Genomic DNA, 41,194 nt, shown 5'->3' with positions numbered 1-41,194 from the left:
TGTACTTGACATGCAATTAAATTGGAATTACATTCAAATTAAGGCATGGATACATAATTTTCATATCCATGCCTTAATAAACTTATCATAGAAAGCTATTTACAGAAAAAACTTCACAGTCTCATATCAAATTAATTTTAGATAGAAAAAAAGAGGTACATATTTATAAAAATGTTCCTCTTTTTATATTAATCGGATTGAGAGTTTTTAATTAATTTTTACCAGTTTTAACATATATTATGTTTTTATCATCAGTTTTTTTCATAGAAAGAGATTTTAAAGTATCTTCATTAACTATTATTTGAGTTTCATCTAACGTAGCTACAGGAATATTAGATACTTGCTCACCATTTAAAACTTTAACTGCAAGTTCTCCAGTCTTATAACCTAATTTTTCATAGTCTATACCCTGGCATGCAAGTGCACCAGATTTGACTGATCCATCTTCAGAGGCTATTACTGGAACTTTATTATCAGTAGCGATTCTAGAAACTATCGGCATAGAAGAAACAATTAAGTTATCTGTTGGAACATATAAAACATCTATATCAGCTATTAAACTAGACATGGCTTGATTGATTTCATTTGCAGAAGAAACGCCCTTTTCTATAATTTTATAATTGTTTTTAGATGAATATTCCTTTAGCATATCAACCTGTATCTTTGAGTTTACTTCACTAGTATTATATAAAACACCTATAGTTTTAGCATTTGGGATAAGTGTTTTAATCAATTCTAGATTTTTATCTATAGATATATAATCTGATGTACCAGATACATTTTCTCCAGGATGATCTAGGGATTTTACTAGACCGGCAGCGACTGGATCAGTAACAGCAGTCATTAGAATAGGTATATTTTTAGTTGTGTTATAAGCTGCTTGAGCTGATGGTGTTGATATAGCATATATCAAATCTTTTTTATCAGATACAAACTTATTTGCAATCGTTTGAGTTGTAGGCATATCATTTTGAGCATTTTGGTAATCGATTTTTATGTTTTTTCCATCCTTATATCCGTTATCTTCTAGTGCTTTTATGAAACCATCTCTTGCTTTATCTAAAGAAGGATGCTCCACTAGCTGAGTAATTCCTATGGTTTTGATATCCTTATTTGAATCAGATGATTTCTCATTACTACTATCTTTTGAACATCCTGTAAGTAAAGAAACTCCAATTGATCCTACTAAAATTAAATTCATTAACTTATTTTTTATTATCATATTTATAATCCTCCTAAATTAATTTCATATATGTTCATATATTCATGTATGTGGTTAAACTCTAGACACAAGTTTATTTAACATTAATTAAGCTACAAATTAAGTTTTATATTTTAAACTTCATATTCAAATTTATGAAGTATTTCTTCTATAGTGATATTTGATTTTTCATCACCGCTTATATCTAAAATTACTTCACCTTTATGAAGCATTATAAGTCTATCACCATAATTGATAGCATGTTTTAGATTATGAGTTACCATCAGTGTAGTTATATTTTTTTCTTTAACAATTTTATTAGTTAAATTTATAATTTCATTTGAAGTCTTAGGATCTAAGGCGGCAGTATGTTCATCTAGTAATAAAACCTTTGGATTTGCAATACTAGACATAATTAGAGAAAGTGCTTGTCTTTGACCACCAGATAAATATTTTACTTGAACATCTAAATATTTTTTTAGGTCAAGCGATATATCTTCTAATAAATCTTCCATAACTTCGGTTTTGTGACGAAGACATTTTTTTAGATTTAGTAAATTTCCTTTGTTTAAGGCTAAGGATAAATTTTCTCTAACTGTCATAGAAGGACAAGTGCCTAAACTTGGATCTTGGAATACTCTACTTATTAGATGTGTTTTTTTATGCTCAGCTAGCTTTGTTAAGTTATTACCATTTAATAAAATATCTCCCTGGCTCTCTTTTATAAATCCTGAGATTATATTAAGTAAAGTAGATTTACCTGTGCCATTACTTCCAATAATACTAACAAATTCACCTTTATTTATAGTCAGTGAGAGATCTTTGAAGATAGTATTAGAATCTCCATATGGATTAGGGAATGTTTTTGAAATATTTTTAATTTGTAGCATCTACAACACCTCTTTTCTTTGAATATTTATAGTTAGTATTTTTATGGGCAAAAATATTTAGATTACCAATACTTAAGAATAAAATTAATACTATAGAAGTCATTAATTTTAAGTTATTAGGAGGTACTATACCTAAATTTATTGCAAGGTAAATTGTAAATTGGTAGATTAGAGTTCCAAATAATATAGATGTAGTGTCCTTGATAAATGTAAGTTTCTTAAATAGAGATACACCAATTATTATTGATGCTATTCCAAGCATTAAAGTACCAATTCCCATATTAACATCAGAGAATCCTTGAAATTGAGCATATAAGCTACCAGATAAAGAAACCATACCATTAGATAGCATTAGTCCTAATATTTTTATAATATCAATATCAACTCCTAATGATTTAACCATTTGAGAATTATCACCAACAGCTTTTAATGTATACCCAAGTCCAGTAGTTAAGAATAAATCTAAAATAAATTTGCAAGAAAATGCAACAGCTATAACTAATACTAGTGGAGAAATACGGATATTAAATAAGTGATTGAAATTAAATAGTGGAACGTTTGACTTTCCCATTATTCCTAGATTAATAGAGTAAAGCATACCCATAACTAAAATTCCTGAAAGTAAGTTAGAAATTTTAAGCTTAAGGTGCAAAATACCAGTAACAAGACCAGAAATTAAGCCACATAGAAGAGCTAATAAAGTTCCTATTATTGGAGATAGCCCATTAGTTAAAGATAAAGCGATAACAGCACCACCTAGTGAGAAGCTTCCATCAACAGATAAGTCTGGAAAATCCAAGATTTTATAGCTGATATAAATACCCAATGCCATAATCGATAAAATTAAACTTTGTGTTACTACAGATACAATTCCTATCATAAAAAATACTCCTTTAAAATTTATTTTGTATAAAAAAACCACATTTATTTTGTATAAAAAAACCACATAGTATAATCCATGTGGTTTATTTTGGGTATAAAAAAACCACACAGCATAATCCATGTGGTTCATTTTTGAATATAAAAAAGCCACACAGTATAATCCGTGTGGCTTTATAAATGGTAATAATGAATAACATTATAAACAATATAGCCAACACAGATACAATCCCAAATTATTTGTAAGTCATAAGGGGTTTGTATCCATGTTAAAATTAATCAAATTTATAACTTGATACAAACCCTATATAAATTGGCTATAAAAACTAAATCGTGCTTGTTTGTTTATTAAAGTATTCATAATTACCCTCCAGTTCTATTTTATAATTAATAATATTTAATGTTCGTTTTTTATTTAATATAGAGTATATGCTATTAAAATTTATAAGTCAATAAAAAATATAAGATTTAGTGTATTTTTTTGTAAATTAAATGTAACGTATATATTAGATGAATTTGAAGAAGAGTGTAAGAGGAAATATTTTAACAATAAGATTATGATTCATTTTAGATTAAAGTCTGATATAATAAGTTGTAAAATATAAAAGTTTATTTCGATTTATAGAATCATTAAAATATAAAAATCATTATATAAATAGATTGATTGGGAGGTTTACTTATGAAAGAAAAAAATAGCATAAATATAGCAAAAGCTTCTATTAATATGGCGATATCTTCAAGACAAGAAGAAGAAAAACTTATAGAAGAATTTAAAAAAGAGAATGTTTTAGCTGTAGCAGTAGATATTGGTGGAAACTTAAATTCATCTATTCAAAAAATCATAGAAAGAGCTTTAGTTGCATCTAAAAGGACTGGAATAATTAAAGATTGCCATGTTCATGATGGTGCTATTGCAGGAGCTACTAGAGAAGCAATAATGCAAGTTGCAGATAAAGCAAATGGTCTTAGCGTAGGTGGAAAAATTGGCGTTGCAAGACATGGTGAGCATGTAAGTGTATGTATTTTCCTTAGTGTAGGATTGCTTCATTTAAATGAAGTAGTAATTGGGCTTGGACATAGATCAATAGCAGATTTATAAATTATATAGTTGACATAAGTTGAAAATCTATATATAATTCATTTTATTAGGAAAGTAGTATAGATAATATAAATTGTAGAATAGTAGAACAGTAGTTTAGTAGTAGAAATGTTATGGTGAATTAGAAGTATAGTAAGTAAAAGTAGAATAGGAAATATTAATTCACCAAGCTTTACAAAAGTAAGGTATTAAAACATGTATTCAAATATATTAATTATATATTTAAATGCTAAATATTAAATAGTAGTATAGTAGCATAAGTAGGAGATATAACTTTAACAGTTAATTATTTTGGAATTAAAACAGTCCTCTCCATATAACTTTATGGAGGGGTTTTTTATTATAAACAGGTATATATAATTTTGTCTACAGAAAAATACTATTTGAAGCTTTGTTCTACTAATCTTACAAAAATTGAAAACAAAGTATTTGGAGGTTGGTAGTATGGTAGCAAAAAAATTAATTTTATTAAGTTCAATTCTAGTAAGCATGTCTTTATTTTCAGCATGTTCAAAAGGAAATTCTTCATCACATGAAAAGATTGTGAATATAGGAATATCCCAAATAGCATCTCACCCAGCTTTAGACTTAGCTAGGGAAGGATTTGTAGAAGCTTTAAATTCTGAGGGATTTAAAGAAGGGGAAAATCTTAATCTAGAAGTACAAAATGCAGAGGGAGATATTGCAACATCTCAGATGATATCTAACGATTTTGTCTCAAGTAACAAAGATTTAATATTCGCTATTGGAACTCCTGCAGCACAGGCAGCGTTTAACACAACGAAGGATGTTCCAATTATAACTACAGCGGTAACCGATGCTGTAGAAGCAGGCCTTGTAAAATCAAAGGATAAATCAGGAACAAATGTTGCAGGAACTAGTGATGCAGTTCCTATAGAAAAACAATTAAAACTTATGCAAGAAATAGTTAAAGATGTAAAAACTATAGGAGTTTTATACAATACTAGTGAAGTAAACTCTGAAATTCAAGTAAATAATTTAGAGGAATTAGCTAAAAAAGATAATATAAAAGTAATATCAAAAGGTGTAAATAGTGTAAATGATATAAGTCAAGGATTAGATTCAATCTTGGATAAAATAGATGTTTTATACACACCAGCAGATAATATGATAGCTTCTTCAATGGCAATAATAGCTTCTAAGTCAGTAGATAAAAAAGTACCAGTAATTGGAGCAGAAGAAGCTCATATTAAAGGAGGAGCTTTAATTACAGAAGGAATTAATTACAAAAAGCTTGGTTTTGAAGCTGGACTTATGGCAGTTGAAGTGTTAAAAGGAAAAGATATAAAAGAGTTACCTATAAAAAATTTAAAGGATACAGAACTTGTAATAAATAAGGATACACTTAATAAGCTTTCTATAAATATTGATAAAGATATACTGAATAAAGCTAAACTTATAGAAGGAGGTAAGTAATATGAACTTCTTTATAGGTACTTTAGAGCAGGGCCTTATCTTTGCTATAGGAGCACTAGGAGTATATATAACTTATACTATATTAGATTTTCCTGATTTATCTGTAGATGGAACATTTAGTTTAGGTGCTGCAATTACTACAGCATTTATATTAAAGGATATTAATCCATTTTTATCATTAGGATTAGCATTTATAGGAGGAGCTATTGGTGGATTAGTCACTGGAATACTTCATGTGAATTTAAAAATAACTAATCTTTTATCTGGAATTTTAGTTATGATAGGACTATATTCTATAAACCTAAGAGTAATGGGAAAGGCGAATCTTCCTATATTTAATAAAGCTAATATATTCTCTAATAATATACCAGTAGTTGTAACTTTATTATTAATAGTGTTAGTAGTTAAACTATTAATGGATATTTTATTTAAAACTAAGTTTGGATTTATTTTAAGGGCTACAGGTGATAATGACACGCTAGTTACTTCTCTTGGAGTAAATAAAGGAAAAATGAAAATAGCTGGACTTATGATATCTAATGGACTTGTAGCTTTAAGTGGAGCTATGATGGCACAATATCAAAGATTTTCAGATATATCTATGGGAAATGGGTTTATAGTATTTGGTTTAGCCTCTATTATACTTGGTCAATCTGTTTTCAAAAATAGTAGGTTATTAAAAGGAACTACAGTAGTTATAATAGGTGCATTTTTATATAAACTAAGTGTTGGTGTTGCTTTAAATTTAGGTTTCCCACCAACGGATTTAAAATTAATAACATCATTAATAGTGGTTAGTGCTATAGTTATGAATGATAATAATATTTTAGATAAACTTAAATTTTCTTCAAAAGGAAGGGGGAGTCTAAATGCTTAAAATAAATTCCATCAGTAAAGGATTTAATAAAGGCACAATAAATGAAACTAATATTTTTAACAATTTTAACTTAGAAATAAATCAAGGAGATTTTATAACTATTGTTGGAAGTAATGGAGCAGGAAAATCTACTCTTTTAAATATAATATCTGGTGAATTAGAGTTAGATTCAGGTAATATAATTTTAGAAGAAAAAGATATAACAAATTTAAAAGAACATAAAAAATCAAGATTTATAAGTAGAGTATTCCAAGATCCAACTAAGGGGACATCACCATCTATGACTATTTTAGAAAACTTATCTTTGGCATATAATAAGGGAAGTAGTTTTGGACTTTCTTTAGGAGTTAATAAAAAAAATATAGAGGAATTTAAAAACCATCTTTCCATATTAAATTTAGGTCTTGAAGATAAAATAAATACAAAGGTAGGAATGTTATCTGGAGGGCAAAGACAAGCTCTTTCTCTACTAATGGCTACTTTAAATACACCAAAGATTTTACTTTTAGATGAGCATACGGCGGCTTTAGATCCAAAAACATCAGAAACTATTATAAACCTTACAAATAGCATAGTTAAAGAAAAAAATATTACAACAATTATGATAACACATAATTTAAACCATGCTATAGAGTTTGGAAATAGATTGCTTATGATGCATAGAGGAGAAATAATTCTTGATATGGATAAAATGGAAAAGAAGAATTTGACTAAAAATGATCTTATAGAAGAATTTAATAAAATTACTTTTAAAGAAGAGCTTTCAGATAGAATTATGTTTGCTTAACATATCTCAGGATATTTAAATAGTTTAAAAGAGAGAAATTTATACAGATTAATTAGAAATGATAATAAATAAGGAATACCCAGAACTGGTATTCCTTATTTTAATGCTTAGATTTTATCCATTAGTACTCACCTCTAATTTAGTATCTTACTTTAAAGTATTTATAAGGTTTAATTCTAAGACAATAGTTATTTTAAGTATGATTTAATAGTGTAAAAATATAAATTTTTAGTAGTAAGATACTTTATATAAAATTTGGGTAAGAATAAAATAAGATATAGTGGAACCTATATAATTTCCATTTTGTAAAATTGATAAGTGGCGGTGGATAGATATGGTTAAAAAGCAACCAGTATTATTTATAGGACATGGAAGCCCTATGAATGCGATAATGGAAAATTCATATACTAAAAGGTTAAATAAATTAGGTGAAGAATTAGATAAGCCTAAGGCTATAATGGTTATATCAGCACATTGGGTAACTAATGGGACTTATATAACTGAACAAGATTCACCTAAAGAAATATACGATTTTTATGGATTCCCTGAAGAATTATATAAGGTGAAATATTCAACTAGTGGAGCGAAACCTTATATAAATAAGGTATTTGAGGAATTAAAGGATTATGGTGTAAAGCTAACTGATACTTGGGGAATAGACCATGGTGCATGGTGTATATTAAAACATATATATCCAAAAGCAGATATACCTGTATTTCAATTAAGTTTAAATGCATTAGAAAATGAAGAGTATCACTATAACCTAGGTAAAAAATTATTTAAGCTTAGAGAAGAAGGTATATTAATTTTGGGGAGTGGTAATATAGTTCATAATTTAAGAGAAATGAAAGAAGATAAAGATGTCAATCCTTATACTTGGGCATCTGAATTCGATGAATTTGTAGCTAATGCTGTTATTAAAGGTGATCATGATAAGTTAATCAATTACAAAGCCATTGGAAGAGAAGCTTTACTTTCTGCTCCAACTGGTGAACACTATTTACCTTTATTATATATTTCTGCATTGATGGAAGAAGGAGATAAGGTTGAGTTTATATTCAATGGAATAGAACATGGTTCTCTTTCTATGAGATCTATAAAAATAGGTTAGTTTCCATGTTAAATAAATTGTATTCTAAGAAAAGAACCGTATCGCATACTTGTGATACGGTTTTTAATTCCTTATTACAAATCCTTAATATTATGAAAAATTATAGAGATTAAATTGAAAATCATATAGTATATTCTTAAATATGTGCAAGGGCTCATATAGGATTAAGAACAGCATCTCAAACAAATTAGTGAAAAGGATGATAATATGAAAGCTGAAAAATACATAAATATTTATATTTTATTAATCATGATTTTTTTAAGTGGATGTAAATCAAATAATTTACAAGGGTATGTTGATGAAGGGGTTTATAAAAATGATTATTTCGGATTTACTGTATTAGAAAAACTCACATATGAGTTTGAAGATATTAGCCAAGATGATACAAATTTAAATTCATTTACAGCAATACCTTTATTTAAGCTAGTTGATCAAGACAGCAAAGATACAATAGAAGCCTACTGCTTTAGTGAAAAAGAGTCAATTGAAAGTTTTGTAGAAGATTACCTTTCTAAGGAACTAAATAAAGATAATGTAGTAGAAATACCTTGCAAAGATAAAGAAGCTGGGTACATTGCAAGAGAGCTTAAAGATAATAAAAAATCATATAAACTTTATTTTAAAGAGAGCAAGGGCCATTATATGATGTTTAAAACTACATATAAAAAAGAGCGAGAGAAGGATATAAGAACACATTATGTAACTACTATTTATATTGAAAATTAGTTACTATTTCTTTCTAAAAAATAAAATCATATAAAGTACAGACAAAACTTCCCACAAAAAGTCGGGAATGGTGAATTTCAATGAGATAGAATGAAATCAAAGAAGAGGTGATAGAAATGGAATGGATAGAAAGCATAAGTAAAGCAATTGAATATATTGAAACCCATATTACTGAAGATCTGACCACTAGTGATATCGCAAAAGAAGTTTGCATATCCTCATTCTATTTTCAAAAAGGATTTTCAATGCTCTGTGGATTTACAGTTGCAGAATATATTAGACAGCGTAGGCTCACACTTGCCGGCAGTGAGCTTGTATCCACAGACAATAAAATTATTGATATAGCAATGAAATATGGATATGATTCACCAGATAGCTTTACAAAAGCATTCACTCGTTTTCATGGGTCAACACCAACAGCTGTTCGTAGAGATGGTGCAATGATGAAGTCATTTGCTTCTTTAAAAATTAATATCTCATTGAAAGGTGGTTATACTATGGATTACAAAATTATTGAAAAAGAGGCTTTCACTGTGTTGGCATCAGGAAGCAGATTTAAATATGACTCATGCAAAGAAGAGATTCCAAAGTTTTGGCAGGAACATTATGAGTCTGGAAAAGGTAATGTAGTATGTGGAATGTACGGAATTAATATTGATGAGAGCATGGGAAATAGTGATGAGTTTAAATATTTAATTGCAGATGATTATAAAACAGGAAATAATATACCTGAAGGATTTGTGACAAAAGTAATTCCAAAGCATACATGGGCAGTGTTTTCATGTAAAGGAGCTATGCCAAAGGCAATGATAGATGTGAATCAAAAAATTTTCTCTGAATGGCTTCCTAACTGTAAAGACTATGAAATTGCTGAAGGATATAATATAGAAACCTATACAGACATAAATGATTATTCTAAAGGGAATCAGGATGAAAACTATTATAGTGAATTGTGGATTCCTGTAAAGAAAAAAGCATAACTGTATATAAAATAGCTACTAGGTTATACTCACTAATTAGATTGATAAAATTCAAAATAAAAGTTAAACTAAAGTATGCATACATTAATATAAAGAGGTGTAAAAATGACTAAAGAAGAAAGAATTGCCAATATAGTAGCAGACTTAGAAGGATGGGAAATCAAATCAGATGATAGTGGGTCATATCTAGAAGTAGAGTGTGGAGAGTTTTTGTTGGAAATGGACTTATGTGATATAGCAAATCTTGAAACTCTAACAAAGGAAGAACTGGCAACAATAATATTTGATAAATATTTGGAACAATAAATAAATTTATATTAAAATAGTATAAAATAAAAATAACCACCTTTAGAAAACTAAAGGTGGTTATTATATAATTTAATGTAATCTAAGAATTTATAAAAATTCTATGCCCACATTTTGAATCCGAACATATGACCAATCCAAGCACCAGCGATACCTATTACAAGTAATAAACCTATACATGTAACTGGCTTCCAGTTTTTCTTCTTAAGTAAGAAGTATAATAATAGAGTTAAACCTAAAGGAATTATATTAGGTAAAACACCGTCTAATATAGCTTGGATATCTATTGGAGCATCACCATTAGGTATTACTATACCTAATTTAGTTGCACCGTAGTTAGAAGTTAAAGCACCAACTATAAATACACCTAACATAGAAGCAGAATGAGTAAACTCTTTAGCATTTTTAGTTAATATATCTATAGCTTTAGAACCTAAGTTATATGACCAGTACATTAGGAAGTATCTTAATCCAAACTGAACACCATTGAAAATCAATAGGAACAATATTGGACCAAGTAAAGATCCACCAATAGCCATATTAGCAGTTATACCAGCAGTTATTGGAACTAAAGTAAACCAGAATATAGCATCCCCTATACCACCTAAAGGACCCATTGCAGCAACACGGACAGCTCTTATTGTGTTAGTATCTGATTTTTGTTGCTCTAATGAAAGTATTATACCCATAACGAAAGTAACAAGGAATGGGTGAGTATTAAAGAACTCAAGGTTGTGTTTCATAGATTTAGATAAGTCTTCTTTATTAGTATGAATTTTTTCAAGTCCAGGTAATATACCATATAACCATCCTGCAGCTTGCATTCTTTCATAGTTGAATGAAGCTTGTAAGAATAGTGAACGCCAAACCATTTTATTTAAAGTTTTTTTGTCTAGCGGTTTAGCTGGAGTTAAATCATTATATTGATTTGAATTAAATTCCATCTTCATCATCTCCTCCCCCTACTGGTGCATAAGCAGTAGCAGCTTTCATTTTTACATTAGTTTGGAAGTCATAAATAGCTACAGCTATTCCGATGAACGCTATTATTAATAAAGCTGAACCACTTAATCCTTCTATTTTACTTACTATTGTAGCTAAAGCAAAACCAGCGAAGTAAACTCCCCAAAGGTCTTTAGATAACATTATACGAAGAAGTATTGCGAAACCTACATAACGCATCATTCCACCAGCAACACCAAGTCCAGCCATGAACCAGTCGAATCTTTCAGAAAGAGCAGTTAATTGAGCACCAGCAGCACTACCACCTATTAAACCTATAACAACTACTATTGCAAAACATGATCCTAAAGCGGCCATTGCTAAGTAGTTTAACTTAACTATACCTTTTGGGTTAGCGTCTTCAGCGTATTGATCAGCTTTAGACATTAAAGCTGACATTATTGTGAATAAGAAAGTTACAAAATATTGTCCTATTAATGCGAATGGAACTGCTAGACCAACAGCGGCAGCAGGATCCAATTTAGAAGACACGGCAAATACTACCGCCATAATTCCACCTATAACTGCATTTGGAGGTTGTGCTCCTCCTACTGGCATGTTACCAATTGTCATTAATTGATAAGTACCACCTACAATAAGTCCAGTCTGTAAATCACCAAGTATAGCACCTACAACAGCACCAGATACAATTGGTTGATACAGAGACTCTAAAAAACTAAATTGATCGATAGCAGCAATGAATGCAAATACTGCAACCAATAAAACCTGAATAGAATTGAAATCCATGTTTAAAATCTCCTTTCTTTATTATTTAAAAAGTTTTTCGATTTTTTCAGAACTTTCAGTAGGAACTCTTCTTATTTCAAGCTCTACACCAAGTTCTTGTAATTTTCTAAATGCTTCAACATCCTTGTCATCTACAGCTACAGATCCAGCAACTTGACGTTTGCCCTCAGCCATGTGCATATTTCCAATATTAACTTTCTTTATTGGAACGCCACCTTCAACAAGTTTTAAAACATCAGTTGGGTTCTCACAAACGATGAATATTAATTGTTTAGCACTAGCTTTATGAATAGTATTAATTGTTTTTTCTAATGTCCAATAACGTGTAGAAGCATAACTTGGAGCGGCCATGTCCATTAAGCCTTGTCTAAGTTTATCCTCTGCAACAACGTCATTTGCAACTAAAATTAAGTTAGCTCCAATAGCTCCACACCATTGTGTAGCAACTTGTCCATGAATCAATCTGTTATCGATTCTTGTTAGAATAATATTTGGCATTGTATACCATCCTCCTCAGAATTTTAAAATATGTTATTTACTAAGAAATTAATTTTCTAATATCATTATAAAGGGAAGGTGGATTATAATCTTTAGAATAATTGGTTTTTTATTTGTTATTTTTAAAAAAACGTTTTCAAAATGTGAGACTAAAATGTACAAAATTGACAATGTATTTAGATATAGTAAAATATAAATTATCAATGAAATTTAATCATAAGTGATATAAATGAAGGAAACTTACGAGGGGGAATGACTTAAGATGAATGAAAAGACAAGTAGTTTTCAATTTAGTAAATATGGTTTTGTATATGAAGAGTCTAAACAAATAGATAGGGAAAACTTAATATCAAAAAATATTATCACTAGTGATACAGTAATATCAAGCGTATACAATTTTTCAGAGTCAGTATATATTGAAATTTTAGACGGTATGGCAGGTATATTAATAAGTAATGATAAAAATGGAGGGTTCGAATTATTTAATATACATAGACATGTAGAAGTTAAACCTAATATGTATTTTAATATAATTTCAATGATAGACAAGGTTAGATTCAAATTAATAATTCCTAAAAATTATAGTTTAAAATTGGAGTTTTTAGATGCACCATATGTATATAATAAAATGCAATCTACAATAAATATTCCAAAAATAATAGCGTGTTATTACAATATAAAGAGTCCAAACTATAAATTTAAAGGTGAAAGTCATAATGTATATGAATTAACATTTGTAGACAACGGCACATTAGATACAACTGTTGATGGGATAGAGTATAAGCTAGAAGCATATGACTTAATTATTTATGGAAAAAATAAATTTCATACTCAACAAGTAAATGTGGATTCCTCTTGTTCCTATTTGACTGTCATATTTGAAATGGAATGTGAAGATGTGGAGAATATATGTAATAGGATTTTCCATTGTAGAAAAAATTTATATAGAGTATTAAAGAACTTTTCTCAAAATATGTCATCAGATATACCATACGCAAAAACCTTAGTTTTAAATAATTTACATGAGATACTTATTAGATTATTACAATATGATTATTTGGATGTAGAAGAAATTAAATTACCAAAAGAATCATATCAACATTTTCAAAATGAATTATTAGAAAATATAGTATCATATATAGAAAATAGGATTTATGAGCCAATTACAGTAGAGGATATTTGCCATAAATTTGCCATATCTAGATCTTCGCTGCAAACGTTATTTAAAAATAATCTTAATACAACACCTAAGAAATATATAAGTGATTTAAAGTTAGCTAAAAGTAAACTTATAATAAAGGAAAATAAATATACAATTAGTGAAATTGCATTTATGCTAGGTTTTAGTTCCATACATTATTTTTCAAGGGCATTTACTCAACATTTTGATATAAGTCCTAGCGAATATGCACAAAAAGTTTTTAAATAGTTAATTTTGGGGTAAGATAAAGGAGCTAATCTCTATGTTGAGATAGCTCCTTTTTGATTTTATTTAGTCAACACTTTGGATAGCATATCTAGATACTGAAACAACAACATTTTTAGCTATTTCAACTTCAACGATATCGCCATTTATCTTAGTTATTTTGCCGTAAATAGCTCCACAGAACATAACTTTCATGCCAGTTTTTAATTCTAAGTGAAGGTTTTTTAGTTCCGAAGTTTTCTTTTTTATATTCTTTGATGATATAAATATTAATATTAATGCTGCTATACCCAATAGTACAGCCACAGTTATACATGTCCAAGTAACAACTTCCCAATTTATCATGATTAAATACCATCCTCACAATCTTCGTCCATGTGTTCTACAAGTTCAAACTTTAAAATACCATTTTTACCTACTTCTAAAGCTGTTCCTGATAACATAGATAAATCTTCTATAAAATCTTTAGCCATAGAAATTTCAAGTATCATAGGAAGGTTAGTTCCACCTACTACTTCTAATGGTTTTTCAACTTCAGCTTTTAATTCAACCAAAGTCTTAAATGGTGAACCTCCCACTAAATCAGTTAAAGCTAAAATATCATTGCAATTGCTTAAATTGCTTATAGCATTCATGTATTTTTCTTTTAAAGTATCAATAGTATCTGATTCTACAAAATCAACATATTCTATATTAGCAGGGTTTCCTGCAATTAAATTTAAAGATGAACGTAGTCCTGTTGCGAAATTTCCGTGGCCACTAATTATTATTCCTATCATATCTAAGAAGCTCCTTTTTATAAGTATTAATATATTATTATTAACTTCCTCATTTTGAGCAACGAAGTAATCTCGTTGGCGATATGAAGTGTTTCGCCGACACGTCGCTCAAACGAAGCGAATTTTATTTACAAGTATATTTATATAATGTTACACCTTCAACAACACGGTTAACTTCACCAGTTGGACATGGATTGTCAGGTGTTATATCCATTGATAAAGATTTTAAAACTGCAAGTGATTGAGCAAATGTTAAATAAGCCAGACCTAATTCTACATTATTTGGGTTAACGTTAGTATTATAAGCATAAATGTAATCAGCTAATTCACTTAACTCATCAGATGGTTTGTCTGTTACGATAGCTAGTTTATTGTTTTTTCTTTGAGAACTTATTTCCTTTATAAAATCTAATTCATATTTATAAGTGTACTCATCATTACTCACATAAACAACTACTAATGTAGAATCATCTATTATTGATTTTGGACCATGCCTAAAACCAAGTGGAGTGTCAAATAGAGCAACTGTATTTCCTGCTGTTAATTCAAGTATTTTTAAAGATGACTCTTGTGAGATACCTTTTAAAGTGTTACTACCTAGATAAACTATTCTTTGGAAATTAAAATCATTTATTATTTTTTCTACTACTTCAAAACCTACATCTAAGAAGTTTTCAGCAGATGAGCAAATAGCAGATATTATCTCTGATTTTTCACCTAATTTATCAAGATTAAAGCAAAGATAAGTAGCTAAGTACATATTAGAAAAACTTGATGTCATAGCAAATCCTTGATCATGAGTTTCTTCAGTAAGATTTATTGCATAGCAGTTATCTAATTTATCAGCCATTTTAGAAAGAGCACCTTCATGATTGCAAGTAACAAATAGATGATATATGTTATTGCAAACTTCATTAGCAACTTCAACAGCACCAATTGATTCAGGAGAATTTCCAGAACGACCAAAACTTACTAATAATGTTGGTTTAGTTCTAGATAAGTAATTCTCAGGAGTAGCTACTAAATCAGTTGTTGCATAAGACTTAACTTTGTGATTAAGTACCTTATTTAGCTCTGAGTAAAGAGAGTTACCAACAAATTCACTAGTACCTGCACCAGTTAGTATTACGTCGAAATCTTCATTTTTTATGACCTTGTTTATAAATTCTTCTATAGAATCTTTATTATTTTCTATTTGAGTTAATGTTTTTAACCATGTTTTAGGTTGTTGATATATTTCGTTTAAAGTAAAAGATGACTTAGTGTCTTTCCTTTGGTTTTCAGTAATATTAAGAATATTCATAAATTCTATGTCCCCCATCCGTATATATTAAATTAAAATCTTGCTTAACTCTAATTATAGTAAAGAGATGTATAAATACAATGGATGTATTAAAAGGTATAATATTTGTGTTAAAAAGTGCAAATATTATCTAAAAAATGTTATGTATAATTGAGATATCCTAATAATGTATGGAGGGCTATCATGTTAATACAAAGTAAGAGAGTTTGGATTGCGGATCAATTTATCCCAGCCCAAATAGAAATTGATGATAATAAAATAGTAAATATTTATAAATATAATGAAAAGGAAGGAGCTTCTGATTATGGGAAGAAAAGGATAGTTCCGGGATTTATAGATATTCATAGTCATGGGGCGTATGGTTTTGATACCAATGATGCTAACGAAGAAGGATTAAAAAACTGGACTAAAAGAATACCTGGGGAAGGGGTTACAGCATTTCTTCCAACTACTATAACTCAAAGTAGAGAAGTTTTAACTAATGCTTTAGCCAATGTGGCAAAAGTTGTTGAAGAAGGATATCAAGGGGCAGAAATATTAGGAATACATTTTGAAGGTCCTTATTTAGATATGAAATATAAAGGTGCTCAGCCACAGAAATATATAGCAAAGCCTACTATTGAAGAATTTAAAGAATATCAAAAGGCAGCAAAAGGATTAATAAAATATGTGACTATGGCTACAGAATTAGATGAAGATTATGAGCTAACTAAATATTTATATGAAAATGATATTGTTGTAAGTATAGGTCATTCAGCATCTACTTATGAAGAAGCAGTATATGCTTTTGCAAATGGAGCCAGATCTCAAACTCATGTTTATAATGGGATGACAGCTTTTAATCATAGAGAAAATGGATTAGTTGGATTTAGTTTAAGAGTTAAAGATATGTATGGTGAGATCATATGTGATGGAAGTCACTCAACTCCAGTAGCATTATACAATTTCTTTAAAGCTAAGGGGCCTCACTATGGAATTATGGTTACAGATGCACTAATGGCAAAAGGATTTGAGCCAGGTTCGAAATTTATTTTTGGTGGAAATGAAATTGAAATATATGAAGATGGTAGTGCACATTTAGTAGGAACAAAAGGCTTAGCTGGTTCAACATTAAAAATGAATCAGGGGTTAAAAATATTAGTGGAAGATGCTATGGTTCCATTTAATTACGCTATTAATTCATGTACTATAAACCCTGCAAGATGTCTAGGAATAGATACTCATAAAGGTAGAATAGGCGTTGGATATGATAGTGATTTAGTAGTTCTTAATGATGATTATTCAGTACATCAAACCTATTGTTTAGGAAAGGAAATGATGTAATGAACAAAAAAAATATAGATTTAGCAGGAATGAATATTTATCTAAATACATCGGGAAATACAGTTTATTATAATGTCTTTGATAAAAAAGGATATATTGTAGGACATAAAATAGAACAAAAATTTAGATTATTTTATTATAGATATTTTATCATAATAACACTGCTGGTTATATTAGATGATTATTTCAAAAGTTTTGAAACTACATTATTAGTAGGTGGCTTTGCAGCAATTGTAGCAGAAGTTTACTTTAGAGGGATATTTTTGAAACAGTTAAAATCTATAGATAATTTTAAAAGAGATAGAAAAGTCAATAAATTAGAAATGATTGTTAAGAATAGAGAAAAAGAAAGAACTATTATGAAAGCTTGTGCTTATGCACTTCTAAGCATATTAATAGTTATTAATGCCATACAACAAAATTATAATTTAGTTTTTATGGCTTTAAGTGGAATGATTTCAATATATGGAGTTTATTCAGTTATATTAAACGGAATGGCCCTTAGAAAAATGAATATTAAATAGAATAATTAATTTGAAGATAATACAAAGTTTAATCTAAATAAGGGGGAGAATTATTATGGAATTAGTTACTACAAAAGATATTTTAAAAAAAGCTCAAGAAGGAAAATATGCAGTAGGTGCTTTTAATGTAGAGAATATGGAAATGGTAATGGCAGTTATAAGTGCAGCAGAAGAAATGAATTCACCTGTAATTATGCAAACTACACCATCAACAGTTAAGTACGCTGGCCTTGATTATTTTTTAGCAAATGCAAAGGTTGCAGCTAGTCGTGCAAAAGTTCCAGTAGTTATGCATTTGGATCATGGTTCTAGTTTTGAACTTGCATCAGAAGCATTTAGAGCTGGATATACTTCAATTATGATAGATGGATCTCATAGTAGTTTTGAAGACAATATAAAAATATCAAAGGCTGTTGTTGATATGTGTAAATCATCAGGTATTGCAGTTGAAGCTGAACTTGGCAAAGTTGGTGGAAAAGAAGATGACCTAGATGGCGGAGATGGAGGGTTTACAGATCCTAAAGAAGCTAAGTTGTTTGTAGAAAAAACAGGTGTGGATTCTCTAGCTGTTGCAATAGGTACAGCTCATGGTATGTATAAAGGTGAACCTAAGTTAGATTTAGATAGATTATCGCAAATAAAAGAAGTAGTATCTATACCTCTTGTGTTACACGGTGGATCAGGAATACCAGATTCAAAAGTACAAGAATCTATCAAAAGAGGTATATGCAAAGTAAATTATGCTACAGAGCTTAGAATAGCATTTACAAAGGGAGTTACTAAGTATTTAGAAGAAAATAAAGATACAATAGACCCTAAAAAATACAATAAGTCTGGTATGGAAGAAGTTAAACAGTTTGTAAAAGAAAAAATAAAAGTTTGTGGTTGTGAAAATAGAGCATAATAAATATCCCCTAAGAGAAAAGTTTAATTTTTTCTTGGGGGTAATTTCTTTAATCAATAAGAAAAGTAAAAAATATTAAGTATATAAAAATGGGTTATAAGGAGAAAACACATGATTACAACTGTAACGTTAAATGTATCTATTGATAAGGCATATAAAATAAAAGGATGCGTAGAGTCTGGAAAAGTTATTAGAGTATTAGAATGCAATAATACTGCTGGTGGAAAAGGACTAAATGTATCTAGAGTAGCTTCTCTTTGTGGGGAAGAAGTTTTGGCTACTGGATTTGTAGGTGGACATTGCGGTGCATTAGCAGAAGAATTACTGGAAAAGGATAATATAAAAAATAAATTTACTCATGTTAAAAGTGAAACAAGAAGTTGCATAAATATATTAGATGAGAATAATGTATCAACAGAGTTTTTAGAAAAAGGAGAGTCTATTAGCGATGAAGAAATAAACGCATTTTTAGATGATTTTGATAAAATAATAGAAGATAGTAATGTTATCACAATTTCTGGTAGTGCACCTCAAGGTGTCCCAACTAATATTTATACAACTTTAATAAATATGATAAAGGCTAAAAATAAAAAAGTTATTTTAGATGCATCGGGGGATTTATTAAAAGAGGGTATAAAAGCTTTACCTACAATGATAAAACCTAATAGTGAAGAAATGGAAAATCTACTTAGTGTTAGCATAAATAATGAAGAGGAAGTAATTAAAAATGCTATTAAGCTTCGTGAAAGTGGAATAGAATTAGTTGTCGTATCACTTGGAAGTGATGGGGCATTATTAGTTTGTAAAGATGGGGTTTATCATGGAAAGCCTCCTAAAATTGAAGTTGTTAATACAGTTGGATGTGGAGATTCTATGGTGGCTGCATTTGCAGTTGCAATGGAAAGGGGATACTCAAATATAGATAGTCTAAAATATGCTATATCTATTTCAGCAGCTAATGCAATGACTTTTTCTACAGGAAGTTTCAATTCAGAAGATGTAGATAATATATTTGAAAATACACAGATTAAGAAAATTTATTAGGTAGCAAACTAATCGTCAAGCTATTTGATCAATATATGGTGGCATGATTGTTGTGAATTATATGCACCATTCAAAACCTAGTAAAAAAGATAAAGAACTACTAAGTTTATAGCTTAGTAGTTTATTTATTTATTAACTTAAGGATGGTTCTACTCACTGAGGGCAAATAATTTACAAGTAGAAGTAAATAAAAATTGTAAATTAAAAGAGAATTATAGAAAAAATTAATATTAACGTGCTATATATAGATATAAACCATAGGGTAAAATGGCGAAAAATAGTGAATTATTTCATAATTTGTAATATAATTACCAATGTTGCTTAAAAAGTATTTTATTTCTAAATAATATATAATATGAAAGGTAGAAAATATGATTGAAATAAAAAAATTAAATAAATCATATGGAGAACACAAGGTTTTAGAGGATATTAATCTGACAGTTAATGAAGGAGAAGTATATGGATTTATTGGTTCAAGTGGAGTTGGAAAGTCTACACTACTTGATTGTATAAATGGATTAGAAGAGTATCAAACAGGTTCAATTACTGTAGGAGATGTAAAAGTAGAGAATTTATGCGAGGAAGATTTAAGAAAGTTAAGAAAAAATATGGGGATGATTTTTCAAAATTTTTCTTTGTTGAAAAGAAAAAATGTATATAAAAACATAGCATTGCCTATGGAATGTTGGGGATATTCAAAAGAAGAAATAGATAAAAAAGTTAAATCATTAGCATCATTAGTAGGTCTAAGTGATAAATTATATGTCCGCCCAGATAAGCTAAGTGGTGGTCAAAAACAAAGAGTTGCCATAGCAAGGGCACTGGCTTTGGAACCTAAATATTTACTATGTGATGAATGCACATCAGCCTTAGATCCAAGGACAACCTTATCAATTTTAGAATTATTAAAAAATATCAATAAAAATTTAGGGATAACTATTATAATAGTTACTCATGAAATGAAAGTTGTAAAGTATATATGCGATAGAGTGGCAATTTTAGCTGATGGAAAAATTGCAGAGCAAGGTTATGTAGAAGAATTATTTACAAATAAGTCATATACATTAAAAAAATTACTAGGGGAAGAAGATATAGATTTTGATAGTGAATTTTTATCCTTAAAATTAGATAAAAAAGAAAAAGTTTTAGTTGAGAAGTTTTTAAAATCTCAAAAAATATCTTACAGTATAGAAGGAGAAGAAAGCCATGTTTACTAATACGAGTCTAAAACAATACTTACCAACAGTGATTATGCCTGCAATAGGAGTTACAATTAAAATCATAGTTTTTTCAGCGTTATTTTCTATAATTATAGGAATGATATTGGGAATTGTTTTAATTATAACTGACGCTGATGGGTTACACCCTAACAAACTAATACATACCGTATTAGATAAGGTAACTGATATTATACGTTCATTTCCTACAATGATTTTAATTTTAGCTATTGCTCCCATAACTAGAATAGTGATAGGAACTACAATAGGTGCAAACGCTGCCATATTTGCAATAACAATAGGGTGTATACCTTTTGCTACTAGAATGACAGAATCAGCATTACAGACTGTTGATAAACAATTGATAAAAGCAACTAAATCTTTTGGAGCATCAAAAACTCAAATTATTATTAAGGTGATGCTAGTAGAAGCATTACCAGTAATGGTTTCTAATTTTACAATAATGTTAATAAATATGTTGAATATGTCAGCAATTGCAGGAGCTGTTGGGGCAGGTGGTTTAGGTGCCGTTGCATTAACATACGGATATCAGCGATTTGACTATGCTATCATGTATTTTGTTGTATGTATTTTGATTATATTTGTTCTCTTAATTCAAGCTTTAGGGAAATTAATATATAAAAAAATAGTATAAAATAAGGAGAGAGAAATGTTAAAAAAAATATTAGGTATAATGTCTGCAATAATAATGACAGTAGCTTTTGCTACAGGATGTAGTAAATCAAGTACTGAAGTTGAAAAAGATAAAAAACATATAGTTGTAGGAGGAACTTCTATATCTGAAGTTACATATCAAGCTATAAAAGAAAAATATGAAAATATGGGATATACAACTGAATTTGTCAGTTTTGAATCTAATCCAGTTGTTTTAGAAGCTTGTAATAATGGGGAAGTTGATATATCCCTTGGACAACATAAGAAGTTTGTATCAAGTTATAATGAAAGCAACAATGGTGATTTAGATATGGTTAAGCCATATGGTTATTATACAGGTATAGGTTTATATTCAGAAAAATACTCATCAGTAGATGAAATTCCTAAAAATGCTAAAATAGCAATAATGAATGATGCTATGAATATGGATATAGCCCTTAGAATACTAGAGGATGTAGGTTTAATTAAAATAGATGAATCTGTTAAAAATGCAACTGTAGCAGATATAGTAGAAAATCCGAAAAATATATCAGTAATAGATATGGATCAGGCTCAAACTGTAACTTCTTTAAAAGATATGGATGCTGCTTGTGTATTTTTCACACATATGTCTAATGCAAAAAAAGACCCTGCAAAATATTTAGCTAGAGATAATAAAATGATCGATTACCCAATGGGAGTAATAGTTAAAAAAGAAAATAGTAATGCAGATTGGTCAGTTGATTTTGCAAAATGTTTTAGAGACAAGGATGTTCAAAAAGAAATAAATGATGCGTTTCCAGGGGTATTTGAATTCTATACAGATGACAATCAAGTGAGGGAATAATAGCCATGGAGAATAATTGGCATGAAACTGTAAAAAGAATATATTCATCATTAGATTTAGATAGAAAAGTAGTTGGAATTAAATTATTTAAAAATGAAGATGAATTTAATAATGAAGAGTCATTGCTTCCAGCAAAAAAAATGAATTACTGCTTAGCAGTTGCAAGTGCATCCAAAGGATATTCTATTAAATTAGAAAAAAATAAGTTTTTGTGCAAAAGCGGATCTAGAGTTTTAGGTATAGATAAAACAGATTTAAAAAATTCAAATGGAGAAAATTGGTCGAGGTTAGGGTTATATTGTAATAGTCAAATAAGCTATTCTGTTAGGGAAGAACTTAGTTATGTACAAGACGATATTATTGGTGTTACAGTTAAACCAATAGAAGAGTATGAAACTATTCCAGATGTTATAATATGTATTTCTAGTCCATACAATATAATGAGATTGGTTCAAGGTTATGCATATTATTATGGAATGCCTAAAAACATCAATATGATAGGAAATCAAGGAGTTTGTTTAGAATGCACAGCAAGACCCTATGTAAAGCAAGATATTAATGTATCTCTTTTATGTATAGGAACTCGTCATAAGACAAATTGGAAGGATGGAGAATTAGCCATAGGAATTCCTAAAGAACAAATTACTAATACTATTGACGGTATTTATAAGACGATAAATATAATGGAAAGCAATCACAATAAAGAACAGATTATAAAAAAATTTGATGATGAAGGTATAGAGAACCCTAGTATACAGTATAATTACAATTACTACACAGAGTGTTAGAAGAATTAAGGTTATATGAGGCCAACACACTCATACTGTGATTTAAAAACAGGATCAGATAACATCAACTTTTGGTTATGAATTAATAAGAATAAAATATAGAAATTGCCGTAGCATCATACTACGGCAATTTTTATATTAAAACTTGCATATTAAACCATAAACAAGGGGCACAAAAACAGCCAAACCTAAAACATTATAAAAAGTAAAAGACTTCATATAATTATCATTTCCAAACTCACTAGTATAAATTTTATAAGAAATAACACTAGCAAGAGAAGCTATCAAAGTGCCCATACCACCAATATTTACTCCCAAAAGCAATTCTTTAAACTGATCTGTAAACCCAGATAAAAGCATAGTAGCAGGAACATTACTAATAAATTGACTAGATATAACAGAAGATAAAAATGTAGACTGAGGACTACCTAAAATACCATCCATAAAGTTTTTAACAACATCCATAGTTGACATATTACCTACAAATATGAAAAATCCAACAAAGGTAACTAATAATGAATAATCAACTTGGGAAAATAAGTTTTTATTTAAAATCAAAACTGTAATTATAGTTATTAAAAAAGTAACTTTATAATCAATAACATGAAAAACTGATAATAAGATTATTAAAAATAATGCACTAAATAAGTAAACATCTCTTTTGTTGTTAATTTTAACATCTTCTAAATCTAAACTTAAATCTATTCTCTTATCTTTAAAAACAAGGAATACTAAAAGTAATATGGATAAAACAACTACAGGTAGAGTTATCTTAAAAAAGTCCATAGGATTTAAATTATAAAAAGAATAAATAAATAAGTTTTGAGGATTACCCATAGGAGTAAAACTACTGCCAAGATTGGCGGCTAATGTTTGTAGTACAACTACTTTTAACACGTTAATATTAGCTTTTCTTCCAATAACTATACTAAGAGGAACAAATGTAATAAGTGCAACATCATTGGTAACAATCATGGAAGATACAAAAGTTATAAATACCAATGCTAATGATATGGAAGTGTAAGTATTACACTTTTTTAATAAATTTACAGCTATACTATCTAGTACTTTTAATTCTTTAAAAGCAGCAACAACTATCATAAGATTAAACAATAGTATAAGTACTTTAAAGTCAATATATGACATTTTAGGTGCGGAAACAAAAGAACTAATTATAGCAAGGGTAAAGGCTATAGTTAGAACACATTCTTTTTTTATAAACTCAATAATTGAGTATTTTAATTTTAATTCTTGTGATTGAATATTTTGACTCATATTTCTCTCCAAATAATAAATTTTTGCCATGAAAATTTTACACTATTATATAGAATAAATCAAATGATTCAATAGATAATGTAATTTACTTATTTATAAAACCAAGTATATGAGATAATTGCTACTTTTGTAGGTAATACTATTTTGTTTATTGAGATTTCGAATAAATGCAGGTGCAATATAGAAAAAAACAATTTGAACTATTTTGTCAAAAAATGTATTATGAAGATTGCTGAAAATTTGTATGCTGAAGATGTGAACAAGACAGTCTAAATATTATTTTAAAAAAGGAATAAAAATGAGAATAAGATTAGAAAATTTAAGCAAAAAATTTAAAAACTTAATAGCCGTAAATAATTTAAATATTGATATTAAAGATGGGGAATTAGTATGTTTACTTGGACCTAGTGGGTGTGGAAAAAGTACCACATTATCCATGATTGCAGGACTGGAAAATCCCACAGATGGGAAAATATACTTTGATGATAAAGATATGACAAAAATAGAAGCTGAGTACAGAGATATAGGGATGGTATTTCAAGATTATGCACTTTACCCTCATTTAACTGTATTTCAAAATATAGAGTTTCCTTTAAAAATCAAAAAATTAAATAAAATGGATAGAAAAAAAGAAATTACTAGAGTTGCAAAACTAATGCAAATTGAAGAATTGCTAAATAAAAAACCAAGTAAATTATCAGGAGGGCAACAGCAAAGAGTTGCTATTGCAAGAGCAATAGTAAAAAATCCGAAGATTTTGCTTTTAGATGAGCCCTTGTCTAACCTAGATGCTAGGCTGAGAATTGAGCTTAGAGAAGATATACGAAAGTTACAAAAAAAACTAGGAATAACAACTGTATTCGTCACTCATGATCAAGAAGAAGCTCTTAGCATATCTGATAAAATTTTACTTATGGACAAAGGAAATGTTCAACAGTATTGTAATCCTAAAGAAATGTATATGAAGCCTAAAAATCAATTTGTTGCAACTTTTTTAGGTAATCCAACTATGAATTTATTTGATGGATTAGAAGAGGATGAAAAAATATACATGCTAATCTCAGGAAAGAAGAAAGAATTAGCGTCCAACAATATACATAAAGTAGCAAGTCAAAAAGGTAAAGTGAAAATAGGAATTAGGCCAGAAGACTTCATATTACACGAAGATGGTATTTTAGAAGGGGAAATTTATGCCCTGCAAACTTTAGGAAAAGACGTTTATTTAGAAGTTAAATGTGAAGATGTATTTTTTAGAGTAAGTATAAATTGGGATCACGATTTTAATGAAGGTGATATAGTAAAATTCAATGTGAAATATATGCATATTTTTAATTTAGGAGAATAGAAGATGAAAAGATTAAAAAATGACAATTTAAGAGCATTTTTTTATTTATTGCCTGCCTTAATTATTATTGTAATGTTTCAATTTTATCCCATAATAAAATCTTTTTTGATAGGATTTTATACAGATTTCGATTACTTAACAAATAGTGTTTATGAAGTGGGCATAGATAATTTTGTACATGTATCTGAGGATATTAGTTTTCATAAGGCAATAATTAATACTTGTGTATATGCATTTATAGCTACACCTTTAGGAATTATAATAGCTCTAATTTTTGCTCTTATTTTAAATTCAAATATTAAATTTAAAAAACTGTTTACTAACGTTTTTTTCCTACCTTTTGTTACATCTACTACAGCTGTAGCCGTAGTATTTAGATGGATGTTGAATAAAGACTTTGGTATTGTAAATGCTTTTTTAGATGTGCTAGGTATGGCTAAGGTTTCTTGGCTGATGGACCCTAATATGACTATTCCTATACTAGTTGTACTAAGTATTTGGAAAGGTCTAGGATATAAAATTATTATATTTTTAGCATCATTACAAAATATAGATAGTCGCTATAATATGGCAGGAAGAATAGATGGAGCGTCAAGGTTTCAAAGGATATGTCATATTACTATTCCTATCTTAAAACCAACCATACTATTTTTAACAACAATATCATTAATTGAATCATTCAAACTGTTTGATGAAATATATGTATTGTATGGAAAGAAAAGTGGACCATTAGAAAGTGGTTTGACTATAGTATATTACATATTTGATAAATTCTATAGTCACTGGGAATTTTCAATTGCGTCAGCAGCAGCATTTATTCTGTTTTTGATTATATTAATATTTACTATACTTCAGTTTGTTATAACTAGAAGGAAGGAAGAGTAAAATGAAAAAAACAAAAGAAAAAGTAGGAATTATTTTATCATATATAATTTTAATAATAGGTGCTATATCTGTAATGTTTCCATTTATATGGATGATATTAACATCTTTAAAACAAGGAAATGAAGTTATGGTAATGCCACCTAAATTATTTCCAAAGGAAATACAATGGCAAAATTTTAAGGATGCTTTAGACGCGGTACCTTATACAAAATATTTATTTAATAGTGTTTTTGTAGCTACTTGTGTGACTATAGGTGAATTGATAACAACTATTTTAGCAGCTTATGCATTTTCATATATTCCATTTAAATTAAAGCAAGTTTTATTTATATTGCTTATTGCTACTATGATGGTACCTAGTGAAATATTGATGATTCCAAACTACGTGACTTTAAGTTCTTTAGGATGGATCAATACATATAAATCATTAATAATTCCATGGTGTACAAGTGTATTTTCAATATTTTTACTAAAACAACAATTTGATAATGTACCAAAATCTTATTATAAAACGGCAAAAGTAGATGGTTGCAATGGGTTCAAGTTTTTATGGAGAGTACTTGTTCCCATATCTAAAACAACTATTTTTTCTGTAGCTATATTAAAATTTATTAGCTGTTGGAATTCTTACATGTGGCCGCTAATAGTTACAAACACAGAGGATATGAGAACCTTACCTGTTGGATTAGCAGCTTTTTCAACAGAAGCAGGTGTACACTATAATACTTTAATGGCATTCTCAGTTCTGATGGTAACTCCAATAATTATATTGTATATTTATACTCAAAAATATATTTTAAATGGAGTTAGTAAATCAGGGCTTAAAGGATAAAATATATACAACTTAAGGGGAGAAAAAAATGAGAAAAAAAATTTTATCATTGTTACTTTGTGGAGTAATGATGGCATCAATGCTAGTAGGTTGTTCAACAACTAAAGACGAAAAGAAAGATAAGGGAGAAAACAAATCTACTATAGCTACTAAGGTTACAGAACCAGTAAAAATAACTTTTTGGCATGCTATGAGTGGAGTAAATGAGGAAGCAATAAAAAAAATAACAACAGATTTTGAATCTAAAAATCCAAATATTAAAGTTGATGTAGTTAATCAAGGTGATTACTTAACATTATTTGATAAATTAATGGCTTCTGCAAAATCAAAACAACTTCCAACAATTACGCAAGTATACTCAAATCGTTTATCTTGGTATATATCAAAAGACCTTGTAACAGATTTAACACCATTTATGAAAGATAGCAAAACTGGGTTTACAGATGAAGACTACAAAGATATACCTGAAATGTTCTTAGCAGATGGTATTTGGAATGAAAAACAATATGCAATGCCTTTTAACAAAAGTCAAATGGTACTGTACTATAATGAAGAAATGTTAAAAGAAGCAGGTATTGATGTTCCAACAACATGGGAAGAATGGGCTGATGCAGCTAAAAAATTAACTAAAGACGAAAATGGCGATGGTCAACCAGAAGTTTATGGATGTGTATTCGCAAACAACCTTTCTACAGATATAGCTCCATGGGTTAAACAAGCTGGTGGATTAACTATGGATGAAAAAACAAATAAATTACATTTCGATACACCTGAAATGAAAGAAGCAGTAGAGTTTTTAAACAGCATGGTACAAGATAAAACTGCACGTTTAGCTGGAGATGATCAAAATGCAAATGTTCCATTACAAGATGGAAGAGCAGCAATGTGCGTTGCATCAACTTCTGCTCTTCCTTATATAGAAGAGGGAACTGCTGAAGGAATAACTATAAATGCAGCAGCATTACCAGGAAATAAAACTGACGATCAATTATACTATGGTACAAATGTGGCAGTATTTAATACAGCTACTGAGCAAGAACAACAAGCAGCATGGGAATATATTAAATATTTAACTTCAACAGAAAATACAGCATACTTTGCGGCACAAACAGGATATATTCCAGTAAGAAAAAGTGCTCAAAAAGATCCTGAATTCTCAAAAATATTAACTGAAAAACCAATAAAACAACTTTCCTTTGATTGTATGGATAAAGGATTCCAAGGAACTAGAAATATAGGTGGAATTAATGCATTAGATGAGTTAGGAAAACAATTAGACCTAGTATTCAATGGCAAAAAAGACATAGATCAAGCTCTGAAAGATGCACAAAAGAAAGGTACAAAGGCACTAGAAGAAGCTAAAAATAACTAAAATTGTGATTAAAGATTAGGAGTGTCTATTAAAAATGGCGCTCCTAATTTTATAGTTATTAATATAAAAATTATCAATTAAAGGAGGTGATTTTTATGATATCAATGTCACATATTTGTAAAAATTATAAAATATCTAAAAGGGATGCAGGATTAAAATCTGCTATAAAATCTTTATTTAATAAGGAATATGAAATAATTAATGCTCTAGATGATATATCATTTAATATATCAGAAGGGGAGATTGTAGGATATATAGGGCCTAATGGTGCTGGTAAGAGCAGCACTATTAAAATTATGAGTGGAATATTAACACCAGATAGTGGTGAGTGTGTTATTAATGGAAAAGTACCTTGGAGAGACAGAAAAGAATATGTACATGAGATAGGAGTTGTATTTGGGCAACGTTCACAGCTATGGTGGGATGTACCTGTAGAAGAATCTTTTTTATTGTTAAAAGATATATATGAGATTGAATCAAATAAGTATATAAAAACAAAAAATGAAATATGTGAATTATTAAAAATAGGGGATTTATTAAAAATACCAGCAAGGCAATTATCTTTAGGACAAAGAATGAGATGTGAGCTTGCAGCATCACTATTACATGAGCCCAAAATTTTATTTTTAGATGAGCCTACAATTGGTTTAGATGCAGTATCTAAAATAGCAGTACGTTCTTTTATATCAGATATAAACAAAGAAAAGAAAACTACAGTTATATTAACAACTCATGATATGCAAGATATAGAAAGTTTAACAAATAGAGTTTTATTTATAGGAAAAGGAAAACTTCTCTTAGATGGTTCCATGGAAGAGTGGAAAGATAAATTTTCTGTAGAAAAAAAATTAGAAATAAGTTACATTCACAGTGATAAAATTACATATAGTGAAATCGTAAAAGGATTAAAAGGCGTGAGAATATCAAATATATACAGAGGAAAGATGGAGCTTATTATTGATTTATCAATTACAACAATATCAAAAATAATTTGTGAATTAAGCTCGTTAATTGAGATTACGAATATTTCTATTTTTACTCCAACAGCTGATGAGATTATAGTATCTATGTATGAGGAGTATAGAGTATGAAAAAATTGAAATTATATTTATCATTCATAAGAATTAGATTTAACTGTAGTATACAATATCGTGGGGCAGCCATATCCGGTATTATCACACAGTTTGCTTGGGGATTTATGCAAATTTTATTATATAAAGCTTTTTATGAAGTAAATCCAGAAGGGTTCCCTATGGGAATGTCTCAACTAGCTTCTTACTTTTGGTTACAACAAGCTTTTATGAATTTATTTATGACTTGGTTTTTAGATAATGATATATTAGAGACAATTACAAGTGGAACAATTGCTTATGAATTGTGTAGGCCTATAAATTTATATAATATGTGGTATGTAAAAAGCTTTTCTAGTAGGATTACTAAGACTTTTTTACGTTGTATTCCAATTATTATTATTTCTTTACTATTACCAGAACCATATGGGTTAGTGTTGCCCAATAATATTATTATGTGGGTGGAATTTATTATATCAATAATATTAGGATTTCTAGTAGTTATATCTTTTTCTATGTTAATTTATATAATTGCTTTCTTTACATTATCACCAATTGGAGTGAGAGTAGTAGCATTATCAGCTATGGAATTCTTATCAGGAGGAATTATACCATTACCCTTTTTACCAAAAAGTATTAGGCAGGTTGTAGAATTACTTCCTTTTGCATGTATGCAGAATATGCCTTTTAGGATATTTAATGGTAATATATCTGGAATAAATGCGTTGAATGGAATACTTTTGCAGATTTTTTGGCTTGTAGTTCTAATAATTTTAGGAAAAGCATTAACTAAAAAAGCAATAAAAGGTGCAGTTGTGCAAGGAGGTTAGTTATGAAACATTATTTTAAATTTTTAAAGATGCATTTAAAAAGTTCAATGGAATACAAAGTTTCATTCTTTTTAACTCTGTTTGGTCAATTTATAATATCATTTACATCATTTTTAGGTCTTTACTATTTATTTTTAAGGTTTCACACTATAGAAGGATTTAATTTTAATGAGGTATTATTATGTTATTCTTCCGTATTAATGTCTTACTCAATTGTAGATTGTTTTGCTTACGGTTTTAAAAACTTTTCAACAACCATATCTAATGGCCAGTTTGATAGATTTATGATAAGGCCATGCAGACCAATTTTTTTGGTGTTAACATCTAATATAGATTTTTCAGCCATGGGTAAATTGGTTCAAGCTATTTTGATTATGGTTTATGCAATAAAAAAAAGTGATGTAATATGGAATTTCTATAATATTCTTATTTATATGGGAATGATATGGGGTGGTATATTTGTTTTTGCAGCACTTTATATTATACATGCTTCTTTATGTTTTTTTACAATTGAAGGACTGGAATTTATCAGTATTTTTACAGATGGAGGACGTGAGTTTGGAAAGTACCCAATGGGCATATATGGTAAAAACATGTTAAAGTTATTTACTTTCTTAGTACCATTAGCATGTGTCCAATATTATCCTTTGTTATTTTTAATAGGAAAGAAAAATGAATTTTACTATGCTATTACACCCCTATATACGATTCTTTTATTTATAACAAGTTTAATAATATGGTGTTATGGTGTTAAAAATTATAAATCTACAGGTTCATAAAAAATCTATCTATTAACAAAACATAATTATAAAATATAAATAGTTTAAGAGAAGTTGTTATAGATGTTACATTCATCTTATTTATTATGTAGTAATAATTTAGAACTTATAACAAGCTATGGTAAAAATAAAATATGGTGCTTTATATAATAGAAATAATAATTGAAGGGGATATAAATTAGATTATGAAAAAAATTTTAGTAGTGGCTCATTGTATTTTAAATAGAGCTTCAAAAGTTGAAAGATATAGTATTGAATCTATTGATAAAGAAAATGATCTTAGAAAGATATTATTATACAAAGTTTTTGAAAATGATATAGAATTATTGCAATTACCATGCCCGGAATTTACCATGTATGGATCGAAACGTTGGGGCCATGTTAAAGATCAGTTTGACAATACATTTTTTAGAAGTCATTGTAAGAATATATTACAGCCTGTAATAGAACAAATAATAGAATATTATACAAACAAAGAAAAATTTGAAATACTAGGAATAGTTGCTGTAGATGGTAGTCCTAGCTGTGGATATAATTTTACCTGTAAAGGTAATTATGGAGGAGAACTAGGATGGTGTAAAACATTAGATAAAAAAATAGAAAGTATAGTTTTAGAACATGAATCGGGAGTATTTATGGAAGAATTAAAAAAGCTTCTTGGAGAGAATAGTTTAAATATACCAATTAGAACGTTAAAAGATGAAATTACTTATTTAGAAAATTATAACATATTAACATAAAAAGTGATTTAGATGGAGAAAACATAGATATCAACGGATTACTTTATATTTGAAAATTATATTAGAGTTAAAACATGATATTTGGAACTGCTGAACTTTAGAATTTAGTAGTTCCTTTTTTAATACTAATTATTTATCCAATACAAATAAGAACCAATAGCCCATATTTACATATGATATATAGAACAATATTTATATGACAAAAAGGAGAATCAACAATGGACAGAAATTACTGGAAAGAATATTGGGATAATTATTATAACTTTATGGCTTTATATCTTAGAGAGGTACAAGAAGCATATCCAAATACGGATATTAAAAGTGAATACACAGAAGTTGCTAACTTGTTTGAGCCGTCTATGCCTTTTGAGGAATATGAAACTTATGAACCATATGACAATGAGGGTGGTGAAAACAATCCAGAAACAGATGACGATCCACCGTCTTTATTATCTGGTGGTGGGGCATCTGCTTCGCCTTTTGCATTTCCTGGTGGAGGACCAAATCCTCAGCCTTTCATATCACCAGGTGGTGGCCAATTCACTATAAATAACTGTAGGAGAATGGCAATAGTTAGAATAGAAATGAGAAGAGGTTTTAGCCCTTCTAACTTTTTTATGATAGTAGACAGAGCTGACAGAAGAAGCATTCAAGGATTTAGAATAGCTTGCGAAGGTAGCAGAATTAGATTTGTGCCAATGGCTGTAGAATATAGAAATATCAATCGTATTGAATGTGCATTTTAGTTAAACAAATTATACTGAAGAAAAAAATAATTTAGACACACGGGGGGAGACAATCGAAAATACAAATTAAAAAATAAAAGGGATACTATATATGATAAATATAGTATCCCTTTTCTATTTGAACAACTTTATATATGAAAGTAAAACACTAATGTGCATCCAAATTCTCTCTATAAGAGCTCATCACATCTTTAAATAATTGAGCCACAGAAGGTGGCGTCCAAGTGATTGCGTTTGCACCAGCAGCTATTGTTCTTCTTATACTCTCCTCAGTAGGTCCACCTGTAGCAATTATAGGAAAATCAGGATAATCCTGTCTAATTTTTGCAACTATTCTAGGTGTATCGACAGAAGCTGAAACGTTGAAAATAGTAGCACCAGCATCTATCCTTGCTTGGATATCTGTATCATCGTTTACAATAGTAACAACAACGGGTATGTCTAGTGAGTCAGATAAAGCTCTAACCACATGGTTTGTTGTTGGAGCATTAACAACTACTCCAATAGCACCTTGCAGTTCTGCATTAGTGCCTAGAACAACTGAACGAATACCCTTTGTAAGACCTCCACCAACTCCTGCGAAAACTGGAATATCAGAAGCCATAATAATGGATTGTGTAATTATTGGTTGAGGTGTAAATGGATATACAGCGATTACTGCGTCTGCATTTACATTTCTTATAATGGCTAAGTCAGTTGAAAAAACAAGGGATTTAATTCGTTTTCCGAAAATATTTATACCGCTGCATTCTCTAATGACTTCAGGAACACGTAAAAATGATTTTCTAAGTGTACCGTCTATTGATTTTGGTCTTTGCTTCATATATAAAAGCCTCCTTAAAAATTTTATATTCATAATATTTGTACATTTGATTTTAAAGTTTATTTAAAACATTTTTATATTTAATTATAAATCAGAAGTGTTAAATTTCCTATATTTTTATTGATAAATATTATTTTTATTTTCTAATTCACACAAGTTTTTTTATTTTAAATAAATGTGATGTAAATAAGTATTTCATATGAGTGAAAATATTTATTTACATCATATTTATCAGTATTGCTAAAAATGTAATAAATGATAACATATCTAACTGTAAGGTCTATAGTAGGTAAAATAGAAAATAGTAAAAAACACTAAAAAGGAGCTATGATTTTCTATTCATAGCTCCTGATTAAAACTAGTTATTACACTTTAAATTTTGTAAAGAATACACATAATTATCTACACACTCATTTACACAATAATGCAACTTTATGTTTTTCTTTTAATTAATCAATAAGGTTAACGATAGATTCTACTTCTTTGAAAGTATGCATAGCCTTTTTTGAGTGACTACGTCGGCGATATGAAATTTTAATATTTCATTATCTTCTTTGATTGGAGATAATTAACTTTTAAGAGATCTCAATTCTCTCAATGTCATCTCATCCTCTGAGATTGAAGATATTGGAGAGTTATCTTTTATCCATGTAGATATTGTTGATTTTGGTATGCCATACTCGCTGTTTAATACTGCTGATGATTTTCCTGATTTATATAATTGTATTTTTAAATTCTTCTGTATATCTTGCTATTTTAGATACACCCTTTCTAATCTACATATATTATAATTAGTTGGATTAATTGTGCAGATGCACTTATACTAATATCACATCTTATTGCTCTCTTTAATTATATTTTTGAAATATTCCTGTAAATCTGTTTCATCGTTGCATCGCTCTAAGTTTAACTCTTTTGACATGGCTTCAATTTCTTCAAGCATGTCATGAATTTGAATTTGAATGGTCAATTTGTTCCAAATACTAATGAGCTCTTGTACTTTAGGATCAGTAATAGGTAATTGTTTTTGATAGCAATATTTTAGATTTTTTTTGAATTTTTTAGCATTCTTGATAATTGCTATCTTTTTATTAAAAGATACACTTTCTTTTATAACGAGTGCTTGCGTTAAAACTTTTTCTTCTGGTCTTAAGTTATCAAAAAAGCTTTTATTAATATCTAAAAGGTGATGGAATTCATTTAAATATTGAAAGATGAGTGTTTGATTCACAAATTCCTCTCGTGTTTGCGGTAGCGGTTGATTTTGAAATTCATCTGTAATTTTCTCGCTCTCTGCAATCGAGTCAACAGTGTTATTCGCATCGTGGACATTGTGAGTAAATTTCTCTGTTAGGTTAGCAAGAATCGTTTCTTGTTTTGAATTAAGTTTTACTTTATCGAGAATTTGGGATAATCTAACCAGGACATCAAACTGCAAAAACCTCATCTCCATGTATTGAGCGTAATAACTTAATTCAATTAAGACATAGTTTTCCTGGTTTTTATTTGCTCTCATTTTTGCTCCTTCTAATAAATCTTTAACTGATGAAAATAATTTTTGTTCATTAACCTCATTACTTACCTGTCGACGAATTTTATCTGTTAGATAACCGACAATCCTTTGAAATTGTTCTTCAATTTGCTCTTGATCATCAGCAATTTGTCGCAACATGTTTGGCATATAAGCATTCACCATAAGTGCAACCCCTGTCCCTACTACCATTAACGCAACTTCATTTAAAAGTAAAGCCCCGCTGATAAAACCTTCTCCTAATAGATGTGTCACTAATACGGCGCTCGTTGAAATTCCTTCGCTTGCATTAAATTTAACAGTGAGCGGTATAAAGCATAGTAAAGATAATCCAAATGCCACCACATTAAATCCAAATACTAAAAACATGACACTCCCAATCACCAATGATAATACAGTCGCTTTTAATCGCTGCTTCACCACATCAAAGGATTTACGTCGTGTATCTTGAATACTTAATAGTGCAATAATGGCTGCCGAATAGGGATAGTCTAATCCCAATGCTTGCGCTAAAAAAATCGCGATTGACGCTCCAATTGCCGTTTTAATGACTCTCATTCCTATTTTTATCATTTTTCATCACTCCTCTTGTATAAAAAGTTAGGGTTTTCTTCCGATCCATTTTAACTGGAGAAAAAACATCATCTCAAAGTTGGAATAAATAGGTGTTCCATTAGAAATTCATGATTCCATTTATATGAATAATATAACTACCTACACCAACTATGTAGACTGATTGTTACCTTATCAGCAGTCATAATGGATATTTTATTGTGTATATTTTAACTCTTATTTGTGAACTGAATATAAACTCTCAACAGAAAGTTAACTGATTTTCTCAAACGAGCATCTTTACATCTTATCAATAAGTTATTCGTTGTTTTTTTGAAAAAATCACTTTTTTATTAGGATAACCTCTTATTCATATTTTTTATTTATATTTTTTAATATTTAATCGCTAACTTCTTGTGGATTTCTTTCAAAATAATCACTCACTTTCTTACATAGCTAAAATAAGTATTCCCTAAAAACTTGTTTAAAGGTATTTAGTAAAAAGCCCTTAAAATCCATTTATTTAAATTTCAAGGGCCTTATATTTGTTATATTAACTAATTCCTAAATACAAATTTAATGACTAGTTATTCTTATCTAACATTTCATTCATTTTAAATTTACTATTTTTAAATTTAGATATGGGATTTCAGATAGAAAATTATTAATTGTTATAAAAATGCTTGAGCTTAGTATTATACCAGGCCTTAGAATAGATACAAATATATTAGATTAAGAGGTGGATTAAAGATGAAAAAATTTAGTTATACAGAATTATTGAAAGTGTATGAAGAAAGATTAGTAAATGAGTTTCATAAGGAAGAAATAAAACCTTATGAATTAATAAAAAGATTGTTAGAAGAAGATAAATATATGGGATATGGACTTTATGAAGATGATAAACTCGTAGCGTATGCATTCTTATGCAAATCAGAAGATAGTGAATATGTAATGTTAGACTATTATGTGGTAGAGTCTGAATTTAGAGGTTCAGGGTATGGAAGTAAATTCTTAAGTGAGCTATACGAAGTTACAAAGTCATATAAAGGTATAATAGGTGAGATAGAAGATCCAAATTATGCAGTTGATAGAGATGACTTAGAATATAGGGAAAAAAGAATTAAATTCTATGAAAAAAATAAGTTATATCACACAAATGTTAGGAGCTCGGTATTTGGAGTAAAATATATAATTATGATTATGACTAAGAACGAATTCATTGAAGAACAAGTTGCAAAAAGTTTAAGAAGTATATACAGTGAATTATTTGGTATAGAAGCATTAGACCAACAAATTGAGATAGGTATAGTCTAATAAAAAAGCCCTTAAAATCCATTTATCTGAAATTTTAAGAAAACTAATTGAAGAATATGATATTAAAAGTACAAATGATGTTAAAGGATACACACAATTATCTACACACTCCACTAAGAATATTTAAATTTACAATATTTTTAGTAGGAGTTCTATTTTAAAATAAACTACAAAATTATTTATAAATACTTCTAAAAATTAACTAAACTTCCTAACAAAAGTCCTCTGAGGACCATATAACTTTCTTTTGACAGCTTGTTTATGGAATAACCTTTGTTTAGCATTTGTTGTTTCATTTTATCTGTTTGGATTTCATAGTTCATCATCTTTTTCCTTTCCGTTTTATGAAAAAATAGTAGCATGGAAAGGTACATATAAAGATTAGAGAAAATAGTATATAATATATTTATATAAACTAAACATTATTAAAAATAAATATATTTGGAGGTGAAAATGTAATGAAAAACATTGTACAATTTAAAAATGTAAAAGGCTCTGAGCAAAGTCTATAAAAAAATTTGTTTGGAGCCGTACTTAAATAGATACGGCTAAAATAGCCATAATAGATTTTGCTCAACTAGATACAATTAAAAGTAGATAGGAGCAAATATTATGAAATACGAAAATGCAAATGATATATTGCCATCAGATATTATAGAGATACTACAAGAATATATTGATGGTAAATATTTATATATACCAAGAAAAGAAAATAATAAAAAATCTTGGGGAGAAGAAAGTGGATTTAGACAAGAACTAAATATTAGGAATAGAAAAATAATTAAAGAATATAATAACGGGAAAACAGTAAAAGAAATATCCCAAGATTATTATCTTACAGAACATAGTATCAGAAGGATTGTTAGGGACAATAATAAATAAAATAAAAAGTGTCTTAAAGTAGTTAAAAAATTACTCAAGGCACTTTTTTAGTACAAAAACAAAACAGAACTATATATGTACTTACTGCTATTTTATAGTAAGTGGTAAAATTGAATATATTAAGAAAATAAGGAGGAATTTATATGATAAGAGATATAGAAAATAAAGATATAGATAAAATAATGGATATCTGGTTAAAAAGTACTATTAAAGCTCATGGTTTTATAGACGAAAAATACTGGAATAAGAACTATGATACTGTAAAAAATGTTTATATACCAATGTCAGACACATTTGTGTATGAAGATGAAGAAAACATAAAAGGCTTTATAAGCATAATAAATGATGAATTTATAGGAGCATTATTTGTTGATATAGACTGCCAAGGCAATGGAATAGGCAAAAAATTAATAGATTATGTAATGAATAAATATAAAAAACTAAATTTAGCAGTATATAAGGATAATAAAAAATCAGTAGATTTTTATATGAATAGAGGATTTAAGATAGTAAAAGAACAAAAAAATGAAGATTCAGGATATGCAGAATATATAATGGAAATGCATTATAATTAAAACTTGTACCTCATACATCAAGAAATTAGCAAGAGTGGCTTTTATTGTATAAAAAACCACCTGCTATGCAGGTGGTTTACATAAAAATGCTACTTACAACAACAATGAGGTTCACAGCAAGATTTACTTATTTTTTCTTCCCACCAACCAAAAGCAACAATAGCACTATCAAACTCTATTGGTAAAAATCCACCAAGATAAACAAGAATACATGAATTTGCAGGTATAATTATTTGACCCCCATCTATTACTGTTGTTGAAAACGCAGGAGCTATTCTAGAGAATATTGGTACACCATTAGCTGGTGGATTAGTAACTATATTATTAAATTTTATTTCTCCATTCGGCTTAGGAGGTGGAATAATAGTAACATTTGTGTAACTAACATAAGGACTAGGCTCGCCTTTTGGAGGCGTAGATCTAAGATAAATTTCTGCAGAAAGGTTTTCATTAGAAATATTTGTTACGGTTATAGCATTTAGATAAATATTTACATCTGAACATTTTGGATTGACCAAAGTTGCTATAGCCTGAGAATCTGGCCCTGTTAATATTGGAGTTTGACCTATAAAATAATGTCCTTTTTGAGATTGAAATAAGGGATATTCAATAGAAATTTCTTTGTTTAAATTTGTATCCTTTGATAACATAATAATCACCTAACTTATAAGTTTTGGAAAAAAATAATTTCCTATCATATAGTATTCATAAAAAAAAATAATGTTATAAATATCTACATTAAATGACTATAAATGCAAACACTTATATAAAGAGGTGATAGCATGAGAGAAAATCGTAAAATAAAAGAACCTATAGTTGCCATAACAAAGGCACTAACAGAAGGAAAATCCTTAGAAAAAGCCTTGGATTTACTACCTATAGATAAAATTATTCAAAAAGGAGACAATGTAATAATCACACCAAACTGGGTAAAAGACAAAGGGGCAAAAGATGGGGTTGTAGTGGGGCCTAAAACTTTACAAAGACTTATACAATACGTAAAAACAAAAGAACCATCAGCAATATACATAGCAACAGGATCTGGTGGAGCAGAAACGACTGAGGTTATGACAAGTGTTGGATATGAAAAAGTAATAGAAGAGGAAGATGTTGAATTTATAGATATGAATTATGGACCATTTATTGAGGTGAAATTAGATCATGACATAATCAAGACCACACCAATAAACAAAATAATAGATGAAGTAGATGTAATAATATCATTTACTCAGCTAAAATATCACGAAGAAGCAACTGTTACAGCTAGTATTAAAAATGTTGCCATGGGCTATCCTCCTGCAAGTGTTCATGGTTTTCCCAAAAAACAAACAGGAATACATGAAGACTTACATGGATTTATAAGAAGTTTTGCAAATAAAGTTCCCATAGACTTAGCAATAATAAGTTTAGACAAGGCAATGATAGGCACAGGGCCAATATTTGGTCAAGCAGTGGATACACCTGGGCTTATAATAGCAAGTACAGATCCTGTTGCAGCAGATAGTGTTGGAGCTAGACTACTTGGATTTTTACCACAGGGAGTGGCTTATTTATATGGACTTTACAAGGATGGCCTTGGAGAAGCTAATCCTATAAATATGACTATAAAAGGTCTTGATCTAATAGAAGCAGAAAAAATATTTAGCAAAGCTGCTTATGGAAATAAGGAAAGTGTAGTAGATAGAGAAAAGTTAAAGGATATTCACGGGTAAGATGCTTTTTATTAAAAGTACAGAATCAGTGTAAACTTTTGTTAGCTTATATCATATCTTAGATTAATACAATGTTATTTATAAAAATTTTGTATTAATTCAAAATAGAAAGAAGGCATATTATGAATGCTGACTTATTTAATGTTTTGTTAAGCATACTAACTGCAGTGATAACTATAGGTGGAGGAGTTTTAATTAATTATTTGAAGAAAAAAATAAATAATGAAAAATTAACAACTTATTATAATTTATCAAAACAAGTAGTTATGTATGTTGAACAAACAAACCCAGATTTATTAGGAAGTGCAAAAAAAGAATTAGCAGTTTCTAAAATATTAGAGTTAACAAACAATAGGGTTACTAAAACACAAGCTGAGACACTTATAGAATCAGCTGTATACGAAATAAAAAAGCTTATTAACACAACCAACTAATATTAAATTAAACTTAGGATAAGAGAATGTCTATAGATTTGTGTAATAATTTTGTTTTGTAATTTATATTACTGGAAATTCAAAATTCCAGTAATATTTTTTTATTTCTAAGAAATACTAATACTAGCATTCTTTTCACAATTATTAT

44 protein-coding genes are annotated in these 41,194 nt (G+C 28.8%); 31 read left to right on the top strand and 13 right to left on the bottom strand.

Annotation, left to right across the window (positions count from 1 at the left end):
* Window positions 1–211: 211 nt before the first annotated feature.
* From K0040_RS14470 to K0040_RS14460, 3 genes are all read right to left on the bottom strand, one after another.
* Window positions 212–1,222: an ABC transporter substrate-binding protein gene (locus tag K0040_RS14470; protein ID WP_228109479.1), complete on the bottom strand. Its 1,011-nt coding sequence runs from the start codon at window positions 1,220–1,222 to the stop codon at window positions 212–214.
* A gap of 113 nt (window positions 1,223–1,335) precedes the next feature.
* Window positions 1,336–2,091 (bottom strand): ABC transporter ATP-binding protein, encoded by a 756-nt coding sequence (locus tag K0040_RS14465; protein ID WP_228109478.1) that lies wholly within the window; start codon window positions 2,089–2,091, stop codon window positions 1,336–1,338.
* Entirely contained in the window at window positions 2,078–2,971 is an 894-nt protein-coding gene (locus K0040_RS14460; RefSeq protein WP_228109477.1) for an ABC transporter permease, read from the bottom strand. Before K0040_RS14460 ends, K0040_RS14465 begins: the two co-directional genes overlap by 14 nt.
* A gap of 678 nt (window positions 2,972–3,649) precedes the next feature.
* On the opposite strand from K0040_RS14460, the gene K0040_RS14455 reads away from it, so the two are divergent.
* The 8 genes from K0040_RS14455 to K0040_RS14420 all read left to right on the top strand — a co-directional run bounded on the left by K0040_RS14455 (window position 3,650) and on the right by K0040_RS14420 (window position 10,293).
* Window positions 3,650–4,069, top strand: a complete 420-nt coding sequence (locus K0040_RS14455; protein WP_228109476.1) for a HutP family protein — start codon at window positions 3,650–3,652, stop codon at window positions 4,067–4,069.
* A gap of 444 nt (window positions 4,070–4,513) precedes the next feature.
* Window positions 4,514–5,506: an ABC transporter substrate-binding protein gene (locus tag K0040_RS14450; RefSeq protein ID WP_228109475.1), complete on the top strand. Its 993-nt coding sequence runs from the start codon at window positions 4,514–4,516 to the stop codon at window positions 5,504–5,506.
* 1 nt (window position 5,507) lies between these two features.
* Window positions 5,508–6,383 carry an ABC transporter permease gene (locus K0040_RS14445; protein ID WP_228109474.1) on the top strand — a complete coding sequence of 292 codons (876 nt, stop codon included), beginning with the start codon at window positions 5,508–5,510 and terminating at the stop codon, window positions 6,381–6,383.
* A complete protein-coding gene (locus K0040_RS14440) occupies window positions 6,376–7,170 on the top strand; it encodes an ABC transporter ATP-binding protein (RefSeq protein ID WP_228109473.1) in 795 nt (264 codons plus the stop codon). Before K0040_RS14445 ends, K0040_RS14440 begins: the two co-directional genes overlap by 8 nt.
* A 334-nt stretch (window positions 7,171–7,504) precedes the next feature.
* Entirely contained in the window at window positions 7,505–8,281 is a 777-nt protein-coding gene (gene ygiD, locus K0040_RS14435; RefSeq protein WP_228109472.1) for a 4,5-DOPA-extradiol-dioxygenase, read from the top strand.
* 207 nt (window positions 8,282–8,488) lie between these two features.
* A complete protein-coding gene (locus K0040_RS14430) occupies window positions 8,489–9,007 on the top strand; it encodes a hypothetical protein (RefSeq protein WP_228109471.1) in 519 nt (172 codons plus the stop codon).
* A gap of 116 nt (window positions 9,008–9,123) precedes the next feature.
* Complete coding sequence (locus K0040_RS14425; protein ID WP_228109470.1) at window positions 9,124–9,987, top strand: AraC family transcriptional regulator; 864 nt, start codon at window positions 9,124–9,126, stop codon at window positions 9,985–9,987.
* A 105-nt stretch (window positions 9,988–10,092) separates the two neighbouring features.
* Window positions 10,093–10,293 (top strand): hypothetical protein, encoded by a 201-nt coding sequence (locus K0040_RS14420; protein ID WP_148557162.1) that lies wholly within the window; start codon window positions 10,093–10,095, stop codon window positions 10,291–10,293.
* Between the two features lie 101 nt (window positions 10,294–10,394).
* Here the strand turns inward: K0040_RS14420 and K0040_RS14415 are convergent, their stop codons facing one another.
* From K0040_RS14415 to agaV, 3 genes are read right to left on the bottom strand one after another with little or no spacing between them, the layout of a single operon-like run.
* Window positions 10,395–11,246, bottom strand: a complete 852-nt coding sequence (locus tag K0040_RS14415) for a PTS system mannose/fructose/sorbose family transporter subunit IID (RefSeq protein ID WP_331476332.1) — start codon at window positions 11,244–11,246, stop codon at window positions 10,395–10,397.
* Window positions 11,227–12,042, bottom strand: coding sequence for a PTS mannose/fructose/sorbose/N-acetylgalactosamine transporter subunit IIC (locus K0040_RS14410; protein WP_228109469.1), 816 nt, complete (start codon window positions 12,040–12,042; stop codon window positions 11,227–11,229). Before K0040_RS14410 ends, K0040_RS14415 begins: the two co-directional genes overlap by 20 nt.
* A 21-nt stretch (window positions 12,043–12,063) precedes the next feature.
* Window positions 12,064–12,540 (bottom strand): PTS N-acetylgalactosamine transporter subunit IIB, encoded by a 477-nt coding sequence (gene agaV, locus K0040_RS14405; protein ID WP_228109468.1) that lies wholly within the window; start codon window positions 12,538–12,540, stop codon window positions 12,064–12,066.
* A 262-nt stretch (window positions 12,541–12,802) separates the two neighbouring features.
* Here agaV and K0040_RS14400 point away from each other — a divergent pair, with 262 nt between their 5' ends.
* Complete coding sequence (locus K0040_RS14400; RefSeq protein ID WP_228109467.1) at window positions 12,803–13,969, top strand: helix-turn-helix domain-containing protein; 1,167 nt, start codon at window positions 12,803–12,805, stop codon at window positions 13,967–13,969.
* 63 nt (window positions 13,970–14,032) lie between these two features.
* Here the strand turns inward: K0040_RS14400 and yajC are convergent, their stop codons facing one another.
* The 3 genes from yajC to K0040_RS14385 form a co-directional block, all read right to left on the bottom strand.
* The gene (gene yajC / locus K0040_RS14395; protein ID WP_228109466.1) at window positions 14,033–14,311 is read right to left on the bottom strand and encodes a preprotein translocase subunit YajC; all 279 of its coding nucleotides are present in this window, start codon (window positions 14,309–14,311) and stop codon (window positions 14,033–14,035) included.
* A gap of 2 nt (window positions 14,312–14,313) precedes the next feature.
* Entirely contained in the window at window positions 14,314–14,745 is a 432-nt protein-coding gene (agaF, locus tag K0040_RS14390; RefSeq protein ID WP_228109465.1) for a PTS galactosamine/N-acetylgalactosamine transporter subunit IIA, read from the bottom strand.
* A 124-nt stretch (window positions 14,746–14,869) separates the two neighbouring features.
* On the bottom strand, window positions 14,870–16,048 hold the full coding sequence (locus tag K0040_RS14385) for an SIS domain-containing protein (protein ID WP_228109464.1): 1,179 nt from the start codon (window positions 16,046–16,048) through the stop codon (window positions 14,870–14,872).
* A gap of 183 nt (window positions 16,049–16,231) precedes the next feature.
* Between K0040_RS14385 and nagA the strand changes: the two genes are divergently transcribed.
* The 8 genes from nagA (at window position 16,232) to K0040_RS14345 (ending at window position 23,349) form a co-directional block, all read left to right on the top strand.
* Window positions 16,232–17,371 (top strand): N-acetylglucosamine-6-phosphate deacetylase, encoded by a 1,140-nt coding sequence (gene nagA, locus K0040_RS14380; RefSeq protein WP_228109463.1) that lies wholly within the window; start codon window positions 16,232–16,234, stop codon window positions 17,369–17,371.
* Window positions 17,371–17,895, top strand: coding sequence for a hypothetical protein (locus tag K0040_RS14375; protein WP_228109462.1), 525 nt, complete (start codon window positions 17,371–17,373; stop codon window positions 17,893–17,895). The genes nagA and K0040_RS14375 overlap by 1 nt, the downstream gene beginning before the upstream one ends.
* Window positions 17,896–17,950: 55 nt before the next feature.
* Window positions 17,951–18,799, top strand: coding sequence for a class II fructose-1,6-bisphosphate aldolase (fba, locus tag K0040_RS14370; RefSeq protein WP_228109461.1), 849 nt, complete (start codon window positions 17,951–17,953; stop codon window positions 18,797–18,799).
* Between the two features lie 111 nt (window positions 18,800–18,910).
* A complete protein-coding gene (pfkB, locus tag K0040_RS14365) occupies window positions 18,911–19,843 on the top strand; it encodes a 1-phosphofructokinase (RefSeq protein ID WP_228109460.1) in 933 nt (310 codons plus the stop codon).
* Between the two features lie 371 nt (window positions 19,844–20,214).
* The gene (locus tag K0040_RS14360) at window positions 20,215–21,060 is read left to right on the top strand and encodes a methionine ABC transporter ATP-binding protein (protein ID WP_228109459.1); all 846 of its coding nucleotides are present in this window, start codon (window positions 20,215–20,217) and stop codon (window positions 21,058–21,060) included.
* Window positions 21,050–21,715 (top strand): methionine ABC transporter permease, encoded by a 666-nt coding sequence (locus tag K0040_RS14355; protein ID WP_206925271.1) that lies wholly within the window; start codon window positions 21,050–21,052, stop codon window positions 21,713–21,715. The genes K0040_RS14360 and K0040_RS14355 overlap by 11 nt, the downstream gene beginning before the upstream one ends.
* Window positions 21,716–21,730: 15 nt before the next feature.
* A complete protein-coding gene (locus K0040_RS14350; RefSeq protein WP_228109458.1) occupies window positions 21,731–22,561 on the top strand; it encodes a MetQ/NlpA family ABC transporter substrate-binding protein in 831 nt (276 codons plus the stop codon).
* A 5-nt stretch (window positions 22,562–22,566) separates the two neighbouring features.
* Window positions 22,567–23,349 carry a DUF169 domain-containing protein gene (locus tag K0040_RS14345; protein WP_228109457.1) on the top strand — a complete coding sequence of 261 codons (783 nt, stop codon included), beginning with the start codon at window positions 22,567–22,569 and terminating at the stop codon, window positions 23,347–23,349.
* A 138-nt stretch (window positions 23,350–23,487) separates the two neighbouring features.
* On the opposite strand, the gene K0040_RS14340 is transcribed toward K0040_RS14345, so the two are convergent.
* On the bottom strand, window positions 23,488–24,624 hold the full coding sequence (locus K0040_RS14340) for an SLC13 family permease (protein WP_228109456.1): 1,137 nt from the start codon (window positions 24,622–24,624) through the stop codon (window positions 23,488–23,490).
* A gap of 298 nt (window positions 24,625–24,922) precedes the next feature.
* Between K0040_RS14340 and K0040_RS14335 the strand changes: the two genes are divergently transcribed.
* From K0040_RS14335 to K0040_RS14295, 9 genes are all read left to right on the top strand, one after another.
* A complete protein-coding gene (locus K0040_RS14335) occupies window positions 24,923–25,969 on the top strand; it encodes an ABC transporter ATP-binding protein (protein ID WP_228109455.1) in 1,047 nt (348 codons plus the stop codon).
* Between the two features lie 3 nt (window positions 25,970–25,972).
* The gene (locus K0040_RS14330) at window positions 25,973–26,854 is read left to right on the top strand and encodes a carbohydrate ABC transporter permease (RefSeq protein WP_228109454.1); all 882 of its coding nucleotides are present in this window, start codon (window positions 25,973–25,975) and stop codon (window positions 26,852–26,854) included.
* A gap of 1 nt (window position 26,855) precedes the next feature.
* Window positions 26,856–27,686, top strand: a complete 831-nt coding sequence (locus tag K0040_RS14325; RefSeq protein WP_228109453.1) for a carbohydrate ABC transporter permease — start codon at window positions 26,856–26,858, stop codon at window positions 27,684–27,686.
* Between the two features lie 28 nt (window positions 27,687–27,714).
* Window positions 27,715–29,058: an ABC transporter substrate-binding protein gene (locus K0040_RS14320; protein ID WP_228109452.1), complete on the top strand. Its 1,344-nt coding sequence runs from the start codon at window positions 27,715–27,717 to the stop codon at window positions 29,056–29,058.
* Between the two features lie 95 nt (window positions 29,059–29,153).
* Window positions 29,154–30,149, top strand: a complete 996-nt coding sequence (locus tag K0040_RS14315; protein ID WP_228109451.1) for an ABC transporter ATP-binding protein — start codon at window positions 29,154–29,156, stop codon at window positions 30,147–30,149.
* Window positions 30,146–30,958: an ABC transporter permease gene (locus K0040_RS14310; protein WP_331476331.1), complete on the top strand. Its 813-nt coding sequence runs from the start codon at window positions 30,146–30,148 to the stop codon at window positions 30,956–30,958. The genes K0040_RS14315 and K0040_RS14310 overlap by 4 nt, the downstream gene beginning before the upstream one ends.
* A gap of 2 nt (window positions 30,959–30,960) precedes the next feature.
* Window positions 30,961–31,737: an ABC transporter permease gene (locus K0040_RS14305; protein WP_228109450.1), complete on the top strand. Its 777-nt coding sequence runs from the start codon at window positions 30,961–30,963 to the stop codon at window positions 31,735–31,737.
* A 185-nt stretch (window positions 31,738–31,922) separates the two neighbouring features.
* Window positions 31,923–32,477, top strand: coding sequence for a CD3072 family TudS-related putative desulfidase (locus tag K0040_RS14300; RefSeq protein ID WP_228109449.1), 555 nt, complete (start codon window positions 31,923–31,925; stop codon window positions 32,475–32,477).
* Between the two features lie 218 nt (window positions 32,478–32,695).
* A complete protein-coding gene (locus tag K0040_RS14295) occupies window positions 32,696–33,223 on the top strand; it encodes a hypothetical protein (protein WP_228109448.1) in 528 nt (175 codons plus the stop codon).
* Between the two features lie 148 nt (window positions 33,224–33,371).
* Here the strand turns inward: K0040_RS14295 and K0040_RS14290 are convergent, their stop codons facing one another.
* Together K0040_RS14290 and K0040_RS14285 are read right to left on the bottom strand one after the other, a co-directional pair.
* On the bottom strand, window positions 33,372–34,046 hold the full coding sequence (locus K0040_RS14290; protein ID WP_228109447.1) for a beta/alpha barrel domain-containing protein: 675 nt from the start codon (window positions 34,044–34,046) through the stop codon (window positions 33,372–33,374).
* Window positions 34,047–34,875: 829 nt separating this feature from the next.
* Entirely contained in the window at window positions 34,876–36,150 is a 1,275-nt protein-coding gene (locus K0040_RS14285; RefSeq protein ID WP_228109446.1) for an aromatic acid exporter family protein, read from the bottom strand.
* Window positions 36,151–36,879: 729 nt separating this feature from the next.
* On the opposite strand from K0040_RS14285, the gene K0040_RS14280 reads away from it, so the two are divergent.
* The 3 genes from K0040_RS14280 to K0040_RS14270 all read left to right on the top strand — a co-directional run bounded on the left by K0040_RS14280 (window position 36,880) and on the right by K0040_RS14270 (window position 38,900).
* The gene (locus K0040_RS14280) at window positions 36,880–37,443 is read left to right on the top strand and encodes a GNAT family N-acetyltransferase (RefSeq protein WP_228109445.1); all 564 of its coding nucleotides are present in this window, start codon (window positions 36,880–36,882) and stop codon (window positions 37,441–37,443) included.
* A gap of 612 nt (window positions 37,444–38,055) precedes the next feature.
* Window positions 38,056–38,325, top strand: a complete 270-nt coding sequence (locus K0040_RS14275) for a CD3324 family protein (RefSeq protein ID WP_228109444.1) — start codon at window positions 38,056–38,058, stop codon at window positions 38,323–38,325.
* 143 nt (window positions 38,326–38,468) lie between these two features.
* On the top strand, window positions 38,469–38,900 hold the full coding sequence (locus K0040_RS14270) for an N-acetyltransferase (protein ID WP_228109443.1): 432 nt from the start codon (window positions 38,469–38,471) through the stop codon (window positions 38,898–38,900).
* A gap of 89 nt (window positions 38,901–38,989) precedes the next feature.
* Here the strand turns inward: K0040_RS14270 and K0040_RS14265 are convergent, their stop codons facing one another.
* Window positions 38,990–39,550, bottom strand: a complete 561-nt coding sequence (locus K0040_RS14265; RefSeq protein ID WP_228109442.1) for a DUF6143 family protein — start codon at window positions 39,548–39,550, stop codon at window positions 38,990–38,992.
* Between the two features lie 132 nt (window positions 39,551–39,682).
* Here K0040_RS14265 and K0040_RS14260 point away from each other — a divergent pair, with 132 nt between their 5' ends.
* Entirely contained in the window at window positions 39,683–40,612 is a 930-nt protein-coding gene (locus tag K0040_RS14260; RefSeq protein WP_228109441.1) for a DUF362 domain-containing protein, read from the top strand.
* Between the two features lie 122 nt (window positions 40,613–40,734).
* Window positions 40,735–41,046: a phage holin, LLH family gene (locus K0040_RS14255; RefSeq protein WP_228109440.1), complete on the top strand. Its 312-nt coding sequence runs from the start codon at window positions 40,735–40,737 to the stop codon at window positions 41,044–41,046.
* Window positions 41,047–41,194 lie beyond the last annotated feature (148 nt).

This window comes from Terrisporobacter petrolearius, from assembly GCF_020748185.1.
Lineage (GTDB): Bacteria > Bacillota > Clostridia > Peptostreptococcales > Peptostreptococcaceae > Terrisporobacter > Terrisporobacter petrolearius.
Note: the sequence above shows the minus strand (reverse complement) of the source record. Positions and strands in the feature narration are given on the sequence as shown.

Bases quoted from the DNA above. Each gene is read 5' to 3' on its own strand.
- ygiD (WP_228109472.1), top strand. From the start codon at position 7,505: ATGGTTAAAAAGCAACCAGTATTATTTATAGGACATGGAAGCCCTATG.
- K0040_RS14465 (WP_228109478.1), bottom strand. From the start codon at position 2,091: ATGCTACAAATTAAAAATATTTCAAAAACATTCCCTAATCCATATGGA.
- K0040_RS14310 (WP_331476331.1), top strand. From the start codon at position 30,146: ATGAAAAAATTGAAATTATATTTATCATTCATAAGAATTAGATTTAAC.
- K0040_RS14275 (WP_228109444.1), top strand. From the start codon at position 38,056: ATGAAATACGAAAATGCAAATGATATATTGCCATCAGATATTATAGAG.
- K0040_RS14415 (WP_331476332.1), bottom strand. From the start codon at position 11,246: ATGATGAAGATGGAATTTAATTCAAATCAATATAATGATTTAACTCCA.
- K0040_RS14385 (WP_228109464.1), bottom strand. From the start codon at position 16,048: ATGAATATTCTTAATATTACTGAAAACCAAAGGAAAGACACTAAGTCA.
- K0040_RS14260 (WP_228109441.1), top strand. From the start codon at position 39,683: ATGAGAGAAAATCGTAAAATAAAAGAACCTATAGTTGCCATAACAAAG.
- K0040_RS14400 (WP_228109467.1), top strand. From the start codon at position 12,803: ATGAATGAAAAGACAAGTAGTTTTCAATTTAGTAAATATGGTTTTGTA.
- K0040_RS14335 (WP_228109455.1), top strand. From the start codon at position 24,923: ATGAGAATAAGATTAGAAAATTTAAGCAAAAAATTTAAAAACTTAATA.
- K0040_RS14455 (WP_228109476.1), top strand. From the start codon at position 3,650: ATGAAAGAAAAAAATAGCATAAATATAGCAAAAGCTTCTATTAATATG.
- agaF (WP_228109465.1), bottom strand. From the start codon at position 14,745: ATGATAGGAATAATAATTAGTGGCCACGGAAATTTCGCAACAGGACTA.
- K0040_RS14355 (WP_206925271.1), top strand. From the start codon at position 21,050: ATGTTTACTAATACGAGTCTAAAACAATACTTACCAACAGTGATTATG.
- K0040_RS14420 (WP_148557162.1), top strand. From the start codon at position 10,093: ATGACTAAAGAAGAAAGAATTGCCAATATAGTAGCAGACTTAGAAGGA.
- K0040_RS14410 (WP_228109469.1), bottom strand. From the start codon at position 12,042: ATGGATTTCAATTCTATTCAGGTTTTATTGGTTGCAGTATTTGCATTC.
- K0040_RS14265 (WP_228109442.1), bottom strand. From the start codon at position 39,550: ATGTTATCAAAGGATACAAATTTAAACAAAGAAATTTCTATTGAATAT.
- K0040_RS14470 (WP_228109479.1), bottom strand. From the start codon at position 1,222: ATGATAATAAAAAATAAGTTAATGAATTTAATTTTAGTAGGATCAATT.
- K0040_RS14270 (WP_228109443.1), top strand. From the start codon at position 38,469: ATGATAAGAGATATAGAAAATAAAGATATAGATAAAATAATGGATATC.
- K0040_RS14430 (WP_228109471.1), top strand. From the start codon at position 8,489: ATGAAAGCTGAAAAATACATAAATATTTATATTTTATTAATCATGATT.
- K0040_RS14285 (WP_228109446.1), bottom strand. From the start codon at position 36,150: ATGATAAAAATAGGAATGAGAGTCATTAAAACGGCAATTGGAGCGTCA.
- K0040_RS14360 (WP_228109459.1), top strand. From the start codon at position 20,215: ATGATTGAAATAAAAAAATTAAATAAATCATATGGAGAACACAAGGTT.
- K0040_RS14295 (WP_228109448.1), top strand. From the start codon at position 32,696: ATGGACAGAAATTACTGGAAAGAATATTGGGATAATTATTATAACTTT.
- agaV (WP_228109468.1), bottom strand. From the start codon at position 12,540: ATGCCAAATATTATTCTAACAAGAATCGATAACAGATTGATTCATGGA.
- K0040_RS14320 (WP_228109452.1), top strand. From the start codon at position 27,715: ATGAGAAAAAAAATTTTATCATTGTTACTTTGTGGAGTAATGATGGCA.
- K0040_RS14425 (WP_228109470.1), top strand. From the start codon at position 9,124: ATGGAATGGATAGAAAGCATAAGTAAAGCAATTGAATATATTGAAACC.
- K0040_RS14345 (WP_228109457.1), top strand. From the start codon at position 22,567: ATGGAGAATAATTGGCATGAAACTGTAAAAAGAATATATTCATCATTA.
- K0040_RS14305 (WP_228109450.1), top strand. From the start codon at position 30,961: ATGAAACATTATTTTAAATTTTTAAAGATGCATTTAAAAAGTTCAATG.
- pfkB (WP_228109460.1), top strand. From the start codon at position 18,911: ATGATTACAACTGTAACGTTAAATGTATCTATTGATAAGGCATATAAA.
- K0040_RS14325 (WP_228109453.1), top strand. From the start codon at position 26,856: ATGAAAAAAACAAAAGAAAAAGTAGGAATTATTTTATCATATATAATT.
- K0040_RS14375 (WP_228109462.1), top strand. From the start codon at position 17,371: ATGAACAAAAAAAATATAGATTTAGCAGGAATGAATATTTATCTAAAT.
- K0040_RS14460 (WP_228109477.1), bottom strand. From the start codon at position 2,971: ATGATAGGAATTGTATCTGTAGTAACACAAAGTTTAATTTTATCGATT.
- K0040_RS14315 (WP_228109451.1), top strand. From the start codon at position 29,154: ATGATATCAATGTCACATATTTGTAAAAATTATAAAATATCTAAAAGG.
- K0040_RS14445 (WP_228109474.1), top strand. From the start codon at position 5,508: ATGAACTTCTTTATAGGTACTTTAGAGCAGGGCCTTATCTTTGCTATA.
- K0040_RS14300 (WP_228109449.1), top strand. From the start codon at position 31,923: ATGAAAAAAATTTTAGTAGTGGCTCATTGTATTTTAAATAGAGCTTCA.
- K0040_RS14340 (WP_228109456.1), bottom strand. From the start codon at position 24,624: ATGAGTCAAAATATTCAATCACAAGAATTAAAATTAAAATACTCAATT.
- K0040_RS14280 (WP_228109445.1), top strand. From the start codon at position 36,880: ATGAAAAAATTTAGTTATACAGAATTATTGAAAGTGTATGAAGAAAGA.
- yajC (WP_228109466.1), bottom strand. From the start codon at position 14,311: ATGATAAATTGGGAAGTTGTTACTTGGACATGTATAACTGTGGCTGTA.
- fba (WP_228109461.1), top strand. From the start codon at position 17,951: ATGGAATTAGTTACTACAAAAGATATTTTAAAAAAAGCTCAAGAAGGA.
- K0040_RS14350 (WP_228109458.1), top strand. From the start codon at position 21,731: ATGTTAAAAAAAATATTAGGTATAATGTCTGCAATAATAATGACAGTA.
- K0040_RS14255 (WP_228109440.1), top strand. From the start codon at position 40,735: ATGAATGCTGACTTATTTAATGTTTTGTTAAGCATACTAACTGCAGTG.
- K0040_RS14440 (WP_228109473.1), top strand. From the start codon at position 6,376: ATGCTTAAAATAAATTCCATCAGTAAAGGATTTAATAAAGGCACAATA.
- K0040_RS14450 (WP_228109475.1), top strand. From the start codon at position 4,514: ATGGTAGCAAAAAAATTAATTTTATTAAGTTCAATTCTAGTAAGCATG.
- K0040_RS14330 (WP_228109454.1), top strand. From the start codon at position 25,973: ATGAAAAGATTAAAAAATGACAATTTAAGAGCATTTTTTTATTTATTG.
- K0040_RS14290 (WP_228109447.1), bottom strand. From the start codon at position 34,046: ATGAAGCAAAGACCAAAATCAATAGACGGTACACTTAGAAAATCATTT.
- nagA (WP_228109463.1), top strand. From the start codon at position 16,232: ATGTTAATACAAAGTAAGAGAGTTTGGATTGCGGATCAATTTATCCCA.